We start from the raw sequence: 48,942 nt of genomic DNA on the forward strand, positions 1-48,942 counted from the left end.
TCACGCATTACAATTAACAAGGTTTAGTAATATGCAGATAGCAGGACTGAATAACCAAACGGTGAGGCAGCACAACCGCCGAGCAATTATGACGCTGATTTGGCGCTATAAGCGTTTGAGTAAATCGCAACTGGCCACGCACACCGGGTTATCTATTCCAGCGATCAGCAAAATCCTCGACGAACTGGTTGGCGAAGGGAAACTCAGCCACTACAGCGAAAACCTCAGCTCGCGTGGGATGAACAGCGGGCACTATCAGATCCCCAAGGAGGGACCGCTGATTCTGTGCATGAACGTCACGCCCACCAGCATTGAAAATCAGCTAATCGATGCGCAAATGACGCCTGTCGGCGAATTTCTCCAGACTCAGATTAACGCCCCCACGCCAGAACACCTGCTTTCAGCCATTGAAGCATTGTGGCGTGAACAGCAAAAAAAATGCCCGGGACGGCGAATCAATCTTGCGCTTGGGGTTCATGGTCAGGTGGATCCTGATACGGGTGTCTCGCAAACAATGCCGCAGGCACCGTGGAAAAAACCAATTGAGATTAAGTACCTGCTGGAGGAACGTCTGGGAGTATCGGTTCGCGTCGATAACGACTGCATCATGCTAGCGCTGGCTGAGAAGTGGCAAAATAGCGGTAATCGTCAGGACTTTTGTATCGTCAATGTCGACTACGGTATTGGTTCATCATTTGTCATCAACGGCCAAATCTACCGCGGGATGCTCAACGGCAGCGGTCAGATTGGGCATACGATTTTCGATCGTGACGGCGCTGCCTGCGATTGCGGACGCTACGGCTGTCTGGAAACCGTCGCATCACTCTCGGCGCTAAAAAAACAGGCACGAGTGTGGTTGAAATCACAACCCATATCGTCCGGTTTAGACCCAGAAAACATGACCAGCAGCCAGCTCATCGACGCCTGGCACAACGGCGACGAGCAGGTGGTGCAGTGGGTTGAAGAAGCGGCGAATGCCATTGGGTTAACGCTATATAATCTCCTGAATATTCTGAATATTAACCAAATTTGGTTCTATGGTCGCAGCTGTGAATTCGGCGACAGATGGCTACAGACTATCTATCGGCAGATTGGTTTTACACCTTTTGACCAGGGCGACGCCGTTCGCATGCGTCAAACGCAGATAGGCTTCGGCAATCTGACCCGCCAGCAGCAGATCACCGGCATTGGCTATCTATATGTTGAAGCCGCGTTGGCACACGCCTGATTGACCGGTCATTTTCCATCACCGCATAAAAGACGATTAGTAATCTTTGTTTACTGAAATATAAATCTCGGCGCAAAGTCCGCCAGCACTTGTTGCTCTACGCTACCACTCAGATTCTGGATAAAAACAGATTATGCACTTACATAATCTGTGGATACATCTTTATAGAATAAATAACGTGCATTGTCGTTTGCATGAAAAATACCAGACAAAGCACATTTTAAATATTCGTGTGGGCGAGGCTTTAAGATGAACCTTACAAGCAGGAAAAATTATGTATTGCTAAGTGCCTTTGATTTTTTATACCTATTTTCATGGTCAGCGACCATGTCATTTTTTGTGATTTGGACCACTCAACACTTAGGTATAAGTGCCACCAACATTGGCATTATCTATTCGATTAATGCCATGATTGCTTTACTGATGCAGCCTATCTTTGGCTATATTTCAGATAAACTAGGCCTCAAGAAAAGGCTGGTATGGTTCTTAATTTTATTACTTTTGCCTGTTGGGCCATTTTTTATCTATGTCTATGCACCATTACTGGTCAATGCCTTTTGGGTCGGGGCGGTGCTTGGCGGTGTGTATCTGGGCATTATATTTAATACTGGCTGCGGTGTTATAGACAGTTATCTTGATAAAGTATCCAGACGGTATGAATTCGAATACGGAAGAGTAAGGATGTGGGGGTCATTAGGTTGGGCATTCGCAACCTGGTTGACCGGTAAATATATCGACTCAAATCCTGACATTCCTTTCTGGATGGGAAGTATAGCCATCCTACTGGCAGGGTTTTGCTTTCTTTTTACCCGCATTGATTTAACCAAGGATGAAGTTAATGCAACGGAATCACTCAAGGTAGTAAACGCGTTAGAATTGCTCAAAAACAAGCAATTTTGGATGTTGATGATTTTCATGCTTTTTGTGAATCAGATATATGATACTTACGATCAGCAGTTCGCCCAATATTTCTCTATGCAATTTACTACTCGAGCAGAAGGCAACCATTGGTTTGGCGTTCTAGGCTCTATTCAGGTGTGCTTCGAAACGGTATTTCTTGCCATAGTTCCGTTTTTCGTTAATCGCATAGGTGCAAAAAAAGCATTAATCCTGGCTGGCACAATCATGACGGCGAGAATTTTAGGTTCTGCGATTGAACTGGGCCCAATCTGGATAGCATCAATGAAAATGGCACATGCCATCGAAAAACCATTAATTGTCGTATCACTCTTCAAGTTTATCGCAGCTAACTTCGATAACAAACTCTCTTCTACAGTATATCTTCTGATGTTATTTTCTGCGTCATTAGCTACCACTATTTACTCACCACTCGCAGGGTATCTCTACGATTCAGTTGGCTTTGTTAACGCTTATATTATCTTTGGTTCTATTGCCGGCACCTTTACGATTTTCTCTTCAATTATGCTAGAAGATAAAGACAAAAAAAGAGTAAAGCCATATTCAGAGTCAACGCCAGCATAACAAAAAATAGTTAAAACATATGGAGAATGCATAATGATTTATCATTTTAAGAATGAACAACCCTCTAACTTATTGCGTGGACACCTTAATCTTGGCGGCCATAATGGAAACACTTCACTAGAAGTGACTAATCATTATCTTGAGAAAAATGGCGAGTGCTGGATTCCAATAATGGGAGAAATCCACTACGGGCGAGTTAATCGTGAGATATGGAAAGATGAACTATTGAAGATAAAAGCAGGAGGCATCACCGTCATTGCTGCTTATGTCTTCTGGATTTTCCATGAAGAGGAGGAAGGACAGTTTAACTTCACGGGAAATTATGATTTACGGCACTTCCTCACCCTAATTCAGGAGTGCGGATTAGAGGTTGTTATGCGCATAGGCCCATGGTGCCACGCAGAACTACGAAACGGTGGCTTCCCGGATTGGTTAGTGAAAAAAGGCTGCAGGACACGCACTGATGATCCGGAATACCTAAACTACGTAACACGCTACTGGCGTCAATTGAAAACCCAGATGAGTGGTTTCCTGTTTGAGGAAGGTGGCCCGATTTGCGCCATTCAGTTGGAGAACGAACTGACGGATAACGCAGCCCACATCAAAACGCTAAAAGATCTTGCTCTCGAACTGGGACTAAAGGCACCGATTTATACTGCCACGGGCTGGAATGCGACTTACGGCGCAGCAATTCCTGAACGGGATGTTCTGCCTGTATTTGGTGGATACGCGGATGCCCCCTGGGAAGAGCATACCAGGCAGCTTGAGCCGGTTTCACACTATTTTTTCCTGCCTGCGCGAAATGACCACTCCATCGGAAAAGATCTCATTATCGCCAAAGAGACGGATGATGATGTGTTTCAGATGAAATACGACCTTTATCCTTTTGCAACTTGCGAAATTGGGCCAGGCGTTCAGGTAACGCATCATCGCCGCCCTGTCATTAGCCCAGATGACGCAGCATCACTTGCGATGGTTAAGATTGGTTGTGGCAATAATATGCCGGGATACTACATGTACCGTGGCGGCACCAATCCAATTGGCCAAAAGCATACAATGCAGGAGTCAAAAGCAACGGGTTACCCAAATGATTTGCCCGTACGTAGCTACGACTTCCAGGCGCCTATTGGTGAGTTTGGGCAGATAAATCCACAGTACGGTAAGCTAAAAATTCAGCACCATTTCCTGAACGCCTTTGGTGATTCACTGGGAAAAATGCATCCACAGTTTCAAGCAATAGAACTTGATGGACGCTATGACACACATTCCTTACGCTATGGGTTACGCACAAACGGGCAAAGTGGCTATGTTTTTGTTAATAACTATCAAAGACATAGTAATCTTTCCGCGCATGACGGCGTACAATTTGTCGTTCCGGTTGCCAACGGTACATTGACATTCCCGCACCAGGGTCTGCACGTTCCGTCAGGGAGCTATTTCATTCTACCCTATAACCTGAATATCAGCGGCAATACGCTCGCTTATGCCACGGCTCAGTTGCTATATCAACATGACAACACAGTATTCTTTATGGCTCTGGATGGTATTGATGCTGAATTCACTTGGGCCGATGGTTCGTCTAATAAAGTTCGTGCAGGTCTTGATAGCACTTTTAAACATCAGAGCGAAGGCATTTCCATAAACGTTGTTACATTGACACAGCAACAGGCTGAACAACTGTTTGTCCTCGAAGGAGAGATATTTTATTCACCAGCAGATCTATTCCGGGATGGTGAATATCTTACTGCTTACCGACAAGCTAACAGTGATCTATCCTGGTTTCATTGGAACGGCTCGAAGTTTATTGAACATGAATATCATAAACCTTCACTCACGAACAGTATTGAGTACCACGAAATTACTACTGAGATTCCTGAAACTCTGGGTAGCGAAGAACTCCTATTATCAAAAACCGATCAGATTAAATCCTGGCGGTTAAATATAGATAACATCAACCTAGCCGATAATTCTGATGCATTAATTTGTCTTGACTATATCGGTGACATTGCTCAGTTATATGTTGACGATATTCTTGTTGCCGATGACTTCTATAAAGGAACGACATGGCTCGTCAGCCTTCGACATATAAAACGATTTGGCAACAACGTCAAACTCATCATATCTAAAAAAACGGAAGACAATATTTACATTGAATCAGAGGAGCGGACCGGACTGGACTTAAAAGATATTCACCTGGACGTTATTTACGACCATAAATTCAAAATCTAAATTAACAAATTAAAAAATAAAGCTGGCGTTATTAACTCAACGCCAGCTTGCCTAACAATGCCTACTGTATTTTACTGGAGATAAAAGTGAATAAAGCTAAGCTATTAGCCGTTATGATTCCTATTGTCTTATTTATAGATCATGCGCAAGCGATAGAAATTTACAACAAGAATGGAACGAAAGTAGATTTATATGGTGGAATGAATTCTCGTAGAGAGTTCAATAGTGATGGCAATTACGATAAATCACTTGTTGATTTGGGGTTTTATGGGGAGTCAAAGGTCACAAGTGATATTACTGGCTACGGATTCTGGCAATATCGTATTACCGGCGGTGAAAATGAATGGAGCTCAAATGGTGGAGTCCGACAACAATTTGCTGGCCTAAAAATGGTTAATGTTGGCTCACTGGATTATGGGCGAAACTATGGCGTTTTATACGATGTTGAACGCTATACCGATATCGCACCTTACTTCTCTGGTGATACATGGACAAATGCATCAGACAACTTTATGGTTAGCCGTGGTGATGGCATGCTCACCTATCGGAATGAGGATTTTTTTGGCAAACTTTCTGGCCTTGATTTTGGACTACAGTATCAAGCAAAACGTGAGGGATATGACCCGGATAAAGAAAATGGTGAGGGTTATGGTTATTCTCTAAGTTATCAGATCGCCCAAGGGTTAACCTTGACGGGTGCCTATAGCAATTCTCGTCGCACTCAAAAACAAAACACCCTCGAGTCGGAGGGGGAGAAATATGCTGAAGCGTGGGGGATTGGTGGACTCTATACTTCTGATCATCTATACCTCGCATCGGTCTACTCAGAGACCAGAAATCTTACTCCCATAAATAAATCATGGGCTGATTACAAAACGGCAGACAAAACACAGAACATGGAGTTTGTATTACAGTATCAATTTGATAACGGGTTACGCCCTTCCATTTCATATGTCCAGAGTAAAGTAAAAGATAAAACAGCCGGTAACTTTGACATGGCGGAATATATACAAGCAGGTGTGCTTTATAAACTTACTGCGAACGTACAACTGTGGTTCGATCACCGTTTTAGCCTGGTTAACGAAGATTCAGAACTTGTGAATTATCGCATCATTGATGATGATCGTTCAGCAACTGGTGTTATCTTCATGTTTTAATCATAACTAAACATATCACACCTTAACTCGGTTATAATTTCGAGAGGATTTATAATGAGAAACAAAAAAACGTCAAAACAAATAGGTTTGTTCATATTCGCAACTGCGCTTCTCAGTTTTCAGGGATGTGTTCAGGCATCATCGACTACTCTGGCAGAAAATGGCTGGACGTCGACAGGCGATGTGAATGCAAGCTATATTGCCTCTAAGGGCCATTATGATAATACCAGTCTCGGGCATAAGTCTGATAGTGCGTATTCTGTTGAATCCTTCCGTGTCTTGAAAAACATTAAAGATGGTAAATACTACCTGCGGGCGTATACACAAAGTAGTGGCGGGCAATAAGTGGCCGAAATTTTCACCCGGAATTGCGGTGGGGCAGATTCACATACAGCTATTCCTAAAACCGAAGGGAATACAGATCACTGGACTATTGTAGAATCTCAGCAAATCCAGGTATCCGGAGGTAACTGTACGATTGGAGTGAGTTCAAAGGGAAATGCAGATCAATGGTTACTTGCAGATAATTTTGAATTACTACCGCAACCTCAACCTGGAGTCCCCCCCACCGCTATGCACGTTGGTGGTGATATCACATATCGAAATCTCACTTATTCAGTTGGCGGTAAATGGGCTGACGAGAAAGGGAATGAAAAGGATGTCCTCAGTATTCTTCAGGATAATGCCTTCAATCTCGCGCGGATCCGTATTTATAACAAACCTGGCACACCGGTAGATCTTAACGGTAAGTCTTATCGTTTACAGGAAGGGTTTCAGGACTTGAACGATGCAGTTAAAACGGCCAAAGCAGCAAAAGATCATGGCATGACTCTGTTCCTGTCACTTCATTATAGTGATTTCTGGACTAATCCAGCACAGCAGGCGGTTCCAAAAGATTGGGAAGGTCTTAAAGGTGCCGCGCTACAAAAAGCATTATATAATTTTACCTATAAAGTGATGACGACCCTTAAAGCAAATAACGTTACGCCTGAATATATTTCCATTGGAAATGAAATTAATGATGGTGTTGCTGGGGTAACTCGCGGCGAAGAGTACTACCAACTTTTGCAGAAAGGCTATGAAGCCGTGAAAGCAGTTTCTCCTGAAACGAAAGTTGTCATCCATCTTACCGTCCCTAACCAACAGTTTTATGAGGGATGGATTGATGATGCCAGGAAATATGGTCTCAACTATGATCTTATTGGTGCATCCATGTATCCATTCTGGACCAACATGTCTATTGGTGAAATGGCAAACTTTGTAAACCATATCGCAAAATATTCTGATAAGCATGTAATGATCTGTGAGGTAGGCTATCCATGGACGTTAAAAACACAGTTCGGAGCCGCTGATATTCAATCGCTCATTGTCGCTAACAACCTTGATCCGGATGGGCCAGAAAACTATGGGGCTACGCCTGAAGGACAGTTGAAATATATGAAGGAGTATTTCCGAGCCATGTATAACACAGGCGTTGTAGAAGGCATTTCGTACTGGGATCCCATTGCCATAGATGTTAAGGGAGCTGGATGGGTTGTTGGGGAAACGAGTGCGGTTGAGGATACCAGCTTCTTTGATTATCAGACGCCACATCGTGCGCTTGAAAGCTTAAAAGCATTCTATAGCTATTGATAAAAAAACACTCCCTACTTAACGATGCTACAGGTAGGGAGCTTTACTCAAGAACTTAATAAAAATACCAGCTTGGAGCCATCATGAAAAATATAAAAAAAATCTTTACTGTCGTCCTACTTGCCTGTACCACTCCAGTCCTGGCCCAATCAACATTAACTATTCCAGATGATGTCACTATTTATGTTGTAAATGGTCAGAACTATGATAAAGATCGTTTTATCTTTAGCTCTACAAATGACTTAAAACTTCCTGATGGCGAAAATCAGATCGTATTTAAATTCAGAACTACGGTAAAACAAGGTACCGATGATTTCAGAACTTATGATAGTGACACTATCATTGCAAAATTCACCATCAATTCAACGCATGCCAGAATGATTATGCCTAACTACTGGACATTCACTGAAGCACAAGATGGGATAAAAAACTTATCCTGGCAAATAAAAACGGACAAGGGCGAACAACTCTCGGTTACACAAGATACACTTCCTGGAAACGGAATTCAGATCGCACGGGATTATGAAAAAGAAGTCAGAAATTATAATAATCATAACGGTCCCGCTGCAATCAGTTCTCAATCGGCACTATTGACAGGACCGATTGAAGGTAATAATGAAAATGTTCCCAGTAAAAGATATAAAAATGATGATCCGGCGTTACAAGCTACGACATCTGAAATGCTTAAGTATTGGTATCAAAAAGCTGATGACAAAACGAAAAAACAATTTAATGATTACCTTAAATCACAGCAATAATTGATTACAATAGACACATTCAAAAAAATACTACTTTTTGAGTTGTCGTCCGGTATGGGCCGTAGATGCGCTAGCTCAATATAATCATTTAGGGCGGGCTTTAGTTCGCTCTTTTTCCACGCCATTAACAACGCCAGTATCGGTGCTTCGCCTTTAACCCGCCCCCCTGTACGGTATTAAAATTATTCATATAACCGGGTATCAAAGTGCCCCCGCCCCTGCCAATGAGATTCGCTGTCACCAGAATTAAACAGCGCCATCCAACAGGCAGCGGTGGTGTCGGGGAGCGCCCGCCGATCGCAAAGCGATCTGGTTCCAGCTGTCCGACGTCGTGTTAACCGGCGCGGTCACCCTCAATCACGGTCGCGAGATCCGCACGCTGCGCAAACTCATCCAGAGTGGTCAAGCGGTGAACGCCGAAACGCTATGCGATGAAAGCGTCCCGTTAAAAACGCGGTAATTTCGCTGTTCAGCGGACCGGGGATGTTGCCAGAACTAACGTGGCGGGAAGCAAAAACGTGTATTACGTTTAAAGGACACTTCTCTCATAACGAGCTGATTATGAACACACTCCGCTATTTTGATTTTGGCGCATCCCGCTCTCTGCTACTGCTTATCGCCCGCATCGCCGTGGTAGTTCTGTTTATTCTTTTTGGCTACCCCAAACTGCTGGGCTTTGACGGTACGGTGCAGTACATGGCCGCCTCCGGCGCGCCGATGCCGACCCTGGCGGCGATTATCGCCGTCATTATGGAGGTGCCTGCCGCCATTTTAATTGTGCTGGGCTTTTTCACCCGCCCGCTGGCGGTCATCTTTATCTTCTACACCCTGGGCACCGCGGTGATTGGCCATCACTACTGGGATATGACTGGCGATGCGGTATTGCCGAACATGATTAACTTCTGGAAAAACGTCAGCATCGCCGGCGCTTTCCTGCTGCTGGCGGTAACCGGCCCCGGAGCGATTTCGCTCGACCGCCGCTAATCTCCAGACGCAAAAAAGGCCGCAAACGCGGCCTTTTTGATGTCAACGCTAACGCTTACGCATAAACCGGGAAGCGGGCGCAGATATCCAGGACTTTGCCTTTCACGCGCTCAATGACCGCGTCGTCATTGATATTGTCCAGCACATCACACATCCAGCCAGCCAGCTCTTTGACTTCCGCTTCTTTAAAGCCGCGGCGAGTCACTGCCGGAGAACCGATACGGATACCGGAGGTTACGAACGGGCTCTTCGGATCGTTCGGCACGCTGTTTTTGTTGACGGTGATGTTGGCGCGGCCCAGGGCAGCGTCAGCTTCTTTACCGGTCAGATTTTTATCCACCAGGTCCAGCAGGAACAGATGGTTCTCAGTACCGCCAGACACCACTTTGTAGCCGCGGTTCAGGAACACTTCCACCATTGCTTTGGCGTTTTTCGCAACCTGCTGCTGGTAAACTTTAAACTCTGGCTCCATCGCTTCTTTCAGCGCCACCGCTTTCGCTGCGATAACGTGCATCAGCGGGCCGCCCTGCGCGCTTGGGAATACCGCAGAGTTCAGTTTCTTGTACAGCTCTTCGCTACCGCCTTTCGCCAGGATCAGGCCGCCGCGCGGACCCGCCAGGGTTTTGTGGGTGGTGGTGGTCACGACGTGAGCATGCGGAACCGGGTTCGGATACACGCCAGCGGCAATCAGGCCTGCCACGTGCGCCATATCGACAAACAGGTATGCGCCGATGCTGTCAGCGATTTCACGCATTTTTGCCCAGTCAACGATACCGGAGTAAGCGGAGAAACCACCGATGATCATCTTCGGTTTATGTTCCTGTGCCTGCTTCGCCATGTCGTCATAGTCAATTTTGCCGGACTCATCAATACCGTAAGGGATGATGTTGTACAGTTTGCCGGAGAAGTTAACCGGAGAGCCGTGAGTCAGGTGGCCGCCCTGCGCCAGGTTCATCCCCAGCACGGTATCGCCCGGCTGCAGCAGCGCGGTGTAGACGGCAAAGTTAGCCTGGGAGCCGGAGTGCGGCTGGACGTTAGCATAGTCAGCGCCGAACAGCGCTTTCGCGCGGTCGATAGCCAGCTGCTCAACCACGTCGACATATTCGCAGCCGCCGTAGTAACGCTTGCCCGGATATCCTTCAGCATATTTGTTGGTCAGCTGAGAGCCCTGCGCCTGCATCACGCGCGGACTGGTGTAGTTTTCGGAGGCGATCAGTTCGATGTGCTCTTCCTGACGTACTTTTTCCTGCTCCATAGCCTGCCACAGTTCGGCATCATAATCGGCAATGTTCATTTCACGCTTTAACATCCGCATCTCCTGACTCAGCTAACAATAAAATTTCGGCCTAAAAAGGCGGTCCGATTGGACAACGGCCCACAGTATAACCGAATCATTCTGTGATAACAGGTCTTGACAAAGGATTTTACGCAAACGTTTGGCTCAGCATGACACAAGGCTTTGAGCAATAACGCCTCTCTCAGTATCAACGGATTTCTTTTCAGGATTGTGATGCAAATTCTTCATGTTGTAACTGCAACGGCGGAAAGTGTTAAAGAACCATTTACAACGCAGGGTTATTTCCTTAAGATGCATTTAAAATACATCATTAAAGTAACACACAAGGAAGCACGCTATGCTCGACGCTCAAACCATCGCTACGGTCAAAGCCACCATCCCCCTGCTGGTAGAGACTGGACCAAAATTAACCGCCCATTTCTACGATCGTATGTTTGCGCATAACCCGGAGCTCAAAGAGATCTTCAATATGAGCAACCAGCGCAACGGCGACCAGCGAGAAGCGTTGTTCAACGCCATTGCCGCCTACGCCAGCAATATCGATAACCTGCCCGCCCTGCTGCCGGCGGTGGAAAAAATCGCCCAGAAACACACCAGTTTCCAGATCAAACCGGAGCAGTACAACATCGTGGGCAGCCATCTGCTGGCGACCCTTGATGAAATGTTCAGCCCGGGTCAGGAAGTCCTTGATGCCTGGGGGAAAGCTTACGGCGTGCTGGCGAACGTCTTTATCGGCCGCGAAGCCGAGATCTATCAGCAAAACGCCAGTAAAACCGGCGGCTGGGAAGGGACCCGCGCGTTCCGCATCGTGAAGAAAACCCCGCGCAGCCAGCTTATCACCAGCTTTGAGCTCGAGCCGGTCGACGGCCAGCCGGTCGCCGATTACCAGCCTGGCCAGTATCTGGCCATCTGGCTGAAGCCGGAAGATTTCGAATATCAGGAAATTCGCCAGTACTCCCTGACCCGCAAAGCGGACGGCAAGGGCTACCGCATCGCGGTTAAACGCGAAGAAGGCGGCCAGGTTTCCAGCTGGCTGCATAACCATGCCAGCGAAGGCGATGTGGTCTATCTCGCGGCGCCGGCCGGGGACTTCTTCCTTAACGTTGAACCGCAGACGCCGGTCACTCTGCTCTCCGGCGGCGTCGGGCAAACGCCGATGCTGGCGATGCTGGATGCGCTGGCGAAGAGCCGCCATCAGGGTCAGGTGAACTGGTTCCATGCGGCAGAGAACGGCGACGTGCACGCCTTCGCGGACGAAGTTAAAACGCTGGGTGAAACCCTGCCGAAGTTTACATCTCACGTCTGGTACCGCAGCCCGAGCGAAGCGGACCGTGAATCCGGCGCGTTTGATAGCGAAGGTTTGATGGATTTAACGGCCCTGGCCGGCAAGATCGGCGACCCGCAAATGCAGTTCTATCTCTGCGGCCCGGTGGCGTTTATGCAGTTTGCCGCGAAGCAGCTGGTAGATCTGGGCGTGAGCAGCGGCAACATTCATTACGAATGCTTCGGGCCGCATAAGGTGCTGTAAGCCCCGACGACGCGGGGATTTGTAGGCCGGGTAAGCGCAGCGCCACCCGGCAATACTGCAGCGAGCGGCGAGCGTTAAATCGCCGCGTCGTCTTCTTCGCCGGTACGGATACGAATCACGCGCGCGACATCAAAGACAAAGATTTTACCGTCACCGATTTTGCCGGTCTGCGCGGTACGGATGATGGTATCCACACAGGTATCGACGATATCGTCGGTCACCACGATTTCAATTTTCACTTTCGGCAGAAAATCCACCATATACTCCGCGCCGCGGTAGAGTTCGGTGTGCCCTTTCTGGCGGCCAAAGCCTTTCACTTCCGTTACCGTCATCCCGGTGATGCCGACTTCGGCCAGCGCTTCACGCACGTCATCCAGTTTGAAAGGTTTAATAATCGCATCAATCTTTTTCATGGTGTTCCTGTCTTAGTCGCGTAACCGGTTGCTTACCGTATCATAACTTGCGCTATGTTGCGGAGCTACTCTTTAAAGTCGTTGGCGTCGAGCTCATGGCGCGACAGCAGCTTATAGAATTCAGTGCGGTTGCGTCCAGCCATCCGCGCGGCGTGGGTGACGTTGCCCCTGGTAATCTGCAGCAGCTTGCGCAGGTAGTTCAGCTCAAACTGATTGCGCGCCTCCACGAAGGTCGGCAGGGCGGTGTTCTCGCCCTCCAGCGCCTGCTCCACCAGCGCATCGCCGATCACCGGCGACGAGGTCAGGGCCACGCACTGCTCAATCACGTTCACCAGCTGGCGCACATTGCCCGGCCAGTTGGCGGCCATCAGCCGCTTCATCGCATCGCTGGAAAACGCCCGAACGAACGGCTTATGGCGATCGGCGGACTGACGCAGCAGATGGTTGGCCAACAGCGGAATATCTTCCGTGCGTTCGGAGAGCGGCGGGATCTTCAGGTTAACCACATTGAGGCGATAGAACAGATCTTCGCGAAACTCGCCGCGAGCCATCGCCTTCGGCAGGTCGCGGTGGGTGGCGGAGATGATCCGCACGTTGATCTCGATATCGCGGTTGCTGCCGAGCGGGCGTACCTTACGCTCCTGCAGGACGCGCAGCAGCTTCACCTGCAGGGCGACCGGCATATCGCCAATCTCATCGAGAAACAGCGTACCGCCTTCGGCGGCCTGGAATAACCCTTCGCGGTTGCTGACCGCGCCGGTAAAGGCGCCCCGCGCATGGCCGAACAGTTCGGACTCGAGCAGCTGTTCCGGCAACGCGCCGCAGTTAATCGCCACGAACGGCTTGTCATGACGCGGGCTGGCGTTGTGGATCGCCTGGGCGACTATCTCCTTCCCGGTCCCGCTCTGGCCGTTAATCAGCACGCTAACATCGGATTGCGCCACCATCCCGGCCTGCTCGAGCAGGCGCAGCATCAGCGGGCTGCGGGTGACAATGGCCTGACGCCAGGCTTCGTCGGTGGCTGGCGAGCGCTGCTCCAGCGCCTCATCAATGGCTTGATACAAGGCGTCTTTATCAACCGGCTTAGTCAGGAAGCTGAAGACGCCCTGCTGGGTGGCCGCCACCGCGTCGGGGATCGAGCCATGGGCGGTGAGAATGATCACCGGCATGCCGGGCTGCCCCTTCTGGATCTCACTGAACAGCTGCAGACCGTCCATTTCATCCATCCGCAGATCGCTAATCACCAGATCCACCTTCTCACGCCCCAGCACGCGCAGCGCTTCCGGGCCGCTCTCGGCGGTGACCACGCTATAGCCTTCGCTGACCAGGCGCATGCCCAGCAGCTTCAGCAGCCCCGGATCGTCATCCACCAGCAGCAAACGCGCCGGTTTACGGATCGTCATGGATCACCTCCGGCACTTTTTCGCTGCCGAAATTGCCGCCCGGCTTGCGGCTGGAGAGCTGGCGTTCAATATCCGTCAGATTCTCCAGCTTACGGGTGGTCAACTCCAGCTGTTCGCGCAGCGACTGCTCCTGCTGGCGCAACGTCTCCAGCTCGCTATCGCTGGACTGCTGAAGCTTCGCGTAGCGGGCTCGCTCCTCCACCAGCTGCAGCTGACGGGCCTGCCCGTCGCGCCAGAGCTGATACAGCGGGCGGACCTGAACGGCGATTTGCGGGCTGAAGGTGTCGAGACGCGCCACCAGCTCGCGGCGCTCGTCAGGGGTAATTTTGGCATCGGCAAGCAGAATGCCGCGGCGGAACGCGTCCTGCCAGCTGTCGTCGGTATGGCGTTTCGCCTCCGCTCGCGCCTGCGCCGGCGCGAGACGATCGGCGCAGTCAATGCCCCGCAGCCAGTAGAGGGGGTTTTTGTCGCTGGCATCGCTGCTGTGCGCCCAGATATCGGCGCAGTCCACCGCGACAAAATCGGCCACCTGATGCTGCGCCTGCCCGGGGGCGGCGGCACCTTCCGCACTATGCGGCGAGAAGCCGGCGGAACACCCCGCCAGCGTCAGACAAGCAATGCCTGAGAGCAGCCATCCGCTAAGGGAACGGCGCCAGGCCAGGAATTGGGACATAGTTCCCCGATATCGATTCATTAGTTGGATTATTCCGGCGCTGAGGGAAGCGTAATGCGAAAACAGACCTGCCCGGCGGGGGCGTCAACCAGACTGAGCTCCCCTTGCATCTGACGGACGCAGTCGCGGGCGATGCTTAACCCCAGTCCACTGCCTTTCACGGCCCCTTTACGCTGGTGACTCCCCTGGTAAAAGGGCTCAAAAATCATATTCTTTTCCGCGGCCGGGATCGGTTCGCCGCTGTTGGCGACATCAATACGCACCTGCTCTCCGTGCCGGTAGCTATGGATACGAATGTTACCGGATTCAGCGCCATAGTGCACCGCATTGGAGTAGAGATTATCCATTACGCTTATCAATAGCGCAGGCTCTGCCAGACAATGCCGCGCCCGCAGCGCCAGCTCGGTATGCATCAGTTTAGCCCGCGCGGGCAAACTGTGCGCCGCCACGACGTTTTCCACCAGCTCAACCAGGTCCACTTCTTCCCGGGCTACCGGGCCGTCGGCCTGTTTGCGGTTGTAGTCCAGCAGCTGTTCAATCAGCTTTTGCAGGTTGCGGCTGCTGCTGTCGAGGATCTCGACGATCTCCTGCTGCTCCGGCGTCAGCGGCCCGGCGACACGGTCGGCCAACAGCTCGGTGCCTTCACGCATACTGGCCAGCGGGGTTTTCAGCTCATGCGACAGATGGCGAAGAAACTGATGCCGCTGCGACTCCAGCCATGCCAGGCGCTCGCTGAGCCAGATAATGCGCTTGCCCACCGAGCGCAGCTCGCGCGGGCCGGTAAACAATGCCGCGTCGTCCAGCGACTTCCCAGCCCCCAGCTGGTTGATCATTCTTTCGATGCCTTTCACCGGGCCGATGATCATGCGGGTAAAAAGCAGCACCAGCGCCAGGCTCAGCAGAAACAGCACCAGCGCCTGCCAGCCGAAAAACTGGCCGCGCTCGGCAATCTCCTGCTGCAGCTGCTGGCCGCGGGAATAGACCACCGCCCGGGTCGCCTGGACCATGTCGCTGTTATTACTGGCGAACACTTCCAGTCTGGCGGCTGCCTGGGCGTCGGGGCCGCTGTTGTTACACTGCAGCTGCGCCAGATCGCTGACATCCTGGCGCAGCGCCTGCCAGAGCTTCTCGTCCGGCAGCACGCCGGCGTGCGCGTCCAGCATCTGGCTGTAGCGCTGCCGCTGGTTTTGATAGACGCGCGCCAGCGTCGGATCGTCCAGCACGCAGTACTGGCGATAGCTGCGCTCCATCTCCAGCGCGGCATTGATCATCGCCTCGCTGCGGCGGGCATCGACCAGCGTAGTGCGGTTGATATGCGCCGCCTGGGCGCTGAGGGCATTGAGGCTCTGCCAGGCCTGCCAGGCCAGCACCAGCAACGGCAGCAGGATCAGCACAAAGGAGAGCGTCACCAGCTGACGCAGCGAACGGGGAAAAAGAGAGAGTCGCTTCAAGGGTGTGGTCTCAATCATTAGCTCTGGTCGATGCTAACTGAGGAGCGCGGCGGAGAAAAGCGATACCCGTCGCCACGGCGCCGCAGAAACAACAAAGCCAGGCGCAAGGCCTGGCTTTGTTGAGAAATGAGGCGGTGCCTTACTCGACGTTTCGCCCGATGTCTGATAAAGCCAGGCTGTTATCAGGAGTTGGACGGCAGGCACCTGTTTGTGCGTCATTCGAAGTTTATGTAGCGCGTCCCGAAGGGGCTGACATAAGAAGGTGAATGAGCCACTGGTTAATATTATGCATGAACTATGCCATCTTTCAAAACATTTTATTAACACGTTGATATATATGACTTTCACCATAAAATCCAACCATTCCAGCGCTGTATACTTTTCATCCATGATGTCGCCGATTAGCGACACTAAATATGCCCCAGGTTACTCATCATTTAAATCAATAACTTAAGTGTCGCCTTTTGACGACACCGCAATATGCCAGTTGTCGGTGATTCCCGACACCCTGGCGTGCCGACCGTCACAGATAAAAAAAAGCCCCCTGCCTGAGCAGGGGGCTGATACGTTCGCGTGGCACGCTTCGGGAAGATTAACCCAGCTGTTTACGCGCGTTGCGGAAGATACGCATCCACGGGCTGTCTTCGCCCCAGTTTTCCGGGTGCCAGGAGTTGCTTACGGTGCGGAAGACACGTTCCGGGTGCGGCATCATGATGGTCGCGCGCCCGCTTTCGCTGGTCACCGCGGTGATACCGTTCGGGGAACCGTTCGGGTTCGCCGGATAGGTTTCGGTCACTTTGCCGAAGTTATCCACGAAGCGCAGCGCCACCAGACCTTTGCTCTCCAGCTGGGCCAGATGCGCGCTGTCGCGCACTTCCACCTGACCTTCGCCGTGGGAGACGGCAATCGGCATCCGCGAGCCAACCATGCCTTCCAGCAGCAGAGACGGGCTTTGCGTCACTTCCACCAGGCTGAAGCGCGCTTCAAAGCGGTCAGACTGGTTGCGCACAAAGCGCGGCCACAGGTCGCTGCCCGGGATCAGCTCGCGCAGGTTGGACATCATCTGACAGCCGTTGCACACGCCGAGCGCCAGGGTCTGCGGACGATGGAAGAAGGTCGCGAACTCATCGCGCACGCGCTCGTTGAACAGAATCGACTTCGCCCAGCCTTCGCCTGCCCCCAGCACGTCGCCGTAGGAGAAGCCGCCGCAGGCCACCAGGGCATGGAAATCGCCCAGACCGGTGCGGCCCGCCAGCAGGTCGCTCATATGCACGTCGATGGCGTCAAAGCCGGCGCGATGGAAGGCTGCCGCCATTTCAACGTGAGAGTTCACCCCCTGCTCGCGCAGGACGGCCACTTTCGGACGCGCGCCGGTGGCAATGTACGGCGCGGCGACGTCGTCATTAATATCAAACGAGAGCTTCACATTAAGGCCCGGATCGGCGTCGTTGGCTTTCGCCTCGTGCTCCTGATCGGCGCAGGCCGGGTTGTCGCGCAGACGCTGCATCTGCCAGGTGGTTTCCGCCCACCACATGCGCAGGGTGGTGCGGCTTTCGCTAAACACCGTCTGACCGCTGGCGGTCAGCACGAAGCGATCGCCCTCGACCGCTTTACCGAGGTAATGCACGCAGTCCGCCAGGCCGTTAACCGCCAGAATGGCTTCCACTGCCTCACGGTCTGCGGCGCGGACCTGAATCACCGCCCCCAGCTCTTCGTTGAACAGCGCCGCCAGACGGTCGTCGCCCAGCGCGGCGATATCCGCTTCCAGTCCACAGTGGCCGGTAAAGGCCATTTCCGCCAGGGTAACCAGCAGGCCGCCGTCGGAGCGGTCGTGGTAGGCCAGCAGTTTACGCTGCGCCACCAGGGCCTGCATCGCATCCCAGAAGCCTTTCAGCTGCGCGACATCGCGCACGTCAGCCGGCTTGTCGCCGAGCTGGCGATAGACCTGCGCCAGCGCCGTCGCGCCCAGCGCGTTGTGCCCTTTACCGAGGTCGATCAGCAGCAGGGCGTTATCTTCCGTCGAGAGCTGCGGCGTGACGGTATGACGAACATCTTCGACACGGGCGAAGGCGGAGATCACTAGCGACAGCGGAGAGGTCATCTCACGCTGCTCGCTGCCTTCCTGCCAGCGGGTTTTCATCGACATTGAGTCTTTGCCGACCGGAATGGTCAGGCCCAGCGCCGGGCACAGCTCTTCGCCCACCGCTTTCACCGCCTCATACAGACCCGCGTCTTCGCCCGGGTGGCCGGCGGCGGCCATCCAGTTAGCCGACAGCTTCACGCGGTTCAGCTCGCCAATCTGCGTGGCGGCGATATTGGTCAGCGCTTCGCCAACCGCCAGACGGCCGGAGGCGGCGAAGTCCAGCAGAGCAACCGGGGCGCGCTCGCCCATCGCCATCGCTTCGCCGTAGTAGCTGTCGAGGCTGGCGGTGGTGACCGCGCAGTTGGCCACCGGGATCTGCCACGGGCCGACCATCTGGTCGCGGGCGACCATACCTGTCACGGTGCGGTCGCCGATGGTCACGAGGAAGGTTTTCTCGGCCACCGTCGGCAGGTGCAGAACGCGATTAACCGCATCGGCGATGGTAATCGGTTGGCGATCCAGCGCGCTGCCCTGGGCTTTCAGGGTCTGCACGTCGCGGGTCATTTTCGGCGTTTTGCCAAGCAGGACGCCCAGCGGCAGATCGATCGGCTGATCGTTAAAGTGGCTGTCGCTCAGGCTCAGGTGCTGCTCGGCGGTGGCTTCGCCGATAACCGCATAAGGCGCGCGCTCGCGGCGGCACAGCTCGTCGAACAGCGGCAGTTGCTCCGGGGCGACCGCCAGGACATAACGTTCCTGCGATTCGTTACACCAGATCTCCAGCGGGCTCATGCCTGGCTCATCGCTCAGGATATCGCGCAGCTGGAATTTACCGCCGCGGCCGCCGTCGCTGACCAGCTCCGGCATGGCATTGGAGAGACCGCCGGCGCCGACGTCGTGGATAAACAGGATCGGGTTGGCGTCGCCCAGCTGCCAGCAGCGGTCGATCACTTCCTGACAGCGACGCTCCATTTCCGGGTTGTCACGCTGGACGGAGGCGAAATCGAGGTCAGCATCGGACTGGCCGGAGGCCATGGAAGACGCCGCGCCGCCGCCGAGGCCGATGTTCATCGCCGGACCGCCCAGCACGATCAGCTTCGCGCCGACGGTAATCTCGCCCTTCTGCACGTGCTCGCCGCGGATGTTGCCAATACCGCCGGCCAGCATGATCGGTTTGTGGTAGCCGCGCAGCTCTTCACCGTTATGGCTGGTGACTTTCTCTTCATAGGTGCGGAAGTAGCCGTTCAGCGCCGGGCGACCAAATTCGTTGTTAAACGCCGCGCCGCCCAGCGGGCCTTCAGTCATGATGTCCAGGGCGGTGACGATGCGATCCGGCTTGCCGAAATCTTCTTCCCACGGCTGTTCGAAGCCCGGGATGCGCAGGTTGGAAACCGAGAAGCCCACCAGGCCCGCTTTCGGCTTCGCGCCGCGGCCGGTGGCGCCTTCATCGCGGATTTCGCCGCCGGAGCCGGTTGCCGCGCCCGGCCATGGGGAGATGGCCGTCGGGTGGTTATGGGTTTCCACCTTCATCAGAATGTGCGCCGGCTCCTGATGGAAGTCATAGCGTCCGGTCTGGTGGTCGGCAAAATAGCGCCCCACTTCAGACCCTTCCATCACCGCGGCGTTGTCTTTATAGGCCGACAGGACGTAGTCCGGCGTTTTTTCGAAGGTGTTTTTGATCATTTTGAACAGCGACTTCGGCTGCTGTTCGCCGTCGATGATCCAGTCGGCGTTGAAAATTTTGTGACGACAGTGCTCTGAGTTCGCCTGGGCGAACATATACAGCTCGATATCGTTCGGATTGCGTCCCAGACGGGTAAAGGCGTCCTGCAGGTAGTCAATTTCGTCATCTGCCAGCGCTAGCCCCAAACGGAGGTTGGCGTCAATCAGCGCCTGACGCCCTTCGCCCAACAGGTCAACGCTGGTCACCGGCGTCGGCTGATGGTGTGCGAACAGCTTTTCGCCCGCTTCCAGCGCGTCGAAGACGCTCTCCATCATGCGGTCGTGCAGTTCCGCCGCCACCGCGGCCCACTGCGCTTCGGTCAGGGTCGAGGCTTCAACATAATACGCCACGCCGCGCTCCAGACGCACAACCTGAGCCAGGCCGCAGTTATGGGCGATATCGGTAGCTTTAGAAGACCAGGGAGAGATGGTGCCAGGGCGAGGGGTCACGAGCAGTAATTTACCGGTCGGGGTATGGCTGTTTAAGCTCGGGCCATACTTAAGCAGTCGCGCCAGGCGCTCGCGATCGTCAGCGCTCAGCGGGGCGTTCAGATCGGCAAAATGAATATACTCGGCATATATGGCGCTTACCGGAAGGTTGGCCGCCTGAAATCGTGCCAGCAGTTTATTAATACGGAATGCCGACAGTGCAGGTGAACCACGCAAAATTTCCATCATAAGTCTCTCGTCTTCGAAGCTTTCAGGGTGAGCCAGGGGGGGAAACGGGCGTCATTATAGTGAATCCTGCGCCCCGACGAAACCGTTTGCGTAGAAATAAAATCATTGATGCTGTTTATCAATAAATGTGACGTCCATCGCGAATAAGTTGCCAACTGGCGCATTCTTAAGCAGAATGCCGCTCATTCGACGACAACCTTGCGTTTTTTCCGGACATCGCCTGCTGAGGAACCTGAAGCTGCAGAAGATTAACGCGCTGAAAAAATTAAAGATTAATTATCTGCTCATCGGCATTGTCACCCTTTTGCTGGCGGCTGCCCTGTGGCCGTCGATCCCCTGGTCCGGTAAACCGGAGAACCGGGTGGCGGGCATTATCGCTCGCGGCGAGCTACGCATCAGCACCATCAACTCGCCGATGACCTTCACCACCATGAACAATAAAACCTTCGGCCTGGACTACGAACTGGCGAAGCAGTTTGCCGACTACCTCGGCGTGACGCTTAAGATAACCGTCCGCCAGAACATCAGCCAGCTGTTTGACGACCTCGACGACGGTCAGGCCGATATGCTGGCCGCCGGGCTGGTCTATAACCAGGAGCGGGTGAAAAACTACCAGGCCGGCCCTGGCTACTACTCCGTTTCCCAACAGCTGGTCTATCGCGTCGGCAATACCCGGCCGCGCAGCCTCGCGGCGCTGACCGCCGAGCAGCTCGCCATCGCCCCGGGTCACGTGGCGATCAACGACCTGCAGGTACTGAAAGCGGAGAAATACCCAGATCTTGCCTGGCGCGTGGACGAAAAGCGCGGCACCACCGCGCTGATGCAGGCGGTGATTGACGGCAAACTCGATTACACCATCGCCGACTCGGTGGCCGTCAGCCTGTTTCAGCGCGTCCATCCGGAGCTGGCGGTAGCCCTCGATATCACCGACGAACAGCCGGTCACCTGGTTCAGCGCCCGGGACGACGATAATTCGCTGTCGGCGGCGATGCTTGATTTCTTCAACAATATTAATGAAGACGGCACCCTGGCGCGCCTGGAAGAGAAGTACCTCGGCCACGGCAACGATTTCGATTATGTCGATACCCGCACCTTCCTGCGCGCAGTGGAAAACATTCTTCCGGAGGTGCAGCCGCTGTTTGAAAAGTACGCCCGCGAGATCGACTGGCGCCTGCTGGCCGCCATCGCCTGGCAGGAATCCCACTGGGATCCGCAGGCCACCTCGCCTACCGGCGTGCGCGGCATGATGATGCTTACGCGTAATACGGCGCAGAGTCTGGGGCTGACTGACCGGACCGATGCGGCGCAGAGTATCGAGGGCGGTATGCGCTATCTCCAGGATATGATGGATAAAGTGCCGGATTCGATCCCGAAAGATGAACGCATCTGGTTTGCGCTGGCCGCTTACAATATGGGCTATGCCCATATGCTGGACGCCATGGCGCTTACCCGCAAACAGAAAGGCAATCCCAACAGCTGGGCAGACGTTAAGCTGCGTTTACCCCTGCTGAGCCAGAAACCCTATTACAGCAAACTTAAATACGGCTATGCCCGCGGCCATGAGGCCTACGCCTATGTGGAAAACATCCGCAAATATCAGATAAGCCTTGTCGGCTATTTGTCAGAAAAGGAGCGCCAGCAGCAGCAAACGCTGGCCCTGGCGGAGGATTACCCGGCGGTGCTCCCCAATGAGCTCGAACAGCCGCAGGAGACCACCCTGCCCTTTTTCAAGTTTCGCGCCGATAAACAGATGGATAATGCCCGGATGAAACTCCCCGGCCACCTGTATTAACTTTCCCCGTTCTGCTCCCGGGCTTTCTTCAGCGCTTTTTTCTCTTCCCGCCGCCAGCGGAAGAAGTCGCTCAGCATGGCAGAGCAGGATCCCGCCAGCACGCCTTCGCTAATCTCAACCCGATGGTTCATTCCCGGGTGGTGCAGAACATCCATCAGCGAGCCGGCGGCGCCGGTCTTGGCATCCCTGGCGCCAAACACCAGGCGGGCGATACGGCTGTGCACCATCGCGCCCGCGCACATCACGCAGGGCTCGAGGGTCACGTACAGCGTGGCGTCGATCAGGCGATAGTTTTGCAGCACCAGCCCGCCCTGGCGTAAGGCCATAATTTCCGCATGGGCGGTGGGGTCGTGACGGCCTATCGGCCGGTTCCAGCCCTCGCCGATGACCTGATTGTTATGCACCAGCACCGCGCCCACCGGCACCTCGCCCTCTTCCCAGGCGCGCTTCGCCAGCGTCAGTGCATGACGCATCCAGTATTCATCATTGAGTTCGAGGTCAGACACAGCGGCCACTCCAGCAGAAAAAGCGGGGCGCATTATACATGGGAGCTATCAATTACACACTATTACTCCAGTTGCTGCAGCTCTCCCTGCGGGGTGACCCGCCAGCGATGCTGGCAAAAGCCGAGCAATGGGTTATCCTGCTCGCTATCGCTATAGCCGCTATACAGCTGCAGCGGAGCGCCAATCTTTTTCTCCAGCTGCACCACCTTTTCATGGCCCAGGCAGCGCAGGGTCAATACCCAGCCGCCCCAGCGGCGCGCGGTGCGGCTGGCTATCAGATTCACCCGCGGCAGCCAGAGGGTATCGCGATAGACCTGTTCCACCAGCGACTGCGGCGAGCCGGTGATCAACCAGACGTCGGCATCGGTACTGGTCAGGTAGGCCGTCAGCCGCGCATGAACCACCGGAAACGCCGTCACATGATGACGAAACCAGCCGACAAACTCCGCTTCCAGCCGCTTCAGTACCGCCTCGCGACGGCCAAAGGTTGACGCCCACAGCAGCAGGCTCATCGGCCAGCGCGCCGCCCGCCCGCACACCGCCAACCCGGCAAGGATCGCCGGCCCCATAGCCACCACCAGCAGCAGGTTCAGCGGCAGATGGCGCAGCAGGTAGCGCAGAAAACTGCCGAACATATCCTGTTGATGCAAGGTTCCGTCCAGATCGAAAAACACCACTCTCCGTTCACTGTGCTGCAAACTGCCTCCTTCTCTCAGGATTCGCTTCTCGTTAGGGTAAGCTTAACAGTCTTATGCCATGAAGAGGGAAAACATCCCTGCCGTTAAGGAAGAATTAAATTAGCAGGCGAAGGAAAAATTGTGGCTTATGAATTTTTAATTCGTGGTATACCCCTTATAATCGAATAAAAATTCTGTCAGTCACGAGCCGGACGGCTCCAGCGGAGCTCCAATGAACTGTTTAACGCGTATTCGTCAGCGCTATCCCACCCTGGCGGCGAGCGACAAAAAGTTGGCCGATTTTATTCTGAGCCAACCCGATGACACCCGGCACCTCAGCTCGCAGCAGCTGGCGGTGGAAGCCGGTGTGAGTCAGTCCAGCGTGGTTAAATTTGCCCAGAAACTGGGGTTCAAAGGCTTTCCGGCGCTGAAGCTGGCGCTGAGTGAAGCGCTGGCCAGCAGCCCGGATCCGCACTCCGTTCCGGTACATAACCACATTCGCGGTGACGACCCGCTGCGTCTGGTGGGCGAGAAACTCATTAAAGACAATGTCGCCGCCATGCATGCCTCGCTGGACGTCAACACTGAAGAGACGCTGCGGGAAGCCGTCACGCTGCTGCGCAACGCCCGGCGGGTGATCGTCACCGGGATTGGCGCGTCCGGCCTGGTAGCGCGTAACTTTAGCTGGAAGCTGATGAAGATCGGCGTTAATGCTGTTTCGGAGCAGGATATGCACGCCCTGCTGGCGATGGTGCAGGCCATGTCCAGCGACGATCTGCTGCTGGCGATCTCTTACTCCGGCGAGCGTCGGGAGATCAATATGGCGGCCGGTGAAGCGCTGCGCGTGGGCTCCAGGATCCTGGCGATCACCGGCTTTAGCCCTAACGCCCTGCAGCAGCAGGCGACCCACTGCCTGTACACCATCGCCGAAGAGCAGGCGACGCGCAGCGCGGCCATCTCTTCCACCAGCGCGCAAATGATGCTCACCGACCTGCTGTTTATGGGGCTGGTGCAGCAGGATCTGGAGCGGGCGCCGGAGCGCATTCGCCATAGCGAAGCGCTGGTGAAAAAGCTGGTCTGAGCAGAAAATGGGCGTATAATGCCCGCCCTGTTTGTGTTGTTTCTGAGATTTTCCTGATGGCGCTGTTAATTACCAAAAAATGCATCAACTGCGATATGTGCGAGCCGGAGTGCCCTAATGAGGCCATTTCGATGGGTGACAGCATTTATGAAATTAACAGCGACCGCTGCACCGAATGCGTGGGCCATTACGACACGCCCACCTGCCAGAAGGTGTGCCCGATCCCAAATACCATTCTGAAAGATCCGGCACACGTCGAGAATGAAGAACAGCTGTGGGATAAATTCGTCCTGATGCACCACGCGGATAAGATTTAACCGCTTCCCGGCTTAGCTTTCGACAATCACCGTGGCGCAGGCGTAATGCCGCTCATCGGCGAGCGTGACATGAATATGGCTCACCCCCAGTCGTTCCGCCAGCCGTTGCGCCTCACCCCATAGCCGCAGCTTCGGCTTGCCCAGCTCATCGTTGTAAACTTCGAACTGATTAAAGGCCAACCCGTTGCGGATCCCGGTCCCCAGCGCTTTCGCCGCCGCTTCCTTGACCGCAAAGCGTTTCGCCAGGAAACGCACCGGCTGCTGGTGCTGCTCCCAGATGCTCCATTCATGGTCGCTCAGCACCCGGCGGGCAAGGCGATCGCCGCTGCGGGCGATCACCGCCTCGATGCGGGCGATCTCGACGATGTCGGTACCCAGCCCGAGGATGGCCATTAGCCGCGCGCTTCCAGCATCAGACGTTTCATTTCCGCCACCGCCTCTTTCAGGCCGCTCATTACCGCCCGGCCAATAATCGCGTGGCCGATATTCAGCTCATGCATTTCCGGCAGCGCAGCAATCGCTTTCACGTTGTGATAGGTCAGACCGTGACCCGCATTGACCTTCAGGCCGAGGCTGGCGGCGTAGGTGGCCGCTTTGGCAATACGTTCCAGCTCCTTCGCCTGCTCGGCGTCGGTTTTAGCATCGGCATAGCAGCCGGTGTGGATTTCGATATAGGGCGCGCCAACGTCCGCTGCCGCTTTGATCTGCGCTTCATCCGCATCGATAAACAGGGAGACCAGGATGCCGGCATCCGCCAGGCGTTGACAGGCATCACGCATCTTGTCGCGCTGGCCGGCCACGTCCAGTCCACCTTCGGTGGTCACTTCCTGACGCTTCTCCGGCACCAGGCAGCAGAAATGCGGTTTGGTTTCGCAGGCGATCGTCAGCATCTCTTCGGTGACCGCCATTTCAAGGTTCATGCGGGTGTGCAGCGTCTGGCGCAGGATACGCACATCGCGATCGGTGATATGGCGGCGGTCTTCGCGCAGATGCACGGTTATGCCGTCGGCGCCGGCCTGTTCGGCAATGAAAGCCGCCTGAACCGGATCCGGGTAAGCGGTGCCGCGGGCGTTACGCAAGGTCGCGATATGGTCAATATTGACCCCTAACAGTAATTCAGCCATGACAATCCTCGTTAATCATTATTCGTATTATCCGCTCGCGCCTTTCGCGCGGGCATAAACTGGCGAAACAATTCCCGGCTCTTGAGCGGTTTGCCGCCGAGATAGGGCTTCAGGGCGATACGGGTAAAGCGCTTTGCGGCGCGCAACGTATCAACATCAGGAAACTCGCGACTCGCCAACGCTTTCAAATGGTGCCCGGTAAACGTGTTGTTATCAATCACCAGGCTGGCAATAAAGCCTTTTTCTTCGCGATAGCGGTAGGTCATGGTGTCGTCCACCGGCTCGCCGCTCCCGGCACAGTGGAGAAAATCCACGCCGTAGCCCAGGTGTCCGAGCAGCGCCAGCTCAAAGCGCCGCAGCGCAGGCTCCGGCGAGCCGCTGGCCCCGGCGAGCGCCTGAATGCAGTGCAGATAGTCAAAAAAGAGTTCGGAGAAGCGCGTTTCGTGCTCAAGCACGCGGGAGATAAGCTCGTTAACGTAAAGACCGCTGTAGAGGGTGATGCCGCTGAGCGGCAGCGCCAGCGAGACAGCTTCCGCGCTGCGCAGGGTTTTGACTTCGCCGCGGCCGCCGAAGCGAACCAGCAAGGGGGTAAAGGGCTGTAAAGCGCCTTTAAGATTCGAGCGTTTGGAGCGTGCGCCCTTGGCAACCAGGCGCACGCGACCGGATTCTTCCGTGAAGACGTCCAGCATCAGGCTGGTTTCGCTCCACGGTCGGCTATGCAGGACAAAGGCGCGCTGCCATCCATCCACGTTGCGTTAACTCAGAGGTCGTCAACATAACCGAGACTGCGCAGGGCGCGCTCGTCATCGGCCCAGCCGGATTTCACTTTGACCCACAGCTCGAGGTGCACCGGCGCTTCAAACATCTCCTGCATGTCCTTACGCGCTTCGATGCCGATGGTTTTGATTTTGGCGCCTTTGTTGCCAATCACCATCTTCTTCTGCCCTTCACGCTCGACAAGGATCAGGCCGTTGATGTCGTAACCGCCACGCTCGTTGGTCACGAAACGTTCGATTTCCACGGTGACGGAGTACGGTAGCTCAGCGCCGAGGAAACGCATCAGTTTTTCACGGATGATTTCGGAAGCCATAAAGCGCTGAGAACGATCGGTAATATAATCTTCCGGGAAGTGATGGATCGCTTCCGGCAGATGCTTACGCACGATCGACGCAATGGTGTCGACGTTGGTCCCCGTTTCCGCCGACATCGGCACGATATCGAGGAAATTCATCTGGCTGGCGAGGAACTGCAGATGCGGTAACAGATCCGCTTTTTCCTGCACGTTATCCACTTTGTTGACCGCGAGGATCACCGGCGCTTTCGCGTCGCGCAGCTTGTTGAGCACCATCTCGTCGTCCTGCGTCCAGCGAGTGCCTTCCACCACGAAGATGACCAGCTCAACATCGCCAATAGAGCTGCTGGCCGCTTTGTTCATTAAGCGGTTAATGGCGCGCTTTTCTTCCATATGCAGGCCCGGGGTATCGACGTAAATCGCCTGATACGGCCCTTCGGTATGGATGCCGACGATGCGGTGACGGGTGGTCTGCGCTTTACGGGAGGTGATCGAGATCTTCTGCCCAAGCAGCTTATTCAACAGCGTGGATTTGCCAACGTTTGGACGACCCACGATGGCGACAAACCCACAATAACTTTTTTCTTCGCTCATTCCAGCTCCAGCTTTTTCAGCGCCTGTTCGGCGGCAGCCTGCTCCGCCTTACGACGGCTGGAACCTGTGCCAACCACCGGTTCACTCAGGCCACTGACCTGGCAGTGGATAGTAAATTCCTGATCGTGCGCTTCGCCGCGCACCTGGACTACCAGGTAGGACGGCAGCGGCAGATGACGACCCTGCAGATACTCCTGCAGACGCGTCTTCGGATCCTTTTGCTTATCGCCCGGGCTGATTTCGTCCAGACGAGTCTGGTACCAGGAGAGGATTAAGCGTTCAACGTTCTGAATATCGCTGTCGAGGAAAACCCCGCCAATTAACGCTTCAACGGTGTCCGCGAGAATCGATTCGCGACGGAAACCGCCGCTTTTCAGTTCGCCCGGCCCGAGGCGCAAGCATTCGCCCAGTTCAAACTCGCGGGCGATTTCCGCCAGCGTGTTGCCACGCACCAGCGTCGCGCGCATACGGCTCATGTCGCCTTCATCCACGCGAGGAAAGCGATGATACAGCGCATTAGCGATCACGAAACTTAAAATGGAGTCGCCTAAAAACTCCAGGCGCTCATTATGTTTGCTGCTGGCACTGCGGTGAGTTAATGCCTGTTGCAACAGCTCCTGATGATGAAAAGTGTAGCCCAGCTTTCGTTGAAGCCGATTAATTACGATGGGGTTCATGCGTTACCAATAAATGAATGCGTCAAAGATGCAGCACACGAAACCGACCTGAGCATACGCTTCAAACAGTAAGTTGAAACAGACCAATACGCTTTCGTGTGCAGTGTCACCCGGCAGAGCGACAACCAAAAACTTCGGGGGGATATTCTATACGCAACGACACGGGATGTCGTTAGTTTGAATGGATTTAAATACTAAATAATTCGCGCCGCTGCGATAACAGCAGCGGCGTGAATTCAGCAGATGAAATTAATGAATTCCACCAATGCGCGATAACCGCACGCCGGTCGGCCATTCACCTTCCTGCTTTTCAAAACTCATCCAGATAGCGGTGGCCTTCCCGACCAGGTTTGCTTCCGGCACAAAGCCCCAGTAACGGCTGTCGGCGCTGTTATCCCGGTTGTCGCCCATCATGAAGTACTGACCCGGCGGCACAATCCAGGTGGCCAGCGGCAGACCGCTCTGATGGTAATACATGCCAGCCTGATCCTGAGCAATCGGCACCATCAGAATACGATGCGTGACGTCGCCCAGCGTCTCCTGACGCTCGGTGAGGCGAATGCCGTCGGCTTTCGTTTCGCCCTTCGGCAGCTGCCAGAAACCGCTGCTCGCTTCGCCGCCGTTGCTGCGGGAGAAGGTCTGAACGAAATCGCTCGGCTCCACGTTGGAGTAAGTCACCGGCAGCGCGTTGCCGCAGGCCTGTCCGGAGCTGCAGCCCGGCTGAATAGTGACCTGCTTGGCAATCGGATCGTAGGTGACTTTATCCCCCGGGAGCCCCACCGCGCGCTTGATGTAGTCCAGGCGCGGGTCTTCCGGATATTTAAACACCACGATGTCGCCGCGCTTCGGATGACCCGTCTCGATCAGCGTTTTCTGGTAGATAGGATCTTTAATGCCGTAGGCAAATTTCTCCACCAGGATGAAATCGCCAATCAGCAGAGTCGGCATCATCGAACCTGACGGGATCTGGAACGGCTCATAAATGAATGAACGTACCACCAGAACGATCGCCAGCACCGGGAAAACCGATGCGCCGGTTTCCAGCCAGCCCGGTTTCGGGCCGACTTTCTTCAACGTCTTTTTGTCCAGCTGCTCGCCGGTCGCTGCCTGAGCAGCGGCCTGACGCTCACGACGTTTCGGTGCAAAAATGAACTTGTCCAGGCACCATAAAACGCCCGTCACCAGGGTTGCAATCACCAGGATCAGGGCAAACATGTTCGCCATGCCAACTCCTTAGGGTTATTTGCCGTCTTTACCAACGTGCAGAATGGCGAGGAACGCTTCCTGCGGCAGTTCAACGTTACCGACCTGCTTCATACGCTTCTTACCTTCTTTCTGCTTCTGCAGCAGCTTTTTCTTACGGCTGACGTCACCGCCGTAGCATTTCGCCAGCACGTTTTTACGCAGCTGTTTCACGGTAGAGCGCGCGATGATGTGGTTGCCGATGGCCGCCTGAATCGCGATGTCGAACTGCTGACGCGGAATAAGATCTTTCATCTTTTCCACCAGCTCGCGGCCGCGATACGGCGCGTTATCGTTGTGGGTGATCAGCGCCAGCGCATCGACGCGCTCGCCGTTGATCAGCACATCGACGCGTACCATGTTCGACGCCTGGAAGCGTTTGAAGTTGTAGTCCAGCGACGCATAGCCGCGGGAGGTAGACTTCAGACGGTCGAAGAAGTCGAGCACCACTTCCGCCATCGGGATTTCGTAGGTCAGCGCCACCTGTTTACCGTGGTAAACCATGTTGGTCTGCACGCCACGTTTCTCCACGCACAGGGTGATCACGTTGCCGAGGAACTCCTGCGGCAGCAGCATGTGACACTCGGCGATCGGCTCACGCAGCTCCTGAATATTATTCAGCGGCGGCAGCTTGGACGGGCTGTCGACGTAGATAACTTCTTTGGAGGTGGTCTCCACTTCGTAAACTACCGTCGGCGCGGTGGTGATCAGGTCAAGATCGTATTCACGCTCCAGACGCTCCTGAATGATCTCCATGTGCAGCAGGCCGAGGAAGCCGCAGCGGAAGCCGAAGCCCAGCGCGGTAGAACTTTCCGGCTCGTAGAACAGAGAGGCGTCGTTGAGGCTCAGTTTGCCCAGCGCGTCGCGGAAAGCTTCATAATCATCGGAGCTTACCGGGAACAGGCCGGCATACACCTGCGGTTTCACCTTCTTAAAGCCAGGCAGCGCTTTGTCTGCCGGGTTGCGGGCGGCGGTCAGGGTATCGCCCACCGGCGCGCCAAGGATGTCTTTGATCGCGCAGACCAGCCAACCTACCTCGCCGCATTTCAGCTCGGTACGGTCAACCTGTTTCGGCGTGAAGATGCCCAGACGGTCGGCGTTATAGACCTGGCCGGTGCTCATGACCTTGATCTTGTCGCCCTTGCGCATGGTGCCGTTTTTAATTCGTACCAGCGACACCACGCCGAGGTAGTTATCGAACCAGGAGTCGATAATCAGCGCCTGCAGCGGCGCGTCCGGATCGCCTTCCGGCGGCGGAATATCGCGCACCAGACGCTCCAGCACCTCGGTCACGCCGACGCCGGTTTTCGCCGAGCAGCGCACCGCGTCGTGGGCGTCGATCCCGACGATATCTTCAATCTCGTCCGCTACGCGCTCAGGGTCGGCCGCAGGCAGGTCGATCTTGTTGAGTACCGGAACGACCTCCAGGTCCATCTCCATCGCGGTGTAGCAGTTGGCCAGGGTCTGGGCTTCTACGCCCTGCCCGGCGTCAACCACCAGCAGCGCGCCTTCGCACGCGGCGAGGGAACGGGAAACTTCATAAGAGAAGTCCACGTGGCCCGGGGTGTCGATAAAGTTCAGCTGATAGGTCTCACCGTCGTTGGCCTTATAGTCCAGGGTGACGCTCTGCGCCTTGATGGTGATCCCGCGTTCGCGCTCAAGATCCATGGAGTCCAGAACCTGGGCTTCCATTTCACGATCAGAAAGGCCACCGCAAATCTGGATGATACGGTCAGACAGCGTCGACTTACCGTGGTCGATGTGAGCGATGATCGAAAAGTTACGTATATTCTTCATATTTAGAGTTAATTATGCCTTACGAGTATCATGAGGCCGCTGTACTGTGCCTGACGTTTTTTAATCCGAAAACGCCGCATTCTACACTACATCCTTGAAACCAGGAAATGCTGTTAGATCCAGCATAACCGCAGAAATTGTGGCGTTGTAACAGGAAGGGTAAATAAAGATAAGGGCCAGTGAAATCACTGACCCATGTCGGAGGAAGGCGTATCGATACGCACCAGATCCGGTGGCAACGCGACGCTCAGAATCACCGGCTGCCACGACTGGCGCGCTGCCAGCTGCGGCGACAGACCGCGCGCCACCAGAAACCCGCCGACGCCGCCCAGCAGCGCGCCGCACAGCGAAGCGATATCGCTGGCAAACAGCACCTGGAAAATCGACGCCATCACAAACAGACCCACCAGCGGCGCCATGTAGACCAACAGCGCCGAACCCAGCAGACTGCTCTCGGCGATCCCCAGCTCCACTTTCTGCCCCGCCGTCAACGGCTGCTCGCAGGGCACGCTGATGGTATGGCTGGTCTGCGGCCCCAGCTTGTTTAATACCCGGCTGCCGCAGCCGGCGCGGGAGGCGCAACTGCTGCAGGAGGCTTTAACGTCGCAGTGCACCTGCGCCACGCCGTTATGCCAGGAAACCACGGTGGCCCACTCTTTAATCATTGTACTGCCTTGAATTTAATGCTGTCTGAGATACGCTTCGCCGTCTGCGGCGGCAGTTCGCCCACCACGGTGATCTCCGCGTTATCGCGTACCGTCGTGCTGACGGTGCGTCGGCCGGTGCGCAACAGCTGGTCGCTGCTGGCCGCGGTGGCGCGGTTGATATTGATCGAGAAGCTGAACAAGCCGTCGGAATAGAGACGTGATTCTACCGGACCATCAAAGGTGGGCAGACGACGCTGGCTGCTGGAGACCTCAGTCATGCCCTGAGGGAGCCACGTAGGCGCCCAGTTGAAGTTGGCTTTGTCGCCCCCTTCAGGCACCGACAGCTGCGGCGGCAAATTCGCTTTCGCCAGCGTCTCCATGCTGGCGCTGACGTTATCGCCAACGTTGAAAGAGACGACCCGGAACTGCTCCAGCGTTTCACCGTCGCGGTCGAGCAAATCGACGCGCAGCGGCAGCTTGGTCTCAGCGTCCAGCCAGGCGATAAAGCTATAGCGCGTGCCGTCGCGAGCCACGACGCGGATCACGTCGCAGAGGCGGTCGGCGATACGGGTACGGCCCACGGAGATAAAATCATAGGCTGCGCTGAGACGTTTGAAATCGCTGTAAACCAACGACGGCAGCGAATCGACGATATAGTCGCCGTTCAGGGTGAACGGATCGAGGCCGGGTTCAAAATAGCTGATTTCCGTACCGCGCAGGACCACTTCCCGGCGCGGACCGTCCAGCTGCAGAAGCTGCGCCAGCGGTTGATTGTTCAGTCGCGCGTGACGATAGCGCAGCGACTCAACGCCTTGTTTGCTGATGCTGACGAAAGACAGCTCATAATTGAGGGACTGGCTGGCCAGGTTCATCTGCTGCAACAACGCCCCGGACGATGTATCAGCCGAGGCGTTGACAGAGAACAACAGACTGCCTGCCATGAGCGACATGGCACACCAAAGTTGCTTCATTACTGCGATTGCGTTCCTAAAGTTTGATAACCCGGCACCTGGACTGCGGCCTGCTGAGTCTGGGCCTGGCCAAACTGAAGCTGCTCAGCGTGCAGGCGGCGCTGCAGTTCGTAGTCCTGCAGCATGGCGTTAATCCGCCGACGCTGTTCCTGGACCTGAGCCTGCTGGCCGCTACCTGCTGATACGTCAGCCGGTACGCCAAGGCTTACCGGGCTCGCTTTACCCATCATCGGCAGCGTATTGAACACCGGCGCCTCTGGCTGCTGAGCGGCATCAGACTGCCCATTATAGTGCTGGACGCCGACGATAACCGCAAGCGATACGCAGGCGGCAACGCCCATCTGGGTCAGTGAGCTGGCCCACGGACGCACTTTGTTCCAGAACGGCATCTGCCGCCACTGGTGCGGTGCGGGCTGAGATTCAGGAATAAGCGGCGCCGTCTGACGAACGGGCTCATTTTCAATGGCGGCCATCACCCGGGCGGAGATATCAAATTGCAGCACCTCTGCGGTATCGCCACGCAGCGTATCGCGGATAAGGTGATAACTCTCCCAGGTTTTTTGCATCTCAGAAGAACGACTCAGCTCGTTGAGCAGTTCGTTATCCAGCGTTTCACCATCCATTAAAGCCGAAAGTTTTTCTTTCTGCATGCCTGATACCCTTTTCCAGTATTCCGCTATCGTCAACGCCTGATAAGCGGTTGAACTTTATTATCAATAGCTTCTCGCGCCCGGAAGATACGCGAACGCACCGTCCCAACCGGACAATCCATGATAGCGGCTATCTCTTCATAGCTTAGGCCATCCAGCTCCCGTAACGTAATTGCCATGCGTAAATCTTCCGGAAGCGATTCAATGGTACGAAAAACTATTTGTCTCAGTTCTTCTGACAACATTAAGTTCTCAGGGTTCGAAATTTCTTTCAACGCCCCGCCGCTTTCGAAGTTTTCCGCCTCGTTGGCGTCAACATCGCTGGACGGCGGACGGCGTCCCTGAGCAACCAGATAATTCTTCGCCGTATTGACGGCGATACGGTATAACCAGGTGTAAAAAGCGCTATCTCCCCGGAAAGAGTCCAGCGCACGCCATGCCTTAACGAACGATTCCTGAACGACGTCAGCGATATCGCCCGGCGGTACATAGCGGGAAACCAGGCTCGCGACCTTATGCTGATAGCGCACTACCAGCAAATTAAACGCTTTCTGATCTCCTTTCTGGACCCGTTCAACAAGGACCTGATCCGTTAACTGCTCGCTCATCCGAGGTAATGTCTCCCCAAACCCAATTCCCATGCGTCTTCAAAACACCACCCAAAATCTGCATTATGAGCAAGCTGACTCTTGGAGTGTATGAAAACAATAAAGTTCCGTTACGCTTTTGTTTTTTGTCTGGCAACGGCGGCAGATCGTTATCAATCATTATATGCCCAGGTTGCTAAACGATAGGTTAGTCAATAAGAAAAAGCGCAGGCCCGTCTGAAGGGTATCGTAACACGGCGTTTATTTCACTATAAAATCCAATGCTATCAACCTGCCACGCGTCTCATTTTCGCCGTGCTCCAGACCGTTTCCGCTCGCCTGCTGTTTAGCCGTCACAACGCCAGTTAAAAAAAATTGTACGATTCCTCACGAGCTGGTGCTATTGTGAGCTAAATGTGTTTAGTAAATTAAACAAAGACGATGAATACCACTCCTGACTTCTCTTGTGATGTGTTGATTATCGGCAGCGGCGCTGCCGGCCTCTCTCTTGCGCTGCGCCTGGCAGAGCACAGTTCGGTGACGGTGTTGAGCAAAGGGCCGATCAGCGAAGGTTCGACGTTCTATGCGCAGGGCGGGATTGCCGCCGTCTTCGACGAGACCGACAGTATTGAATCCCATGTCGAAGATACCCTGATCGCCGGCGCAGGGTTATGCGATCGCCATGCGGTCACCTTCGTCGCCAGCAACGCCAGGCCATGCGTCCAGTGGCTTATCGATCAGGGCGTATTGTTTGATACCCAGGTCCAGGCCAATGGCGAAGAGAGCTATCATCTCACGCGCGAAGGGGGCCACAGCCATCGGCGCATTCTTCACGCCGCCGACGCTACCGGCAAAGCGGTGGAGACGACGCTGGTCGATAAAGCCCTCGCCCATCCCAATATCCGCATCCTTGAGCGCAGCAATGCCGTCGACTTGATCGTATCGGATAAGATTGGCCTGCCGGGCACGCGCCGGGTGGTCGGGGCATGGATCTGGAACCGCAATAAAGAGCGCGTGGAAACCTGCAGCGCGAAGGCGGTGGTGCTCGCCACCGGCGGAGCCGCCAAGGTTTATCAATACACCACTAACCCCGACGTCTCTTCCGGAGACGGTATCGCGATGGCCTGGCGGGCGGGCTGCCGGGTGGCGAATCTGGAATTCAACCAGTTTCACCCCACCGCGCTGTATCATCCGCAGGCGCGCAATTTCCTGCTGACCGAAGCGCTGCGCGGCGAAGGCGCCCACCTTAAACGCCCGGACGGCACCCGCTTTATGCCGGACTTTGACGAACGCGGCGAGTTGGCCCCACGCGATATCGTCGCCCGCGCCATCGATCATGAGATGAAGCGCCTTGGCGTTGACTGTATGTTCCTTGATATCAGCCATAAACCCGAGGCGTTTGTTCGCCAGCACTTCCCGATGATTTACGAAAAGCTGCTCGGTCTGGGAATTGATTTAACCAAAGATCCGGTGCCGGTCGTCCCTGCCGCGCATTACACCTGCGGCGGCGTGATGGTGGATGATAATGGCCGCACCGACGTCGATGGGTTATACGCCATCGGCGAAGTCAGCTATACCGGGCTGCACGGCGCGAACCGTATGGCCTCGAACTCGCTGCTGGAGTGTCTGGTTTACGGCTGGTCCGCCGCAGAAGATATTGCCCGTCGCCTGCCGCTGGCCCAGAAGGTCAGCACCCTGCCGGCGTGGGATGAAAGTCAGGTGGAGATCCCGGATGAACTGGTGGTTATCCAACATAACTGGCACGAGCTGCGCCTGCTGATGTGGGATTACGTGGGGATTGTGCGCACCACCCGCAGGCTGGAGCGCGCCCTGCGGCGCATTACCATGCTGCAGCAGGAGCTGGATGAGTATTACGCCCGCTTCCGCGTCTCGAATAATCTGCTGGAGCTGCGCAATCTGGTGCAGGTGGCGGAACTTATCGTACGCTGCGCGATGTTGCGCAAAGAGAGCCGGGGACTGCATTACACCCTCGACTATCCGCAGCCGCTGCCGAACAGCGGTCCGTCGATATTGTCGCCCCTGGCTCACATAAAGAGATAAAAATCCTCGGTCAGAGCGGTAAAGCCTTCTGAATACTGCTGCTCTGGCCCGCGGATCGCCAGCCTGTCGCTGAAACACTCCCCCGCCGTCGGGGAGAAAGCCAGCAGCACCCGATGCGGCGGCCGCATCTCGGTCTCCGCCACGTCAGTGCGCAGTCGCAGGTGCCAGCCCATCGCGGTTGCCCGTTCGATAAACGCATTTCCGATATCTACCGGCAGCACCACGCAAAAAAAGCCTTCTTCGGTGATATGCTCAGCGGCACAGGTCAGCAGAGAAGCGTGATCGAGCGTCGTGGTATACCGCGCCTGCTCCCGCTGCGAGGTGGCGCAAGGCACCCCTTCCGCAAAAAAGGGCGGGTTACTGATTATCAGTTGATAGCGTCGGGTCTGCGGCGGCTGCCACTGATGAATATCGGCCTGACAGACCTCAACCCGCGAAGCCCATGGCGACGCAAGGGCATTTTCCTGCGCCTGGGCGGCGGCCTCCTCATCCAGTTCGACCGCATCGACACGCACATCATCGCCGGTACGCTGCGCGAGCATTAGCGCCAGCAGGCCGCTGCCGGCGCCAATATCCAGCACATGTTTCACCCCGGCAATCGGCGCCCAGGCGCCGAGCAAAATGCCGTCGGTACCCACCTTCATCGCGCAACGATCGTGGGCGACAAAAAACTGTTTGAAGGTAAAACCATTGCGCGGCAGCGCAAACTTCGACTGAGACATCCTCAATAACCTTGCCGACAAAAAACTCCTGAACGTAAGGCTATGCACAATACCGGAGAACAGATAGCCTTACAAACAGATGAACATTACGTCAGTAACGTCTATAATCGGCGGCCCACTCAGAGGTAGAACATGACTGTAACGACTTTTTCCGAACTTGAACTCGATGAAAACCTGCTGGAAGCCCTCCAGGATAAAGGTTTCACTCGCCCGACAGCCATTCAGGCCGCCGCTATTCCGCCTGCGCTCGATGGCCGTGACATTCTCGGTTCAGCGCCGACCGGCACCGGTAAAACGGCGGCGTATCTGCTGCCAGCGTTGCAGCACCTGCTCGATTTCCCGCGTAAGAAATCCGGCCCGCCGCGTATTCTTATCCTGACGCCGACCCGTGAGCTGGCGATGCAGGTGGCTGACCACGCCCGCGAGCTGGCGAAGCATACCCATCTGGATATCGCCACCATTACCGGCGGCGTAGCCTACATGAACCACGCGGAAGTGTTCAGCGAAAACCAGGACATCGTGGTCGCCACCACTGGTCGCCTGCTGCAGTATATAAAAGAAGAGAACTTCGACTGCCGCGCCGTCGAGACCCTGATCCTCGATGAAGCCGACCGTATGCTGGACATGGGCTTTGCGCAGGATATCGAAACCATCGCCGGTGAAACCCGCTGGCGCAAGCAGACCATGCTGTTCTCCGCGACGCTGGAAGGCGATGCGATCAAAGACTTCGCTGAGCGCCTGCTGGAAGAGCCGGTTGAAGTTTCCGCTACCCCGTCGACTCGCGAGCGTAAGAAAATCCATCAATGGTACTATCGCGCGGACGATATCGAACATAAGACCAGGCTGCTGGTGAATCTGCTGCAACAGCCGGAAGCTACCCGCGCTATCGTCTTTGTGCGCAAGCGCGAGCGCGTGCATGAGCTGGCCAACTGGCTGCGTGAAGCGGGGATTAACACCTGCTGGCTGGAAGGCGAGATGGTGCAGGCCAAGCGTAACGAAGCCATTAAGCGTCTGACCGACGGCCGCGTAAACGTGCTGATCGCCACCGACGTCGCCGCCCGCGGTATCGATATTCCGGACGTCAGCCACGTCTTTAACTTCGATATGCCGCGCACCGCCGACATCTATCTGCACCGTATCGGTCGTACCGGCCGTGCAGGTAAGAAAGGCACCGCGATTTCGCTGGTTGAAGCGCACGATCACCTGCTGCTGGGCAAGATCGGCCGCTACGTTGAAGAACCGCTGAAAGCTCGCGTGATTGATGAATTGCGACCCAAAACCCGCGCGCCAAGCGAGAAGTTGACCGGTAAACCATCGAAGAAAGTGCTGGCGAAACGCGCCGAGAAAAAAGAGAAAGAAAAAGAGAAGCCGCGGGTGAAGAAGCGCCACCGCGATACGAAAAATATCGGTAAGCGCCGGAAGCCAAGCGCGACCGGGACGCCATCAGCGTCGAGCGAAGAGTAAAAAAAACGCCGGGATATCCCGGCGTTTTCACATCTGGCGTTAGCCTTACAGGCTTTCGGTAAAGGTACGAGCGATAACGTCGCGCTGCTGTTCCGGAGTCAGGGAGTTGAAGCGTACCGCGTAGCCGGAAACACGAATGGTCAGCTGCGGGTATTTTTCCGGATGCTCAACCGCGTCCAGCAGGGTTTCGCGACGCAGCACGTTAACGTTCAGGTGCTGACCGCCTTCCACGCGAACTTCTGGTTTCACGTCTACCGGGATTTCACGGTATTCGATTTCACCCAGTTTGCTGACCGCCACCACGTCATCTTCCGCAAAACCACCTTTGGCGCACAGGCAACGCGCTTCGCCTTTTTCGCTATCCAGCAGCCAGAAAGAGTTCAGCAGGTCGTCGTTTGCCGCTTTAGTAATTTGGATACCAGTAATCATTTGATGCCTCCCAGGCAGTGTTTATTCGATTTTGGCCTCTTCGCGGCCAATTGGTAAAACCATTGTTGTATGAGTGTATATATATCAGCCGCACCCTCGGCATTCTTTGATGTAAATCAACAAAAACCACTCACTCTAAGTGGGTATGCAAGGATTTTATTGTTTTACATCAAGTTACGCCATTAGCCGCTATAAATAATTTTGTAAATTTTCAATTTTTTTTGCATAAAGGCCCGCGTCAAGCCGTGCCGATTTTGTTCTGTAGAAAGAAGCCGTTAAGCTATAGCAATGACCCTTTGCAGGAGAGCAAGATGACCACCCCTTTAACCTGGCATGACGTGCTGGCGGATGAAAAGCAACAACCCTATTTTCTCAATACTCTGAAGACCGTCGCCGAAGAGCGCCAGTCCGGGATCACCATCTATCCACCGCAAAAAGATGTCTTTAATGCGTTTCGCTTTACCGAACTAGGCGATGTCAAAGTCGTCATTCTCGGTCAGGACCCCTATCACGGCCCGGGGCAAGCCCACGGTCTGGCGTTCTCGGTTCGCCCCGGCGTCGCTATCCCGCCCTCGCTGCTGAATATGTACAAAGAGCTGGAGGCCACTATCCCTGGCTTTACCCGCCCTACCCATGGTTACCTGGAAAACTGGGCGCGCCAGGGGGTGCTCCTGCTTAATACGGTCCTGACCGTCCGCGCCGGGCAGGCGCACTCGCACGCCAGCCTCGGCTGGGAGACGTTTACCGATAAGGTAATCGCGTTAATCAATGAGCACTGCGAGGGGGTGGTCTTTCTGCTGTGGGGCTCCCATGCGCAGAAGAAAGGCGCGATTATCGATCGCCAGCGCCACTGCGTACTGAAGGCGCCGCACCCTTCACCGCTCTCCGCGCATCGCGGCTTCTTTGGCAGCAACCATTTCGTGCAAACCAATCAGTGGCTGGCCGATCGCGGCGAAGCGCCGATTGACTGGATGCCGGTCCTTCCCGCCGAAAGCGAGTGATCGACAGCCATAAAAAAAGCCAGCATCAGCTGGCTTTTGTATTCAGGGACAGGTATTACGCCTTGTTCTGACGCCACCATTCCGCCAGCAGGACGCCGGTCGCCACAGAGACGTTCAGGCTTTCGACATTGCCGGTACCATCGATGGCGACGCTGAGGTCCGCGCTGGAGATGGCTGCATCCGACAGGCCATCGCGCTCCTGGCCTAACACCAGCACCATTTTCTTCGGCAGCTCGGCTTTAAACAGCGGGGTACCATTATGGCTGGAGGTCGAGACAATCGCATAGCCCGCCTGACGGAACTGATCCAGAGTATCGATGAAGCTGTCGCCGGTGATCGGTTCAACATGTTCCGCACCGCCTTCCGCCGTACGGATCGCCGCGCCGGACTCCAGCACGCCGGCATCCTGAACCACAACACCCTTCACGCCGAAGTGCGCGCAGCTGCGCATGATCGCCCCGAGGTTGTGCGGGTTACCCACGTCCTCCAGCGCCAGGACGCAATCTTCTTCTGCGGCCTTCGCGACCCACTGGGCAACAGAGGTACCGTGGCGTTTTTTGATCAGGAAGCAGACGCCGCCGTGGTGATCGGTCCCGGAGGCTTTCGCCAGCTCGGCTTCATCAACCACATGATAGGCTTTACGGTTAGCCGCCATCCAGCGCAGCGCCTCTTTAAAGCGCGGCGTCACGCTCTGGATAAACCAGGCGCGGACAATGGCTTCCGGGCGGCTCTGGAACAGGGCCTGACAGGCGTTTTCACCATACACGCGGGTCTCTTCCGCGCGCTGGCGACGCAGTACTTCCGGATCGATAAAGCTCTTCCCGCTGATCCCGCCGTGATCCTCTTTTACCGGCGTCTCATCGCCAGGAGCGCGAGAAACGGTACGCCACGGGGACGCATCGTCACGATTAAAATCATCGCGCTTGCGCTCATCACGCTTGCGGTCATCGCGTTTACGATCGTCACCGCGGCTGTTTCGTTCGTCACGCGCAGGGCGGCTGCGGCCGTCAACACGAGATTTTCCTGGACGACCTCCCCCTTTCCCGGTACGTGGGTTATGGGTGCGTTTGTCAGAATCATCATCACTGCGGACATACATCACTTTGACCTTGCCGCTTTTATTTTTCAGTTCGTCGCTCATCAATTTTCTCCACCTGCGCTGCGCGAAGCGCGCAGATTACCCGATGTGTCATCGCTTCGCCATGATTTCGTTTAAAAGACGGCCTCTATTGCACTCATCGAACAAAACGCATTGTCCTTAAATAACACTTAATCGATAATATGTAACATCACAGAAACATATCGGCCACGTGCCACGTTGCAACCCATAACCAGAGGTTAGTTATGAATACCGTTTGTGCCAGTTGTCAGGCTCTGAACCGCCTCCCGGACGATCGTAGCGCGGATGGCGCAAAGTGCGGACGCTGCGGTCACGATCTTTTTGATGGCGACGTCATCAACGCGACCGGGGCAACGCTGGATAAACTCTTAAAGGACGATCTGCCGGTCGTTGTCGATTTCTGGGCGCCATGGTGCGGTCCCTGCCGCAGCTTCGCGCCGATCTTTGAAGACGTCGCGGAAGAGCGTAGCGGGAAGATGCGTTTTGTGAAAGTTAACACCGAAGCGGAACGTGAGCTTAGCGCACGGTTTCGTATCCGCAGCATCCCGACCATTATGATGTTCAAAAATGGCGAAGTGATCGACATGCTCAATGGCGCGGTGCCAAAAGCGCCATTTGATAGCTGGCTAAACGAAGCCGGACAGCAGTAATCCTTCCGGGGCACCGCTTGTGCCCCGTTTTCGCCTCTGCGACAATAGCGTTTTTCACTAGCGACTCCCATGACTGATAACGCTGTCCTTCGCCTGCGCGCCGAACGTCTCGCGCGAGCCACCCGCCCTTTCCTTGCTCGCGGCAACCGCATCCGCCGCTGCCAGCGCTGTCTGCTGCCGCTCAAGCAGTGCCTGTGCGCCACGTTAACGCCGGCGCAGGCCACCAGCCGTTTCTGCCTGGTGATGTTTGATACGGAGCCGATGAAGCCCAGCAACACCGGCCGGCTCATCGCCGATATTCTGCCGAATACCGAGGCTTATCAATGGTCGAGAACCGAGCCGCCGCAGGGGCTGCTCGATCTGGTCGCCCATCCCGATTACCAGCCGATGGTGGTGTTCCCCGCCTCCTACGCCGCACCGGAGCGCCAGGTCCTGAGCGCGCCGCCGTCCGGCAAACCGCCGCTGTTTATCATGCTCGACGGCACCTGGACCGAAGCGCGTAAAATGTTCCGTAAGAGCCCTTATCTGGACGCGCTGCCGATCATCTCCGTCGATCTGTCGCGCATCTCAGCCTACCATCTGCGCGAGGCGCACGCCGACGGACAATATTGTACCGCGGAAGTGGCTATCGCCCTGCTGGATCTGGCGGGCGATGCGCCGGCCGCCGCAGCGCTTGGCGAACACTTCACCCGCTTTCGGACCCGCTACCTGGCGGGAAAAACCCAGCATAAGGGCAGTATCACAGCGGGCCAGGCGGAAAACGTTTAAAATCATTCGGTCACTGGGATGAAAGGAGACCGGTATGAGCCAACGAGGCCTGGAAGCGCTGCTGCGACCAAAATCCATCGCCGTTATTGGCGCATCAATGAAGCCGCAGCGCGCTGGCTATCTCATGATGCGCAACCTGCTAGCCGGCGGCTTCAATGGCCCGGTACTGCCGGTGACCCCCGCCTGGAAGGCGGTGCTTGGGGTGCTGGCGTGGCCCACCATCGAGAAGCTGCCGTTTACGCCGGATCTGGCGGTGCTTTGTACCAACGCGCGACGTAATCTCGAGTTGCTCGAAGCCCTGGGGCAGAAAGGCTGCAAGACCTGCATCATCCTCTCTTCGCAGCCGGAACAGTATCCGGCGCTGCTCGAATGCGCTGCACGCTATCAGATGCGCCTGCTCGGCCCAAACAGCCTGGGGCTGCTGGCGCCGTGGCAAGGCCTGAACGCCAGCTTTTCGCCGGTCGCGATCCACCGCGGTAAACTGGCCTTTATCTCGCAGTCGGCCGCCGTCTCCAACACCATCCTTGACTGGGCGCAACAGCGCGAGATGGGGTTTTCCTACTTCATCGCGCTGGGCGATAGCCTGGATATAGATGTCGATGACCTGTTGGACTTTCTGGCCCGCGACAGCAAAACCAGCGCCATTTTGCTTTACCTTGAGCATCTCAGCGACGCGCGCCGGTTTGTCTCCGCCGCGCGCAGCGCCTCGCGAAACAAGCCAATCCTGGTGATCAAAAGCGGCCGTAGTCCCGCGGCGCAGAAACTGTTGCACGTCAATTCAGGGATGGATCCGGCATGGGACGCGGCCATCCAGCGTGCTGGTCTGCTGCGGGTCCAGGATACCCATGAGCTGTTCTCCGCCGTAGAAACCCTGAGCCATATGCGCCCGCTGCGCGGTGAAAAACTGATGATCGTCAGCAACGGCGCGGCGCCGGCGGCGCTGGCGCTGGATGAGCTTTGGTTGCGTAACGGTAAGCTGGCGACCCTCAGCGAGGAGACGCGCGACGCCCTGCGCCAGGCGCTGCCGGGCGGCGTTGAGATCGCCAACCCACTGGATCTACGCGATGACGCCAGCAGCGAACACTATCAGCGGGCGGTGAATATTCTGCTTAACAGTCAGGACTACGACGCGCTGCTGGTGATCCACTCGCCCAGCGCCGCCGCGCCGGGCACCGAGAGCGCCCTGGCGCTGATAGACGCCCTGAAGCACCATCCGCGTGGCAAATATGTCACCGTGCTGACCAACTGGTGCGGCGAATTCTCTTCCCAGGAGGCGCGACGGCTGTTCAGCGATGCCGGCCTTCCCACCTACCGTACGCCGGAGGGCACCATCACCGCCTTTATGCATATGGTCGAGTACCGCCGTAACCAGAAACAGCTGCGCGAGACTCCAGTGCTGCCGGACTCGTTAACCGCCAATACCAGCGAAGCGCATGCTCTGCTCCAGCAAGCGATAGATGACGGCGCCACCACGCTGGATACCCACGAGGTCAGCCCGGTGCTCCGGGCCTACGGTATCCACACACTGCCAACCTGGATCGCCGCTGACAGCGCGGAAGCGGTGCATATCGCTGAGCAGATAGGCTATCCGGTTGCGTTGAAGCTGCGTTCCCCGGATATTCCGCACAAATCAGAAGTACAGGGGGTCATGTTGTATCTGCGTACCGCGGCAGAAGTACAGCAGGCAGCGGATGCGATGATCGATCGCGTCAGGCTGGCCTGGCCCCAGGCGCGCATTCATGGCCTGCTGGTGCAGAGTATGGCCAATCGCGCCGGCGCCCAGGAGCTGAGAGTGGTGGTTGAGCACGATCCCCTCTTCGGCCCGTTGATTATGTTGGGCGAAGGCGGCGTGGAGTGGCGGGCCGAGGACCAGGCCGCTGTGGCGCTGCCGCCGCTGAATATGAACCTGGCGCGTTATCTGGTGATCCAGGCGATCAAAAATAAGAAGATCCGCGGCCGCAGCGCATTGCGACCGCTGGATATCGCAGGCTTAAGCCAGCTGCTGGTTCAGGTCTCGAACCTGATCGTCGACTGCCCGGAGATCCAGCGGCTGGATATTCATCCCCTGCTCGCCTCCGGCAACGAGTTTACGGCGCTGGACGTTACCCTGGGGCTTGCTCCCTTTAGCGGCGACAGTGAAAGCCGTCTCGCTATTCGTCCCTATCCGCACCAGCTGGAGGAGTGGGTGGTGATGAAAAATGGCGATCGCTGTCTGTTCCGGCCGATCCTTCCGGAAGATGAACCGCAGTTGCTCGCGTTTATCGCTCAGGTCACCAAAGAAGATCTCTATTATCGCTATTTTAGTGAGATCAACGAATTTACCCATGACGACTTAGCCAATATGACCCAGATCGACTACGATCGAGAAATGGCGTTCGTCGCCGTCAGGACCACCGCGGAACAGAGCGAGATCCTCGGCGTGACGCGGGCGATCTCCGACCCTGACAATATTGATGCCGAGTTTGCTGTGCTGGTCCGTTCAGATTTGAAAGGGTTAGGCCTGGGGCGAAGGCTGCTGGAAAAGCTGATCGCCTATACGCAAAGCCATGGCCTGCAACGGCTGAATGGGATTACGATGCCGAATAACCGAGGCATGATCGGCCTCGCCAGAAAGCTGGGATTCACCGTTGATATTCAGCTGGAAGATGGGATTGTCAGTCTGTCGCTGCCCCTGAATCAGGGATAATCGCGCGACGCTGACCGCAATTGTTGACCACATTAGCGGGTAGTAATGGTATTATTGCCCGCTTACGTCGTCTGCATGGTACAGAAGACCCTTCAATAAACAGAGAAGAAACGCACTGTGATGTTGTCAAAATTTAAGCGTAATAAACATCAACAACACCTTGCCCAACTCCCTAAGCTTTCTCAGTCAGTTGATGATGTAGAGTTCTTTTACGCCCCTGCGGATTTCAGGGAAGCGTTACTGACCCGGATTGCCAACGCCACTCAGCGTATATGCATTATTGCGCTCTACCTGGAGCAAGATGATGGCGGAAAAGGAATTTTGCAGGCCCTTTATGACGCCAAACGTCAGCGTCCGCAACTGGATGTTCGCGTCCTCGTTGACTGGCACCGCGCTCAACGTGGCCGTATCGGCGCCGCCGCCTCCAACACCAATGCTGACTGGTATTGTCGGATGGCCAATGAAAATCCGGGCGTAGAGATCCCCGTTTACGGCGTGCCGATTAACACCCGGGAGGCGCTCGGCGTTCTCCATTTCAAAGGCTTTATTATCGATGACTGCGTCCTCTATAGCGGCGCCAGCCTGAACGATGTTTATCTGCATCAGCATGATAAGTACCGCTATGACCGCTATCAGTGCATCCGTAACGGCAAAATGGCGGACGTCATGTTCGACTGGGTCGACAATAATCTGGTTCAGGGACGCGGCGTGAATCGTCTCGACAGACCGGATCGGCCAAAAAGTCCGGAAATCAAAAACGATATTCGCCAGTACCGTCAGGAGCTGCGCGACCGCAGCTACCATTTTGTCGGCACCGCCGGTGACGAAGAACTCTCCGTCACCCCGCTGGTAGGCCTGGGGAAATCCAGCCTGCTGAACAAAACTATCTTTCACCTGATGCCCTGTGCCGAGCACAAGTTAACGATCTGCACCCCCTACTTCAACCTTCCTGCCGTGCTGGTAAGAAATATCATCCAGCTGCTGCGCGACGGTAAACAGGTGGAGATTATTGTCGGCGATAAAACCGCTAACGATTTCTATATTCCGGAAGATCAGCCGTTTAAAATCATCGGCGCGCTTCCTTATCTGTATGAGATCAACCTGCGGCGTTTCCTCAGCCGGCTGCAGTATTATGTGAATACCGATCAGCTGATCGTCCGCCTGTGGAAGGATGACGATAACAGCTACCACCTGAAGGGCATGTGGGTTGACGACGAGTGGATGCTGCTCACCGGCAACAACCTTAACCCGCGCGCCTGGCGACTCGATCTGGAAAATGCCATTCTGATCCACGATCCAAAGCAGCAGCTGGGAGCCATGCGGGAGAAAGAGCTGAAGCTCATCCGCACCCACACCACGGTGGTGAAACATTATCGGGATCTGCAAAGTATTGCCGACTATCCGGTGAAAGTGCGTAAACTGATCCGCCGACTGCGGCGGATCCGCATTGACCGGCTGATCAGCCGTATTCTCTGACAATCAGCCCCGCCTCGACGGGGCTTTTTTCTGGAAGCGCTATGCGTACGATAATCGTGATTGCTTCGCTGATGTTAACGGGCTGCAGCCACATGGCAAATGATGCATGGTCCGGTCAGGACAAAGCCCAGCATTTTCTGGCCTCGGCGATGCTGTCTGCCGCCGGCAATGAATATGCGCAACATCAGGGTTACAGCCGGGACCGCAGCGCTGCTATCGGCCTGATGTTTTCCGTCAGCCTCGGCGCCTCAAAAGAGCTTTGGGACAGCCGCCCGGCAGGCAGCGGCTGGAGCTGGAAGGATTTCGCCTGGGATGTAGCCGGCGCGACCACCGGCTACGCTGTTTGGCAACTGGCGCACCAGTAACGGCTAAAGACGCAGGCCTTTGCCTTTGCGATGCAGCATCAGGGAGACCAGGAAGGCGATGGCCGCCATCACCGTCACGTACCAGTAGAACGCGTGCTCTATCCCCGCCGATTTCAGCGACAGCGCGACATATTCCGCCGAGCCGCCAAACAGGGCATTCGCGACGGCATAGGACAGCCCTACCCCAAGCGCGCGAACCTGCGCCGGGAACATCTCGGCCTTCAGGATGCCGCTGATCGAGGTATAGAAACTGACAATCAGCAAGGCGCAGATCACCAGGCCGAAGGCAGCATAGGGTGAGCTCACTTTTTGCAAGGCGCTCAGGATAGGCACGGTAAATAATGTCGCCAGCACGCCAAAGCACAGCATGGAGGTACGGCGGCCAACTTTATCCGAAAAGGCGCCGAACAGCGGTTGAACCAGCATATAAACGAACAGCGCCGCGGTCATGATCACGCTGGCGGTGCTGGCCGTCATGCCCGCCGTGTTGACCAGATACTTTTGCATATAGGTAGTAAAGGTATAGAAGGTCAGCGATCCGGCGGCAGTAAAGCCCAACACCATCACGAAAGCCCGGCGATTACGCCACAACCCTTTAAATGAGCCAGCCTCTTTCAGCGCCCGGGTCTCCTGCTTCGAGGTTTCGTCCAGCTGGCGACGCAGCCACAGCGCGACGATAGCCAGTACTGCCCCGAGAGCAAAAGGAATACGCCATCCCCAGGCATGCAAATCTTCGTCGCTCAGCACCTGCTGGAGCGCCACGACCACTAATACCGCCAGCAGTTGACCGCCAATTAACGTGACGTACTGGAAAGAGGCATAGAAGCCTTTCTTTCCTTCAATCGCCACTTCACTCATATAGGTCGCGCTGGTGCCATATTCTCCACCGACCGACAGCCCCTGAAACAGACGGGCCAACAGCAGCAGCGCCGGAGCCCAAGTGCCGATGACCGCGTAGCCCGGCAGGCAGGCAATCACCAGTGAACCAAAGCACATCATACAGACCGAAATAAGCATGGAAGCTTTACGTCCGCGGCGGTCGGCGATCCGACCAAACAGCCACCCACCGATAGGACGCATCAGAAATCCAGCGGCGAATACGCCTGCCGTTTGTAAAAGTTGAGTGGTGGTGTTTCCGGAGGGAAAGAAGATATGGGCAAAATAGAGCGAGCAGAATGAGTAGACATAAAAATCAAACCACTCAACCAGATTTCCCGAGGAAGCGCCAACAATTGCCCAAATACGACGACGGGTATCGGCCTGCTCCGGCGCGGCCCGTTCGGTAATGCTACTCTCTGTCATTGTTATATTGCTCCAGCAAAGACTGCAGTCTGTCTTGTCGGGCGTACCACGTCACGCAGACAAATTAGTTAGTAAACTAAATGTTATATAATTGTTATATCTTTATATGTGATTGCATTCACATTTTTTTTCGCAAGCACGGTTTTCGCGATCAACGCCAGCGCAGAGGCAAGGAAAAAGTGGATTATGGCGAAGGGTTTGCCATGACGGGGTTTTATGTTGCTTTGAATGAAGATAATGGTGCGGGTATGGCGGGATTTTCCCCGGAGGCGGTGCTGCGCACCTTGTCCGGGCTACGGATCCGTAGCCCCGGTAAGCGCAGCGCCACCGGGGGAGGCATGTCGGCACCCTCGCCGGAGGACAAAAACGCAGAAAGCTCAGTCTTTCGACTGAGCTTTCTGCTTTATTTGATGCCTGGCAGTTCCCTACTCTCACATGGGGAGACCCCA

The 48,942-nt window shown here is 55.5% G+C and carries 43 protein-coding genes and 3 pseudogenes; 22 read left to right on the forward strand and 24 right to left on the reverse strand.

The features are described 5' to 3' along the window. Window positions 1–31 precede the first annotated feature (31 nt). The 7 genes from QLG03_RS10115 (at window position 32) to QLG03_RS10145 (ending at window position 8,486) form a co-directional block, all read left to right on the forward strand. Entirely contained in the window at window positions 32–1,228 is a 1,197-nt protein-coding gene (locus QLG03_RS10115) for an ROK family transcriptional regulator (RefSeq protein WP_110238147.1), read from the forward strand. A gap of 249 nt (window positions 1,229–1,477) precedes the next feature. After that, on the forward strand, window positions 1,478–2,710 hold the full coding sequence (locus QLG03_RS10120) for an oligosaccharide MFS transporter (RefSeq protein WP_064162342.1): 1,233 nt from the start codon (window positions 1,478–1,480) through the stop codon (window positions 2,708–2,710). Between the two features lie 33 nt (window positions 2,711–2,743). Further along, window positions 2,744–4,939 (forward strand): beta-galactosidase, encoded by a 2,196-nt coding sequence (locus QLG03_RS10125; RefSeq protein WP_110238145.1) that lies wholly within the window; start codon window positions 2,744–2,746, stop codon window positions 4,937–4,939. Window positions 4,940–5,025: 86 nt separating this feature from the next. Continuing rightward, the gene (locus QLG03_RS10130; protein WP_255988920.1) at window positions 5,026–6,096 is read left to right on the forward strand and encodes a porin; all 1,071 of its coding nucleotides are present in this window, start codon (window positions 5,026–5,028) and stop codon (window positions 6,094–6,096) included. A gap of 54 nt (window positions 6,097–6,150) precedes the next feature. Then, window positions 6,151–6,441 carry a hypothetical protein gene (locus QLG03_RS10135; RefSeq protein ID WP_255988919.1) on the forward strand — a complete coding sequence of 97 codons (291 nt, stop codon included), beginning with the start codon at window positions 6,151–6,153 and terminating at the stop codon, window positions 6,439–6,441. After that, window positions 6,442–7,728, forward strand: coding sequence for a glycosyl hydrolase 53 family protein (locus QLG03_RS10140; protein WP_282473624.1), 1,287 nt, complete (start codon window positions 6,442–6,444; stop codon window positions 7,726–7,728). It begins immediately after the preceding gene. Window positions 7,729–7,811: 83 nt separating this feature from the next. Next, window positions 7,812–8,486 carry a DUF2057 family protein gene (locus tag QLG03_RS10145; protein WP_255988917.1) on the forward strand — a complete coding sequence of 225 codons (675 nt, stop codon included), beginning with the start codon at window positions 7,812–7,814 and terminating at the stop codon, window positions 8,484–8,486. Between the two features lie 71 nt (window positions 8,487–8,557). Here the strand turns inward: QLG03_RS10145 and QLG03_RS10150 are convergent. Beyond that, window positions 8,558–8,733, reverse strand: a pseudogene (locus tag QLG03_RS10150) (transcriptional regulator); the annotation flags it as partial. Window positions 8,734–8,766: 33 nt separating this feature from the next. On the opposite strand from QLG03_RS10150, the pseudogene QLG03_RS10155 reads away from it, so the two are divergent. Continuing rightward, window positions 8,767–8,946 (forward strand): annotated as a pseudogene (locus QLG03_RS10155) (oxidoreductase C-terminal domain-containing protein); the annotation flags it as partial. Window positions 8,947–9,047: 101 nt separating this feature from the next. Continuing rightward, the gene (locus tag QLG03_RS10160; RefSeq protein ID WP_023290656.1) at window positions 9,048–9,470 is read left to right on the forward strand and encodes a DoxX family protein; all 423 of its coding nucleotides are present in this window, start codon (window positions 9,048–9,050) and stop codon (window positions 9,468–9,470) included. A 55-nt stretch (window positions 9,471–9,525) separates the two neighbouring features. On the opposite strand, the gene glyA is transcribed toward QLG03_RS10160, so the two are convergent. After that, complete coding sequence (gene glyA / locus QLG03_RS10165; protein ID WP_110238142.1) at window positions 9,526–10,779, reverse strand: serine hydroxymethyltransferase; 1,254 nt, start codon at window positions 10,777–10,779, stop codon at window positions 9,526–9,528. A 325-nt stretch (window positions 10,780–11,104) separates the two neighbouring features. On the opposite strand from glyA, the gene hmpA reads away from it, so the two are divergent. Beyond that, window positions 11,105–12,295: an NO-inducible flavohemoprotein gene (gene hmpA / locus QLG03_RS10170; protein ID WP_048298024.1), complete on the forward strand. Its 1,191-nt coding sequence runs from the start codon at window positions 11,105–11,107 to the stop codon at window positions 12,293–12,295. A gap of 74 nt (window positions 12,296–12,369) precedes the next feature. On the opposite strand, the gene glnB is transcribed toward hmpA, so the two are convergent. The 5 genes from glnB to purL form a co-directional block, all read right to left on the reverse strand. Further along, window positions 12,370–12,708: a nitrogen regulatory protein P-II gene (gene glnB, locus QLG03_RS10175; RefSeq protein WP_002914032.1), complete on the reverse strand. Its 339-nt coding sequence runs from the start codon at window positions 12,706–12,708 to the stop codon at window positions 12,370–12,372. A 65-nt stretch (window positions 12,709–12,773) separates the two neighbouring features. Beyond that, window positions 12,774–14,111: a two-component system response regulator GlrR gene (glrR, locus tag QLG03_RS10180; RefSeq protein WP_023290658.1), complete on the reverse strand. Its 1,338-nt coding sequence runs from the start codon at window positions 14,109–14,111 to the stop codon at window positions 12,774–12,776. Next, complete coding sequence (gene qseG, locus QLG03_RS10185; protein ID WP_023290659.1) at window positions 14,098–14,784, reverse strand: two-component system QseEF-associated lipoprotein QseG; 687 nt, start codon at window positions 14,782–14,784, stop codon at window positions 14,098–14,100. Before qseG ends, glrR begins: the two co-directional genes overlap by 14 nt. 29 nt (window positions 14,785–14,813) lie before the next feature. Further along, window positions 14,814–16,235 carry a HAMP domain-containing sensor histidine kinase gene (locus QLG03_RS10190; protein ID WP_086075121.1) on the reverse strand — a complete coding sequence of 474 codons (1,422 nt, stop codon included), beginning with the start codon at window positions 16,233–16,235 and terminating at the stop codon, window positions 14,814–14,816. Window positions 16,236–16,827: 592 nt separating this feature from the next. Further along, on the reverse strand, window positions 16,828–20,715 hold the full coding sequence (gene purL / locus QLG03_RS10195) for a phosphoribosylformylglycinamidine synthase (RefSeq protein WP_255988914.1): 3,888 nt from the start codon (window positions 20,713–20,715) through the stop codon (window positions 16,828–16,830). Between the two features lie 175 nt (window positions 20,716–20,890). On the opposite strand from purL, the gene mltF reads away from it, so the two are divergent. Continuing rightward, window positions 20,891–22,507, forward strand: a complete 1,617-nt coding sequence (gene mltF, locus QLG03_RS10200; RefSeq protein ID WP_255988912.1) for a membrane-bound lytic murein transglycosylase MltF — start codon at window positions 20,891–20,893, stop codon at window positions 22,505–22,507. Here the strand turns inward: mltF and tadA are convergent. Both tadA and yfhb read right to left on the reverse strand, forming a co-directional pair. After that, entirely contained in the window at window positions 22,504–23,013 is a 510-nt protein-coding gene (tadA, locus tag QLG03_RS10205) for a tRNA adenosine(34) deaminase TadA (RefSeq protein ID WP_023290663.1), read from the reverse strand. The genes mltF and tadA overlap by 4 nt on opposite strands. Before the next feature lie 62 nt (window positions 23,014–23,075). Next, window positions 23,076–23,711 carry a phosphatidylglycerophosphatase C gene (yfhb, locus tag QLG03_RS10210; RefSeq protein WP_017900418.1) on the reverse strand — a complete coding sequence of 212 codons (636 nt, stop codon included), beginning with the start codon at window positions 23,709–23,711 and terminating at the stop codon, window positions 23,076–23,078. 211 nt (window positions 23,712–23,922) lie between these two features. Between yfhb and QLG03_RS10215 the strand changes: the two genes are divergently transcribed. Further along, on the forward strand, window positions 23,923–24,771 hold the full coding sequence (locus tag QLG03_RS10215; protein WP_087848831.1) for a MurR/RpiR family transcriptional regulator: 849 nt from the start codon (window positions 23,923–23,925) through the stop codon (window positions 24,769–24,771). Window positions 24,772–24,827: 56 nt separating this feature from the next. Next, entirely contained in the window at window positions 24,828–25,088 is a 261-nt protein-coding gene (locus QLG03_RS10220; protein WP_023290665.1) for a YfhL family 4Fe-4S dicluster ferredoxin, read from the forward strand. 12 nt (window positions 25,089–25,100) lie between these two features. Here the strand turns inward: QLG03_RS10220 and acpS are convergent, their stop codons facing one another. The 11 genes from acpS to rpoE form a co-directional block, all read right to left on the reverse strand. Then, the gene (gene acpS, locus QLG03_RS10225; RefSeq protein WP_004201835.1) at window positions 25,101–25,481 is read right to left on the reverse strand and encodes a holo-ACP synthase; all 381 of its coding nucleotides are present in this window, start codon (window positions 25,479–25,481) and stop codon (window positions 25,101–25,103) included. Then, the gene (gene pdxJ, locus QLG03_RS10230; RefSeq protein ID WP_004201834.1) at window positions 25,481–26,212 is read right to left on the reverse strand and encodes a pyridoxine 5'-phosphate synthase; all 732 of its coding nucleotides are present in this window, start codon (window positions 26,210–26,212) and stop codon (window positions 25,481–25,483) included. The genes acpS and pdxJ overlap by 1 nt, the downstream gene beginning before the upstream one ends. Window positions 26,213–26,223: 11 nt before the next feature. Continuing rightward, on the reverse strand, window positions 26,224–26,961 hold the full coding sequence (gene recO / locus QLG03_RS10235) for a DNA repair protein RecO (RefSeq protein WP_002914062.1): 738 nt from the start codon (window positions 26,959–26,961) through the stop codon (window positions 26,224–26,226). Window positions 26,962–26,972: 11 nt separating this feature from the next. Next, a complete protein-coding gene (era, locus tag QLG03_RS10240; RefSeq protein ID WP_023290667.1) occupies window positions 26,973–27,878 on the reverse strand; it encodes a GTPase Era in 906 nt (301 codons plus the stop codon). Next, window positions 27,875–28,555 carry a ribonuclease III gene (gene rnc, locus QLG03_RS10245; RefSeq protein ID WP_002914065.1) on the reverse strand — a complete coding sequence of 227 codons (681 nt, stop codon included), beginning with the start codon at window positions 28,553–28,555 and terminating at the stop codon, window positions 27,875–27,877. The genes era and rnc overlap by 4 nt, the downstream gene beginning before the upstream one ends. A 249-nt stretch (window positions 28,556–28,804) precedes the next feature. Then, window positions 28,805–29,779: a signal peptidase I gene (gene lepB / locus QLG03_RS10250; RefSeq protein WP_004201827.1), complete on the reverse strand. Its 975-nt coding sequence runs from the start codon at window positions 29,777–29,779 to the stop codon at window positions 28,805–28,807. 15 nt (window positions 29,780–29,794) lie between these two features. Continuing rightward, entirely contained in the window at window positions 29,795–31,594 is a 1,800-nt protein-coding gene (lepA, locus tag QLG03_RS10255; RefSeq protein ID WP_023290668.1) for a translation elongation factor 4, read from the reverse strand. Window positions 31,595–31,779: 185 nt separating this feature from the next. Continuing rightward, window positions 31,780–32,259, reverse strand: a complete 480-nt coding sequence (rseC, locus tag QLG03_RS10260; RefSeq protein ID WP_232712145.1) for a SoxR-reducing system protein RseC — start codon at window positions 32,257–32,259, stop codon at window positions 31,780–31,782. Then, on the reverse strand, window positions 32,256–33,212 hold the full coding sequence (rseB, locus tag QLG03_RS10265; RefSeq protein ID WP_004201821.1) for a sigma-E factor regulatory protein RseB: 957 nt from the start codon (window positions 33,210–33,212) through the stop codon (window positions 32,256–32,258). Before rseB ends, rseC begins: the two co-directional genes overlap by 4 nt. Continuing rightward, the gene (gene rseA, locus QLG03_RS10270; protein ID WP_032453736.1) at window positions 33,212–33,862 is read right to left on the reverse strand and encodes an anti-sigma-E factor RseA; all 651 of its coding nucleotides are present in this window, start codon (window positions 33,860–33,862) and stop codon (window positions 33,212–33,214) included. Before rseA ends, rseB begins: the two co-directional genes overlap by 1 nt. Window positions 33,863–33,894: 32 nt before the next feature. Continuing rightward, window positions 33,895–34,470: an RNA polymerase sigma factor RpoE gene (gene rpoE / locus QLG03_RS10275; RefSeq protein WP_002914074.1), complete on the reverse strand. Its 576-nt coding sequence runs from the start codon at window positions 34,468–34,470 to the stop codon at window positions 33,895–33,897. A gap of 420 nt (window positions 34,471–34,890) precedes the next feature. Between rpoE and nadB the strand changes: the two genes are divergently transcribed. Next, window positions 34,891–36,510, forward strand: coding sequence for an L-aspartate oxidase (nadB, locus tag QLG03_RS10280; RefSeq protein WP_023290670.1), 1,620 nt, complete (start codon window positions 34,891–34,893; stop codon window positions 36,508–36,510). Here the strand turns inward: nadB and QLG03_RS10285 are convergent. Then, window positions 36,495–37,232, reverse strand: a complete 738-nt coding sequence (locus QLG03_RS10285; protein WP_048298029.1) for a tRNA1(Val) (adenine(37)-N6)-methyltransferase — start codon at window positions 37,230–37,232, stop codon at window positions 36,495–36,497. The two genes, nadB and QLG03_RS10285, sit on opposite strands and share 16 nt — an antisense overlap. Window positions 37,233–37,364: 132 nt before the next feature. On the opposite strand from QLG03_RS10285, the gene srmB reads away from it, so the two are divergent. Next, complete coding sequence (gene srmB, locus QLG03_RS10290; protein WP_032453738.1) at window positions 37,365–38,696, forward strand: ATP-dependent RNA helicase SrmB; 1,332 nt, start codon at window positions 37,365–37,367, stop codon at window positions 38,694–38,696. A 45-nt stretch (window positions 38,697–38,741) separates the two neighbouring features. Here the strand turns inward: srmB and grcA are convergent, their stop codons facing one another. Further along, window positions 38,742–39,125, reverse strand: a complete 384-nt coding sequence (grcA, locus tag QLG03_RS10295) for an autonomous glycyl radical cofactor GrcA (protein ID WP_002914084.1) — start codon at window positions 39,123–39,125, stop codon at window positions 38,742–38,744. A gap of 311 nt (window positions 39,126–39,436) precedes the next feature. Between grcA and ung the strand changes: the two genes are divergently transcribed. Beyond that, the gene (ung, locus tag QLG03_RS10300; protein WP_255988903.1) at window positions 39,437–40,126 is read left to right on the forward strand and encodes a uracil-DNA glycosylase; all 690 of its coding nucleotides are present in this window, start codon (window positions 39,437–39,439) and stop codon (window positions 40,124–40,126) included. Between the two features lie 55 nt (window positions 40,127–40,181). Here the strand turns inward: ung and QLG03_RS10305 are convergent, their stop codons facing one another. Beyond that, complete coding sequence (locus QLG03_RS10305) at window positions 40,182–41,267, reverse strand: tRNA/rRNA methyltransferase (protein WP_023290674.1); 1,086 nt, start codon at window positions 41,265–41,267, stop codon at window positions 40,182–40,184. A gap of 203 nt (window positions 41,268–41,470) precedes the next feature. Between QLG03_RS10305 and trxC the strand changes: the two genes are divergently transcribed. The 5 genes from trxC (at window position 41,471) to QLG03_RS10330 (ending at window position 47,191) form a co-directional block, all read left to right on the forward strand. Continuing rightward, the gene (trxC, locus tag QLG03_RS10310) at window positions 41,471–41,896 is read left to right on the forward strand and encodes a thioredoxin TrxC (RefSeq protein ID WP_002914091.1); all 426 of its coding nucleotides are present in this window, start codon (window positions 41,471–41,473) and stop codon (window positions 41,894–41,896) included. A 69-nt stretch (window positions 41,897–41,965) separates the two neighbouring features. Next, complete coding sequence (gene tapT / locus QLG03_RS10315) at window positions 41,966–42,664, forward strand: tRNA-uridine aminocarboxypropyltransferase (RefSeq protein ID WP_044524370.1); 699 nt, start codon at window positions 41,966–41,968, stop codon at window positions 42,662–42,664. A 34-nt stretch (window positions 42,665–42,698) separates the two neighbouring features. Further along, window positions 42,699–45,350, forward strand: a complete 2,652-nt coding sequence (gene pat / locus QLG03_RS10320; protein ID WP_049013875.1) for a protein lysine acetyltransferase — start codon at window positions 42,699–42,701, stop codon at window positions 45,348–45,350. 120 nt (window positions 45,351–45,470) lie between these two features. After that, complete coding sequence (gene pssA / locus QLG03_RS10325; RefSeq protein ID WP_023290677.1) at window positions 45,471–46,826, forward strand: CDP-diacylglycerol--serine O-phosphatidyltransferase; 1,356 nt, start codon at window positions 45,471–45,473, stop codon at window positions 46,824–46,826. A 41-nt stretch (window positions 46,827–46,867) separates the two neighbouring features. Next, window positions 46,868–47,191, forward strand: a complete 324-nt coding sequence (locus QLG03_RS10330) for a YfiM family lipoprotein (protein WP_004201811.1) — start codon at window positions 46,868–46,870, stop codon at window positions 47,189–47,191. A gap of 3 nt (window positions 47,192–47,194) precedes the next feature. Here the strand turns inward: QLG03_RS10330 and QLG03_RS10335 are convergent, their stop codons facing one another. After that, window positions 47,195–48,493 (reverse strand): MFS transporter, encoded by a 1,299-nt coding sequence (locus QLG03_RS10335; protein ID WP_023290679.1) that lies wholly within the window; start codon window positions 48,491–48,493, stop codon window positions 47,195–47,197. A 179-nt stretch (window positions 48,494–48,672) separates the two neighbouring features. On the opposite strand from QLG03_RS10335, the pseudogene QLG03_RS10340 reads away from it, so the two are divergent. After that, window positions 48,673–48,942: pseudogene (locus QLG03_RS10340) on the forward strand (hypothetical protein); the annotation flags it as partial.

This window comes from Klebsiella sp. V115_8 (assembly GCF_029967715.1).
Classification (GTDB): domain Bacteria; phylum Pseudomonadota; class Gammaproteobacteria; order Enterobacterales; family Enterobacteriaceae; genus Klebsiella; species Klebsiella quasipneumoniae.

What these genes read in the sequence shown, in the direction of transcription:
- QLG03_RS10115 (WP_110238147.1), top strand. Translation starts at nt 32, where the DNA reads ATGCAGATAGCAGGACTGAATAACCAAACGGTGAGGCAGCACAACCGC.
- QLG03_RS10120 (WP_064162342.1), top strand. Translation starts at nt 1,478, where the DNA reads ATGAACCTTACAAGCAGGAAAAATTATGTATTGCTAAGTGCCTTTGAT.
- QLG03_RS10125 (WP_110238145.1), top strand. Translation starts at nt 2,744, where the DNA reads ATGATTTATCATTTTAAGAATGAACAACCCTCTAACTTATTGCGTGGA.
- QLG03_RS10135 (WP_255988919.1), top strand. Translation starts at nt 6,151, where the DNA reads ATGAGAAACAAAAAAACGTCAAAACAAATAGGTTTGTTCATATTCGCA.
- QLG03_RS10145 (WP_255988917.1), top strand. Translation starts at nt 7,812, where the DNA reads ATGAAAAATATAAAAAAAATCTTTACTGTCGTCCTACTTGCCTGTACC.
- QLG03_RS10160 (WP_023290656.1), top strand. Translation starts at nt 9,048, where the DNA reads ATGAACACACTCCGCTATTTTGATTTTGGCGCATCCCGCTCTCTGCTA.
- glyA (WP_110238142.1), bottom strand. Translation starts at nt 10,779, where the DNA reads ATGTTAAAGCGTGAAATGAACATTGCCGATTATGATGCCGAACTGTGG.
- hmpA (WP_048298024.1), top strand. Translation starts at nt 11,105, where the DNA reads ATGCTCGACGCTCAAACCATCGCTACGGTCAAAGCCACCATCCCCCTG.
- glnB (WP_002914032.1), bottom strand. Translation starts at nt 12,708, where the DNA reads ATGAAAAAGATTGATGCGATTATTAAACCTTTCAAACTGGATGACGTG.
- glrR (WP_023290658.1), bottom strand. Translation starts at nt 14,111, where the DNA reads ATGACGATCCGTAAACCGGCGCGTTTGCTGCTGGTGGATGACGATCCG.
- qseG (WP_023290659.1), bottom strand. Translation starts at nt 14,784, where the DNA reads ATGTCCCAATTCCTGGCCTGGCGCCGTTCCCTTAGCGGATGGCTGCTC.
- purL (WP_255988914.1), bottom strand. Translation starts at nt 20,715, where the DNA reads ATGATGGAAATTTTGCGTGGTTCACCTGCACTGTCGGCATTCCGTATT.
- mltF (WP_255988912.1), top strand. Translation starts at nt 20,891, where the DNA reads ATGCCGCTCATTCGACGACAACCTTGCGTTTTTTCCGGACATCGCCTG.
- QLG03_RS10215 (WP_087848831.1), top strand. Translation starts at nt 23,923, where the DNA reads ATGAACTGTTTAACGCGTATTCGTCAGCGCTATCCCACCCTGGCGGCG.
- QLG03_RS10220 (WP_023290665.1), top strand. Translation starts at nt 24,828, where the DNA reads ATGGCGCTGTTAATTACCAAAAAATGCATCAACTGCGATATGTGCGAG.
- acpS (WP_004201835.1), bottom strand. Translation starts at nt 25,481, where the DNA reads ATGGCCATCCTCGGGCTGGGTACCGACATCGTCGAGATCGCCCGCATC.
- pdxJ (WP_004201834.1), bottom strand. Translation starts at nt 26,212, where the DNA reads ATGGCTGAATTACTGTTAGGGGTCAATATTGACCATATCGCGACCTTG.
- era (WP_023290667.1), bottom strand. Translation starts at nt 27,878, where the DNA reads ATGAGCGAAGAAAAAAGTTATTGTGGGTTTGTCGCCATCGTGGGTCGT.
- rnc (WP_002914065.1), bottom strand. Translation starts at nt 28,555, where the DNA reads ATGAACCCCATCGTAATTAATCGGCTTCAACGAAAGCTGGGCTACACT.
- lepB (WP_004201827.1), bottom strand. Translation starts at nt 29,779, where the DNA reads ATGGCGAACATGTTTGCCCTGATCCTGGTGATTGCAACCCTGGTGACG.
- lepA (WP_023290668.1), bottom strand. Translation starts at nt 31,594, where the DNA reads ATGAAGAATATACGTAACTTTTCGATCATCGCTCACATCGACCACGGT.
- rseC (WP_232712145.1), bottom strand. Translation starts at nt 32,259, where the DNA reads ATGATTAAAGAGTGGGCCACCGTGGTTTCCTGGCATAACGGCGTGGCG.
- rseB (WP_004201821.1), bottom strand. Translation starts at nt 33,212, where the DNA reads ATGAAGCAACTTTGGTGTGCCATGTCGCTCATGGCAGGCAGTCTGTTG.
- rseA (WP_032453736.1), bottom strand. Translation starts at nt 33,862, where the DNA reads ATGCAGAAAGAAAAACTTTCGGCTTTAATGGATGGTGAAACGCTGGAT.
- rpoE (WP_002914074.1), bottom strand. Translation starts at nt 34,470, where the DNA reads ATGAGCGAGCAGTTAACGGATCAGGTCCTTGTTGAACGGGTCCAGAAA.
- nadB (WP_023290670.1), top strand. Translation starts at nt 34,891, where the DNA reads ATGAATACCACTCCTGACTTCTCTTGTGATGTGTTGATTATCGGCAGC.
- QLG03_RS10285 (WP_048298029.1), bottom strand. Translation starts at nt 37,232, where the DNA reads ATGTCTCAGTCGAAGTTTGCGCTGCCGCGCAATGGTTTTACCTTCAAA.
- srmB (WP_032453738.1), top strand. Translation starts at nt 37,365, where the DNA reads ATGACTGTAACGACTTTTTCCGAACTTGAACTCGATGAAAACCTGCTG.
- grcA (WP_002914084.1), bottom strand. Translation starts at nt 39,125, where the DNA reads ATGATTACTGGTATCCAAATTACTAAAGCGGCAAACGACGACCTGCTG.
- ung (WP_255988903.1), top strand. Translation starts at nt 39,437, where the DNA reads ATGACCACCCCTTTAACCTGGCATGACGTGCTGGCGGATGAAAAGCAA.
- QLG03_RS10305 (WP_023290674.1), bottom strand. Translation starts at nt 41,267, where the DNA reads ATGAGCGACGAACTGAAAAATAAAAGCGGCAAGGTCAAAGTGATGTAT.
- trxC (WP_002914091.1), top strand. Translation starts at nt 41,471, where the DNA reads ATGAATACCGTTTGTGCCAGTTGTCAGGCTCTGAACCGCCTCCCGGAC.
- tapT (WP_044524370.1), top strand. Translation starts at nt 41,966, where the DNA reads ATGACTGATAACGCTGTCCTTCGCCTGCGCGCCGAACGTCTCGCGCGA.
- pat (WP_049013875.1), top strand. Translation starts at nt 42,699, where the DNA reads ATGAGCCAACGAGGCCTGGAAGCGCTGCTGCGACCAAAATCCATCGCC.
- pssA (WP_023290677.1), top strand. Translation starts at nt 45,471, where the DNA reads ATGTTGTCAAAATTTAAGCGTAATAAACATCAACAACACCTTGCCCAA.
- QLG03_RS10330 (WP_004201811.1), top strand. Translation starts at nt 46,868, where the DNA reads ATGCGTACGATAATCGTGATTGCTTCGCTGATGTTAACGGGCTGCAGC.
- QLG03_RS10335 (WP_023290679.1), bottom strand. Translation starts at nt 48,493, where the DNA reads ATGACAGAGAGTAGCATTACCGAACGGGCCGCGCCGGAGCAGGCCGAT.